Genomic DNA, 56,311 nt, shown 5'->3' with positions numbered 1-56,311 from the left:
CGACCGGCTGGTCTCCGACCGTGCCCGCGCTCAGGAGCTGTTCGACTTCGAGTACGTCGTGGAGATGTACAAACCGGCCGCGCAGCGCCGATGGGGGTACTTCGCGCTGCCGATCCTCCACGGCGATCGGCTGATCGGAAAGCTGGATGCCGCGGCAGACCGCAAAGCCGGGGTCTTCCGCGTCTCCGCCATCCATCACGACGAGCCGTTCACGGCCGAGGTCGCGGCGGCGGTGGAGCGGGAGGTGCAGGATCTCGCCGCCTGGCTCGGGCTGGAGGTGACCGGCATCCCGGGATCCTGACTCCGGAGCGGCGGTGGCAGGCCGAGGCGGTCAGTCCAGTGCGAGCACCATCTCGTCGCCGCGGAAAGTCACCGTCCCACGCAATGACCAGTCGTCCGCGCGATAGGTGAAGCTCGCTGCACCGCCGTCAGAGGTCAGCCCGGTGGCGGTGGCCACCACGACGCCACCGGTTGCGGCGAACGTGCGCTGGTCGGGGGCGAAGGCGAGCACGGGCAGCTGTTCGATCCGGAAGGCGATGGACTCCAGTGTGGCCAGGTCGGCCGCCCAGGGCACCCGCAGGCCGCAGTCGGGGGGCACCGCGGACGCCGGCTGCGTGCACGCGTCCGCGTACGCGTTCAGCTGCGCTTGGCCGGCAGCGGTCGCGTCCGGGGCGATGGATGCGTTGATGCGCACAGCGGCGGGCTCGTCGGTGCTGAGCGCGACGGAGGCTTCGCCGGTCAGGAGTCCGCGGGGCGCGGGGCGAACCGGATACTCGGCGGGCAGCAGCAGGATGGGGCGCGCCGTCGACGCCAGCGCACCGCCCACCCACGCGGAATCCCCGAGCGGCGTGCCCGCGGCGGACACCACGGTCACCTCGAGAGACGCCAGGTAGTCGCCGGTGAGCTCCCACCGGCCGCCGTCGTCTCGGAGTGCGAAGGACACCTCGCGGCGCTCCCCGGCGATCACGGCCGATGCGCGCACAGTCGTCGCATCGGCGCCGGTCGTGATCTCCTCGACTCGGGTTTCCGAGGCGTACGCGTCGGCGCCGGCGAACGAGTCCATCAGAACCCGCTCGGCGTCCTCGTCCACGTCGTTGCCGCGCATGGCGTCGATCGTCGCGAAATCGCCCCCGGCGAGCGCGGTGAGGTAGCTGCGAGCGGCATCCTCCGCGCTGGGCGGCCGGCTGAGCGACCACCAGGCCAGCGCCCCGGCGATCACCAGCAGGACGGCTGCACCCGCGGCGATCCAGACGGTCGCGGTGCGCTTCACGCCTCCACGCTAGCGCCGGCTCGATCCTCCGGCGCCGGTTCGTCCCGCTCCAGCGGGATCGCCGCCGCGGCACCGGCCTCGTGTCGCCGGGCCTCCGGCATCGCGCCGGCCAGATCATCGGCCGCGTCCCCCCACCGCGAGACCGAGACCGCGTTCAGCCCCTGCCAGCGCGCGGCATCCCGGAGCACGTCGGCGAGGCGGGCGGCGGCATCCGTGGGGTGATCAGGCTCCCACCATGCGGACTGGACCAGCAGGGTCGAGGCGCCGCGGTCGGCCTTCAGGTCCACGCGTCCGACGATGTCATCGTCGATCAGCACAGGCAGCGAGTAGTACCCGTAGCGTCGGCGCGGCGCGGGCGTGTAGATCTCGATGCGGTAGTCGAAGTCGAACAGGCGCTGCGCGCGGTCGCGGAACCAGACCACCGGATCGAACGGGGTCAGGATCGCCGCGGCATCCACCCTCCGCGGCACAGAGGCGCTGCTGTGCATCCATGCTTTGGCGGGTCGCCCCGCAGCCTGCCATCCCTGGACGGTGACCGGCCGCAGTACCCCCGCGTCCTCGAGGTTGCGGATGGCGGACACCACCGCGCCGCGGTCTTTCAGGCGCCAGTAGTCGGCGAGATCGGATGCCGTGGCCACCCCGTACGCTTTGGCGGCGCGCGCGATCAGCTCGGCAATGGCGTAATCACGGGGTACCGGTGCGGCGAGCACCTCGGCGGGCACGACATCCTCGGCCAGACCGTAGCGTCGCTCGAAACCGCGGCGCCCGGCGATGGCCACCTCGCCGAAGAGCCAGAGATACTCCAACGCCCGCTTCACGACATCCCAGTCCCACCACGGTCCGCGCGCCGTCGTTCCGGCATCGTGCTCGATCTGCGCCGGACGAAGGGGTCCGCGATCGGCCAGCTCGGCGCGAACCCAATCCACGATCTCGCGGTGAGTCTGGTACCAGCTGTCCGGCTCGCTGCCGTATTTCGCCCGCAGGTCATCCATCCGAAAGCGGAACAGACCCCAGTCGACGGCGGGGATGAACGACGCGACGTGCGCCCAGTATTCGACGTACGGTGCCCGCCGCGAGAACAGGAGCTTGTCCAGCGCCGCGGTGTCGTAGGGCCCCAGCCGCGAGAACAGCGGCATGTAATGCGATCGAGCGAAGACGTTGACCGAGTCGATCTGCAGGGTCGCCATCCGCGTGAGGGCGAGATTCAGCTGCCGCGTTCCGGCAACCGTCGGGGCGGGCTGCGCGAAACCCTGAGCGGCCAGGGCGATCCGGCGCGCCTCCGGCAGGCTCAGCGACTCCTTCACGGCGGCAAGCCTAGTGGCTGAGTCCGACACGCCCGCGGCGTGGATCCGGCCGGCGGGGGAGTGGATCTCGATGCGGCCGCTGCGCGGCCTACTCGACCGGTGATCTCGATACGGCCGCTGCGCGGCCTACTCGATCTAGAGTCGAGCCGCCTCAACGCCGCTTCGCGGCATTGACCCGGCTCGACTCTAGACTGGCGGGATGAGCAGTGGCCCCGACAACCAGCCTCGAAGCTCCCTCTTCGATGCACTCCGGGACCGCAATCGGGTGGTCACCTCCGAGTTGTCGGGAACCATTCCGCGCGGGCTTCGGGTTGCGACCGCGTACGCGTGGCGTTTTCTGGTGGTGGCAGCGGCCGTCGGTGTCGCGATCTGGCTCGTCATCCAGCTGAAGCTGCTGGTCATCCCGCTGCTGATCTCCATCCTGGTGACCGCGTTGCTGTGGCCGGCCTTCGCGTGGATGCTGCGACACCGGGTGCCGCGCTGGCTTGCGATCGCGATATCTGTCCTCGGCACCCTTGCCATCGTCGCCGGCCTGCTGTGGCTGGTGATCTGGCAGGTGACCCGCGAGTGGTCCTCCGTGCAGACCCGCACGGTCGAGGCCCTCGAGCAGTTCCGTCAGTACCTGATCGATGGGCCGCTGCACCTGACCGCGAGTCAGATCGATGACCTGCTGGGCCAGTCGCTGACGCTTGTGCAGGAGCAGGCGGAACTCCTGCTGTCCGGGGCTCTCGCGCTCGGAACCACGCTCGGTCACGTCGCCGTCGGAGCACTGCTGTCCCTGTTCATCCTGCTGTGCCTGCTCGCCGACGGCGGGGGCATCTGGCGATGGACCACGCGGCTGTTCCCGCAGCGTGCCCGACCCGCCGTGGACGGAGCCGCGCGCGCCGGCTGGGTCATGGTGGTCAACTACTCGCGCACCCAGCTGCTGGTGGCCACCATCGACGCGGTCGGCATCGGGCTCGGCGCCTTCCTGCTGGGGGTTCCGCTGGCGATCCCCGTCGCGGTGCTGGTCTTCCTCGGCGCGTTCGTCCCCATCGTCGGCGCGGTGGTCACCGGTGCCCTGGCGGTGTTCTTGGCGCTGGTGTACAACGGCGCCTGGATCGCGCTGTGGATGCTGGTCGTCGTCCTGGCGGTGCAGCAGATCGAGGGGCACGTCCTGCAGCCGCTGCTCATGGGCTCGGCCGTCAAGGTCCACCCCCTCGCCGTCGTCCTGGTGGTGGCCGGCGGCGCTCTGATCGCCGGCATCCCCGGGGCCCTGTTCGCCGTGCCGCTGGCCGCCTTCGTCAATGTCTTCGCCGTCTACATCACCGGTCGAACGTGGGAGGGCGGCGGGCGGGCGTCCTCGCGCGACCTGATCTGGACGACCGTGCCCCGCCCAAGGAAGGTTCGTTCTTGAGTATCCCGACCCTGGCGGAGTTCGAGGACGCCGCCGCCTTCCTCGACGGCGTGATCACACGCACGCCCATCGACCAGTCGCTGCACCTGTCCGAGCTGATGGGCGTGCCCGTGCATCTCAAGCTGGAGAATCTGCAGCGGACCGGCTCCTTCAAGATCCGCGGGGCGACCTATCGGCTGTCCCGTCTGACCGCCGAGGAGCGCGCGCGCGGGGTCGTGGCAGCGTCGGCGGGCAACCACGCACAGGGCGTCGCGCTGGCGGCGCAGGCGCTGGGCATCGCGGCCACGATCTTCATGCCGCTCGGCGTCCCGGTACCCAAGCTGCTGGCCACCCGCGGGTACGGTGCCGACGTCATCCTGGACGGCGCCACCGTGGAGACCCCGCTGCGCCTGGCAGCCGAGTTCGCCGAACGGACGGGTGCCGTCCTGATCCCGCCGTACGACCATCGCGACATCATCGTCGGTCAGGGCACTCTGGGCCTGGAGCTGTTCGATGCGGTGCCGGATCTGGACACGGTGCTGCTCGGGATCGGCGGAGGAGGCCTCATCGCCGGTGTCGCGGCCGCGGTCAAGGCGCGCGCTGCCGCGGTCGGGCGGACCGTGCGGATCATCGGAGTGCAGGCCGAGAACTCCGCGGCCTACCCGTCCTCGCTCGCAGCCGGGCATCCGCTCCAGGTCGACACGCTGCCGACGATCGCGGACGGGATCGCGGTGGCCCGACCGGGGGACATCCCGTTCGAGATCATCCGCCAGCTCGTGGACGAGGTCATCACCGTCACCGACGATGACATCGCCCGCGCCCTCCTGGTGCTGCTCGAGCGTGCCAAGCAGGTGGTCGAGCCCGCCGGCGCGGTGGGGGTCGCGGCAATCCTGGCGGGCAAGGTGACACCGACCGGTCCGACCGTGTCGGTGCTGTCCGGCGGCAATATCGACCCCCTGCTGCTGCAGCGGGTCGTCTCACACGGGCTGGCGGCATCAGGTCGCTACATGAGCCTGCGGATCCCGCTGCCGGATCGCCCGGGACAGCTCGCGCGGGTGTCGGAACTGCTCGCGCAGGCCGGGGCCAACGTGATCGAAGTCATGCACACGCGTCACGGTCAGGGACTGCAGATCAGCGAGGTGATCCTGCAGCTGAGCGTGGAGACGCGCGGCGAGGAGCACCGGGCTCACGTCATCGCCGTCCTGTCGGCGGCCGGTTTCAGTCCGGTCGTCGTACCCGACTGAGGTCGGTCCGGCGCGACGGACTCACTGGCCCGAGTACGTCTCGACCTTCACGACCTCGACCGCGATGCTGCGACCGTTGGGCGCGGTGTACGAGGTCTTCTCGCCCTCCTTGAGTCCGAGGATCGCCGCACCGAGCGGCGACGCCTCGCTGTAGACATCGAGCTCCGAGTCGACCGCGATCTCGCGGTTGCCCAGCAGGAAGACCTCTTCGCCGCCGGCGACCACGGCCGTGACGACCGTCCCGGGTTCGACCACACCGTTGCTCTCCGGCGCCTCGCTGACGGTGGCCGTCTTGAGCAGGTGCTGAAGCGTGCGGATGCGGGCTTCCTGCTTGCCCTGCTCGTCCTTGGCGGCGTGATAACCGCCGTTCTCCTTGAGGTCGCCCTCTTCGCGTGCGGACTCGATGCGCTTGGCGATCTCTTCGCGACCCGTCGTCGAGAGTCGCTCGAGTTCGGCGACGAGGCGGTCGTACGCGTCCTGGGTCAGGAACGTCACCGGTGCGTCGTTGGACACGTGTGTCTCCTTCGGTCAGAGGGGCCGGTATGGCAAAACGCCCCGGCTCCGGCCAGGGCGTATGTCAACTTCGGTCGAATCAGACTACGTCACCCAGCAGGCGTTGACCAAACCTGTCGTCGACGGAGCGGTCGTCGGGATCTTCTCGCGGAAAGCGCGTGAGCGCAGCTCGGAGGCCGGGTATTCCACGATCTTCCACCCCACCACGCCGTGCTCCTCGTCCTGCGCCTCCAGCGCGCAGGCGACCGAGCGACCCTCCGGCGCGGTGATCTGGAACGAGATCTCGACCGCATGCGGATCCAGCACGGTGAAGCCGGTGGCGTCCGCGCGCACATCATCGAGGGTGCCGGCCACCGTCATCCACGCGAACAGCCCGACCAGAATGACAGCGATCGCGGCGACGATGCCGATGGTCCACGACCTGCGAGGCGATCGCGTGCGCCCGTAGCGCTCGTCGAGCATGTCCTGCGTGGTCATGGGGCCCTGTCGAAAGAATGGTGCGTCGCCGTGAAGATTAGGCTGGAGTCTCCAGGCTATGCGCTCTCGCGCGGAACGAGGACACACCCATGCTGAATGCGTTCACCGCCCTCGCCTCCGGGGCCACGCCGACGCCCGAGCCGACCGTGGACCCTGCGCTCGTCACCCCCGGGCCGTGGGGTTTCGTCGTGATCGCGCTGCTCGCGTTCGCGGTGGTGGCGCTCATCTGGGACATGATGCGGCGCATCCGCCGGGGCCGGGTGCGCGCCGACATCAATGCCGAGTTGGATGCCGAGGAGCAGGCCGCTGCGGCGGTCCGCGCCACCGACGTCGACGACCAGGACGTCGACTTCGGCGCACCGGGGGAGGACGCCGGCCAAGGACCGTCGAGCCCGAAGCCGCCGCACGCCTGAGTCGCTGTCACGGTGGTGGACTCCGGCCGCAATCAGCCGTGGTAGGCCGGTGCCAGTGCGATCAGCAGGCAGGCGGTCCAGTGGCAGAGGAAGGCCAGCACCGTGCAGAGGTGGAAGATCTCGTGGAAGCCGAAGTGCCCTGGCCACGGATTCGGGCGTTTGAGCGCGTAGACGACCGCCCCGCCGGTGTACAACACGCCGCCCGCCAGGACCAGCGTCATCATGGTCGCATTGGCCTGGAACAGGTCGATCATGTACATCACCGCCGCCCAGCCGAGCACCAGGTACAGGGCCACGTACAGCCACCGGGGGGCGTCGATCCAGAAGACCCGGAACAGGATGCCGACGATCGCCCCGCCCCACACCAGCGACAGCAGGATGATCGCCTTGTCGGTGGGCAGCGCGAGGACGGCGATCGGCGTGTACGTGCCGGCGATCAGCAGCAGGATGTTGGCGTGATCGACCCGCTTGAGGACGGCCTTGGTCCTGGGGCCCCAGTCGAAGCGGTGGTACAGCGCCGAATTGCCGAACAGCAGCAACGACGTCACCATGAACACGGCGCACGCCCACTTCGCCGGCGCACCCTGCGCGAGGACGATCAGGAGGATGCCGGCGACGATCGCGACGGGGAACGTCGCCGCGTGGATCCAGCCGCGCCAGGTCGGACGGATCTCCATCGTCGCGTCGACCTCGGCCGCCTCCAGAAGGGGGAGCTGCGGCATGTCAGCGCCCTCGTCCGCCGGTTCGATCACGCCGGCGTCGGATCTTGTGCTTCGGGCCACATTCCGAGCCTACGCGGCGCCGCATGCCCCGCTGGGCACGTGCGCGGCACGCGGCAGGTAGCGTAGGCGTGTGACCGCGTCGAGCGAAGGCAGAGGGCCTCTCTACCGGCTGTACATCAATCGTCTGCGTCGACAGCTTGCCGCCGCCCCCGTTCCCCGGCACGTGGCCATGATGATCGACGGCAACCGCCGCTGGGCGCGGCAGCTCGGCTACGACTCCGCCGCGCACGGCCACCGCGCGGGCGCCGCGAAGATGCGCGACTTCTTGAAATGGTGCGACGACGTCGGTGTCCAGGTGGTCTCGCTGTATCTGCTCTCCACCGACAACCTGAGCAAGCGGGACACCCAGGAACTCGCCGACCTGATCGAGATCATCGCGGAACTGGCGGACGGGCTCTCGCACGAGCGGGACTGGCGCGTGCAGCACGTGGGCCGGTCGCAGGTTCTGCCGCCGGATCTGGCGAGGGTGCTCGCCACAGCCGAGGAGCGGACGAAGGATCACACCGGTCTGCATGTCAACCTGGCGGTGGGCTACGGCGGGCGCGGCGAGATCGTGGACGCCGTCCGCAGCATCATCGCCAAGCACGACGAGGACGGCGGGTCGCTGGAGCAACTCGCCGCCAGCCTGACCCCTGAGCAGATCGGCGAGCACCTGTACACGGGCGGCCAGCCCGACCCCGACCTTGTGATCCGCACGTCCGGCGAGCAGCGCTTGAGCGACTTCCTGCTGTGGCAGTCCGCGCACAGCGAGTTCTACTTCGTCGAAGCTCTCGGGCCGGACCTGCGGGAAGTCGACTTCCTCCGGGCGATCCGCGACTACGCGACGCGGGATCGGCGCTACGGCAGCTGACCGGAGGCGTCCCGGTGCCAGCGTCAGCGTCCGCACGTGGCAGAATGTGACGGTGACGGTGACGGACCTGGAATCTTTCGTGGCCTCGTTCGACGCCGAACCCGGTTATCTGGACTGGGCCGCGTACGGGCCGCTGTCCCCGGCGGTGCGCGACGAGGTCCGCGCCGATGCCGAGCTGCTCGGCTCGGGTCGACGCGCCGGCTTCGATCTGGTCGGCGAGCACCTGCTGCAGGCACGAGAGCTGGCCGCGGGGCTGCTCGCTGCGGACGCGGAGCAGGTCGTGCTCCAACCGTCCACCACGCACGGTCTGATGCACGCCATCTACGGGCTCTCCGGTGCGCTGATGCTCTCGCGAGCGGAGTTCCCGAGCCTCACCGTCACCGCCACGCGGGCCGCGGACGCGCTCGGCTTGCTCGACCTGCAGTGGCTCGAGCCGGCCGACGGGTTCGTCACGCCCGATCTCGTCCGCGACGCGCTCACCGACGACACGCGCGCTCTGGCGGTGAGCCTGGTCGACTTCCGCACCGGTTACCGCACCGACCTCACCGCGCTGCGCGATGTGCTCGGCGACCGGCTCCTCATCGTCGACGCGATGCAGGGTTTCGGCGCCGTCGATGCGGACTACGCGGCCGCCGACGTGGTCTGCGTCAACGGCTACAAGTGGCTGCGAGCCGGCCGCGGCGCCTCGTTCGCCTGGTACGGCGAACGGGCACTCGAACGGATCACTCCCGTCCTGTCCGGCTGGGCCGGAGTGGACGGGGACCTGCCGCTGGACATCGTGCCTCAGCCTGCGGCATCCGCCCAGGCGTTCGCGGTGAGCAGACCCGACGCGCTCGCGGCATCGCGGCTGGCGACCGCGCTGCGTCACGTCAGCGGCGTGGGCATCGCACGCATCGACGCAGAGCTGTCCGAGCGCGCCGTCGACGTCATCTTCTTCGCCGACCGCTACGACATCCCGGTCGTCACGCCGCGCGATCCGCAGCGTCGCGCTGGCATCGTCACCCTCGCACCCGCACCGCAGGATGTCGGTCCGCTGGCGGCGTCCCTGGCCAACCACGGCATCACCGTCACCGTCCGCTCCGGCCAGATCCGCGTCTCGCCGCACGTCGGCACCGGTGCGGACACACTCCGCCTGTTCGGTGACGCGCTGGCTGCGTTCTCGTCCGCCCGGGCGTGGTGAGCACTCCCCGGCCACACGGAATTCATCCGGCCGCAACATCGCGCAGCGTGTCGGTGACGGGACTGTCGTTTCGCCGGTCGTAGCGTTCAGTCATCGGGCAAGGTGCCCGGTCGGGTCGGCCTCACGGATCGCGACTCGTGACCCCTGGTCGACTCGTGACTGCCGGGTGATCCCACCCGGGTCGGGAGTGGGTTGTGACCACACGAGCACCAGAGCAGCAGCACCGTCAGGATTTCGACGAGGTCGGCGAGCAGTCGGAAGACCTGCGCACGTACGTCCTGGACACCTCCGTGCTCTTGAGCGATCCGCGGGCGTTCTTCCGCTTCGCCGAGCACGATGTCGTGATTCCGGTCGTGGTGGTCACCGAACTCGAGGGCAAGCGGCACGACCCGGAGATCGGGTACTTCGCGCGACAGGCGCTCCGACACCTGGACGAACTGCGCGTGGAGCACGGCAGGCTCGACTTCCCCGTCCCGGTGGGCGAAGACGGCACGCTGCGCGTCGAACTGAACAACACCGACGCCGGTGTGCTGCCCTCCGGCATGCGGCTGGGCGACAACGACAGTCGCATACTCGCCGTCGCCATGCATCTGGCCCAGGCCGGGCAGCAGGTCACGATCGTGTCCAAGGACCTGCCCATGCGTGTGAAAGCCGCCTCACTCGGGATCACCGCCGAGGAGTATCTGGCCGAGCAGGCGGTGGACTCCGGGTGGACCGGAATCGCCACCATCGACGTCACCGGGGACGACATCAGCGACCTGTACGAGAGCGAGATCGCATCGGGCGACGAGGTACGCGGCCTTCCGGTCAACACCGGTCTGATCATCCACTCCGAACGCGGCTCCGCGCTGGGCCGTGTCACGGGCGAGGGCCAGTACCGCCTCGTGCGCGGCGACCGGGACGTGTTCGGGTTGCATGGGCGTTCGGCCGAGCAGCGCATCGCGATCGACCTGCTGCTGGATCCCGACGTGGGGATCGTGTCGCTGGGCGGCCGGGCCGGAACCGGCAAGTCCGCGCTCGCACTGTGCGCGGGACTGGAATCGGTCCTGGAGCGCCAGCAGCAACGCAAGATCATCGTGTTCCGCCCCCTGTACGCCGTCGGCGGTCAGGAACTCGGGTACCTGCCGGGTGATCAGGGGGAGAAGATGAACCCGTGGGGTCAGGCCGTGTTCGACACCCTGGGGTCGGTGGTCTCCGGCAACGTCGTCGAAGAGGTCATCCAGCGCGGCCTGCTCGAGGTCATGCCGCTGACGCACATCCGCGGACGTTCGCTGCACGATTCCTTCGTGATCGTCGATGAGGCGCAATCGCTCGAGCGCAACGTGCTCCTGACGGTTCTGAGCCGGATGGGTCAGAACTCGCGGGTCGTGCTGACGCACGATGTCGGCCAGCGCGACAACCTGCGCGTGGGCCGCCACGACGGCGTCGCGTCGGTGATCGAAACGCTCAAGGGCCACGACCTGTTCGGGCACGTCACGCTCGTCCGCTCGGAGCGCTCCGCCATCGCCGCTCTGGTCACCGACCTGCTCGAGGCCGGGGAACTGGCCTGACGCGCTGACCGAGACTCTCCTGTGCGGGGCCGGGACCCCACGTCCCGACCCCGCACATGAGAAGAGTCTCATGCGTATCTCCTCTTCTGCTCATCACGGTCTGACACCATGGATAGTGCGCGAGAACCGCGCGCGAACAGAGGATGGCACGTGGACGGTCTGACGCGTCTTGCGATCGGTGGCATGGCCACGGTCGCTGCGAGCGTTGCCGTGGTGTGCCTGGTGGCCATCAGTACCACGGTCGCCCTCGCCGATTCCGCCGGCGCCCCCATCGGCGCCCGTCCGGTCATCGTGCCCCTGCCCGCGGCTGTGCCGACGCCGGCACCCAGCGCGTCCACGGCGGCGCCGGTGGTGACGCTGCCCGCCGAGCCGGAGACGGTTCCTGCGCCGGACCCCCAGGAGGTCGCGGCCCCCGTGATTCCGCAGACACCCGCGGGCGAGCCGTCCGCGCAGCTGGAGGCCGAACTGGCCGCAGCAGTGGCGGCATCCGGATCGTGGGATGCCGTGCGCGCCTGGGCGGAGCAGCGGGGATGGACGCCCGCACGCACCGAGGCGTGGATCGCGCAGCTCACGATCAGGATCGAGAACGAGCGCGGAACCGCACCGGATCGTCACGACCGTCCGGAGCCGCGCGTCGGCACTCGCCCGGACCCACAGATTCCCGCCCGATCGGGTAACCCGTCCGGAGACGACCTTTCTGGGTCGATGTCCGGATTGAAGAGAGAGCAATCGCGCGTTCCCCCAGGCTGACGCGATTGCCTGGTCGGCTTCCCCCAAGCCGGTCTCTCCTCCCAGCCCCCGGTGTCCCCCAACACCGGGGGCTTCTTCGTCCCGGCGGGGGAGTCACTCCCAGCGGTAGCCGGCGCCGCGCACCGTGACGATGTGGGCCGCGCCGAGCTTGCCCCGCAGGTATCGCACGTACACGTCCACGACGTTCGAGCCGGGGTCGAAATCCAGGCCCCACACGCTGCTGAGCAGCTGCTCACGGCTGAGCACGCGGCCGGGGCTGCGCAGGAACTGCTCCGCCAGCGCGAACTCCCGCGCAGACAGCTCGACCTCGCGGTCCCCGACCGTGGCACGGCGCGACAGGATGTCCAGCGCGACGTCGCCGTGCGAGACGGCCACGCCGACGCTGGTCGTGCTCTCGCGCAGACGTGAGCGGACCCGTGCGAGCAACTCCTCGAACGGGAACGGTTTGGACACGTAGTCGTTCGCTCCGGCATCCAATCCCTCGACCGTGTCGCGGGTGCTGGAGCGGGCCGTCAGCATGATCACCGGAACGTTGGAGCCCTGCGCGCGCATCTGACGGAGGACTTCGAAACCGTCCATCGTGGGCAGGCCGACATCCAGAAGCACCAGGTCGATATCGTCGCCGAGGCCGCGCTCGAGCGCCTCTGCGCCGTCCTCGACGATCACCGTGATGTAGCCGGCCGCTTCCAGACCACGACTGACGAAGTCGGCGATCCGCGGCTCGTCTTCGACGATGAGGATCTTCGTCATCCTGCCGCCTCCCTCTGCAGAACCACATCTCCGGCGCGGATCGGCGCCGGCAGCTCGCTCGTGGGCAGCGGAAGGGAGATCGTGAAGGTCGCGCCGCCGCCGGGAGTGTCCGTGACCGTGCAGAGCCCGCCATGTCCCTTCGCGATCGCGTCGACGATGGCCAGTCCGAGGCCGGAGCCGCCCACCGACCGTTTGCCGTGGGCCCGATCGAAACGGCGGAAGATGCGGTGGCGCAGCGCGGGCGGGATGCCGGGGCCGTGGTCGGTGACCCACAGCTGAGCACCGGACTGGTCCAGCCGACTGCCCAGCTGGATGGCGGAGCCGGTCGGGGTGTATTTCGCCGCGTTGTCCGCCAGCTGCAGCCATGCCTGCAGAAGACGATCCTCGTCGCCGTGGATGTGCCCCTCGGCCCGCGCCTCCACGCTCCACTCGTGGTCGGGGATGACGGAGACCAGCTCCCCGATGCGGGCGGTGAGGGCGGCCAGATCCACATCGGTCATGGTGAAACCGTCGCCCTCGACGGTGGCGAGCAGATCGATGTCATCGACCAGCCGCGTCAGCCGGTCCAGCTCGGCCATGCTGATCTGGCGGGTGCTGGCGACGTCGGCCGCGTCACCGGGGTTCATCAGCTCGAGGTGCCCTCGTACGATCGTGATGGGTGTCTTCAGCTCGTGCCGCACGTCGTCCAGCAGCTGGCGCTGCACGTCGACCGAGCCTTCCAGCCGGTCCAGCATGGAGTTGACGGTGCGGGTGAGGTCGGAGATGTCGTCATTGCCCTGGGGCGACAGCCGCGCGGACAGGTCATCGAGCGTCACCGCGTCGGCCGCATCCCGCAGATCGCGGATCGGGGAGAGCAGGCGGCCCGCGACGAACCAGCCGACGACCCCGATCGCGATGAGCACGGCGACAGCCGCGATCGAATACGTCGTGATCGCCGCCGTCACCGGCGCCAGCTCGGCTCCGAGGTCCACGGCGCGGACGTAGATGCCGGTCTCCGCGTCGCCTGCCATCGTCACCGGGATCGCGATGTACCGCAGTGATCCCTGGTCGGTGGCGACGGTGCCGATGACCGTCTCGCCCTCGCGTTCGATGTCGTCGATCACCCGCTGGATCAGCTGGTCGTTCGTGGAGATGTCGAAGCCCGACAGGGTCGACGGCCGGAAGCGCGCCTTGCCATCCACGATCGCCACCGCGCCCTCGTTGCGGGCGGGGACCAGGCGCGCGACGGCCGCGTGCAGATACTCCTCGACCGATGTGAAGGCGTCGATATCGAGTGGCTCGCTGGCCGTCGCGGTGCCCGAGCCGCCGGCATCCGCTGCGCCCGCATCGTCATCGGCGACCGTATGCAGTCGGGCCACCTGCGCGGTGAGGCGGTCTTGGACCTCCGCAAGCACCCGCTCGCGTTGCACCATGAACGTCACACTGCCCACGATGGCCAGGCCGACGCAGGCGACAGCGAGGATCGCACCCAGAATCCGAGTGCGGGCCGAAAGCGGTCGGGTCGCGCGAGCCACCCCCCGATTATCGCGCTGAAGCGACACCAGCGGGGGTCTTCGGCTGATCAGCCCGGGTGGGTCATCGAGAGCAGGTCGAGCTTGTCGTCCAGCTGCTGCAGGGTCAGCTCACCGCGATCGACATAGCCCAGCTCGATGACGGCCTCACGCACCGTGATGCCCTTCGCCACGGAATGCTTGGCGATCTTCGCGGCGGCCTCGTAGCCGATCAGCTTGTTGAGCGGGGTCACGATCGACGGGGACATGCCCGCGTACGCGGCGGCGCGCTCCACATTGGCTTCGAGCCCGTCGATCGTCTTGTCCGCGAGCACCCGCATGGTGTTGGCGAGCAGGCGGATGGACTCCAGCAGGGCGGTGCCCATCACCGGGATCGCGACATTCAGCTCGAACGATCCGGAGGCGCCGGCCCAGGCCACCGTGGCGTCGTTTCCGATCACGCGCGCGCAGACCATCAACGCCGCCTCGGGGACCACCGGGTTGACCTTGCCGGGCATGATCGAGGAGCCCGGCTGCAGATCCGGGATGTGCAGCTCGCCCAGGCCGGTGTTCGGTCCCGAACCCATCCAGCGGATGTCGTTGTTGATCTTGGTCAGCGAGACGGCGATCGTGCGCAGCGCGCCGGATGCCTCGACCAGGCCGTCACGGTTGGCCTGCGCCTCGAAGTGATCCTTCGCCTCCGTGATGGGCAGTTCCGTGTCGGCCACGATGAGCTCGATCACGCGCTGCGGAAAGCCGAGCGGGGTGTTGATGCCGGTCCCCACGGCGGTGCCGCCCAGCGGCACCTCCGCGACGCGGGGGAGGACGGACTGGACGCGTTCGATCCCGAGACGCATCTGGCGTGCGTATCCGCCGAACTCCTGACCGAGCGTGACCGGGGTCGCGTCCATCAGGTGGGTGCGCCCGGACTTCACGACATCGCTCCAGGCCGCGGCCTTCGTCTCGAACGCGACCGCGAGGTGGTCCAGGGCGGGGATCAGGTCATCGATCAGCTCCTGCGTCACCGCCAGGTGCACCGACGTCGGGAAGACGTCGTTGGAGGACTGCGACGCGTTCACGTGATCGTTGGGGTGCACGGGCGAACCGAGGTCGCCGGTGGCGAGGGTGGCCAGCACCTCGTTCATGTTCATGTTCGAGGACGTGCCGCTGCCGGTCTGGTACACGTCGATCGGGAACTGGTCGGCGTACTCGCCCGCGATGATGCGGTCCGCCGCGCGTGCGATCGCGTCGGCGATGGTCGGGTCGAGGGTGCCCAGCTCCTTGTTGGCCAGCGCCGCCGCCTTCTTGATCCGGGCGAGCGCGACGATCTGCGCCGGGTCGAGCGCGTCTCCGGAGATCGGGAAGTTCTCGACGGCACGCTGCGTCTGTGCCGCATACAGGGCATCCTTGGGCACGCGCACTTCGCCCATGGTGTCGTGCTCGATGCGGTACTCGATGTCGGTCACGTCGTCGTTCCTCCAGATCGGACTGTGTTCAGGCCTCGTCGGCGACGATGCCCATGGTGATGGAAGGCACGGCAGTGCCCTCGGCCAGACGGTAGTTCGCGCCGACGATGGCCAGCCGCCCGTCGGCGACGGCCTCGCTGATCAGTTCGGACGAATGCAGCAACTCGGCCACCGTGTCGCGCAGATGCTCACGGCCGACCAGTTCGGCGTCGAGTGGACCGGCGAACCCGGGTTGGCGTTCGCGCGCGTCGCGCTGGACGCGACGGACAGCCGGGACGATCGGTGCGATCTGACGCCAGATCCGCGGTGGCAGCGCAGGAGCATCCGCGTCGACGCTGTGGATCGCGGCATCCACCGCTCCGCACTCGTCGTGACCGAGCACGACGATCAGGGGCACGTGCAGCACGGCGACGGCATACTCCAGGCTGCCGACCACCGAGTCGGAGATGACCTGCCCGGCGTTGCGCACGACGAACAGGTCGCCGAGTCCCTTGTCGAAGATGATCTCGGCCGACAGCCGGGAGTCGGAACAGCCGAAGAGGGCGGCGCGGGGGCGCTGGCCGGCGGCCAGCTCGGTGCGTCGCTCGACGTCCTGCCGTGGGTGGCGCGGCTCCCCGGCCACGAAGCGCTCGTTGCCGCGCTGCATTTCCTGCCAGGCCTTCAGCGGCGTGGGATCGCTCACGACGCGTCCTTTCCGGCGGTGTCTGCGCGGAGGGCGCGGATCTGGTCGGCGACGGAGGCGGCGGCCAGTTCGAGATGCTCGTCGTCGGTCGAGCCGTAGATCAGGATGGTGTCCTCGCCGGCCTGGGTGCTCAGCGCGGCGGAGATGTTGCCCGCACGGGCGGGGTCCGGGATACGGTACCGGTCCCACTCGATGCCTTCGATCGACACCGTCGAGTCGACCGATGCTCCGCTCAGAACGCGCGTGGGCCACGCCGGGTCGGCGTCGAATCCCTGGGCGACGCGCAGGAAGCCGGACGCCTCGTCGGGCACATAGACGATCGTCCAGGCCGCCGTGGAATCACCCTCGATGGATGCGCGGTTCACGAGCCATCCCTCGGGCACGTCGGGCACGATCACGCTGCGGCCCTCGGACGATTCGATGTTCTGCGCGATCGCCGCGACGTCGATGGGTCGCGGCGGAGGCAGCTCGCCGCGGGGAACGGCGAAGATGATGACCGCGACCACGGCGAGCGTGGCGAGCAGGGCGGCGATCAGATTGCGGGTGTTCTGGCTCGCCCGGTACACGCGGGATGACTCCGCTTTGCGGGCGGCTGCCTCGTCGGGGGTCTCCGGGCGCCCGAGCTCGGCGACGACTTTCGGATCGTGGGCCATCAGCTGCGCCCCATCAGGCGTCCGCGTTCTCGACGGGGCCCGATCGGGCGGCCTCCAGCCGGCGCTTCGCGCCGAGGAGCCACTCTTCGCAGCGTGCGGCGAGCGCCTCACCGCGCTCCCACAGCGCCAGGGAGTGCTCGAGGGTCGGAGCGCCCTGCTCGAGCTCGGCGACCACGCGCACCAGTTCGTCGCGGGCCTGCTCGAACGTGAGGCTCGCGACGTCGGCGATGCCTTCGCTCGGTGCGTTCATGCTTCCATCCTAGAGTCGGGCCGGGGGAGTGCTCGCGGGTGCGGTTCGGTGCCGCGGCGGGTCAGGGCTCCTCGACGGGACCCTCCGAACGAGCGGCGAAGGAGCCGCGCCCCACCGTGACCACCACGTGGGCGCCCGGCTGGGCCTGTGCCGAGTCACGGACGATCACACCGTCGGTGAGGTGTGCGATCGCGTAGCCGCGGGCGAGCGTGGACGCCGGCGACAGCGTGCGCAGCGCCGCGCGCAACTCGGCGGCCCGGCGCGCCTGCGTCTCCAGCCGTCGCTCGACCGTGTCACGACCGCGGCCCGCCAGCAGCCACAGGTGCTGGGAGCGGGCGTCGATCATCGATTCCGGAGAGCGCAGAACCGGGCGGGAGCGCAGCTGCTCCAGCTGCGCGATGTCATGGCCGACGCGCTGCGACAGCCGCATGGTCAACCGGGAGCGCAGCTGGGCGACGGCGGCGCGCTGCTCGACGACATCCGGAACGATGCGCTTGGCGGCATCCGTCGGCGTGCTCGCGCGCAGGTCGGCGACGTCATCCAGCAGCGGGTGATCGTTCTCGTGGCCGATCGCGCTGACGACGGGCGTGGATGCCGCGGCCACCGCCCGCAGCAGGCGCTCGTCACTGAACCCGAGCAGGTGCTGCGGGTCGCCGCCCCCGCGCGCGATGACGATGACATCGACGGCGGGATCGGCATCCAGGGCCTTCAGCGCGCCGATCGTCTCGGGAACGCACCGGTCGCCCTGCACCGCGGCGTACGCCATGCGGAAGCTCACCTGCGGCCAGCGCATCTCCGCGTTGTGACGGACGTCCTTCTCGGCGTCGGACTTCTCGCCGGTGATGAGCCCGATGACATGGGGAAGGAACGGGATGGGCTTCTTGCGGGCGGGGTCGAAGAGCCCCTCGGTGCGCAGCGTCGCCCGGAGCCGCTCCAGCTTCTCGAGCTGATCGCCGAGGCCGACGTGCCGCATGGAGGACACCGAGAAGCTGAAGTCCCCGGTCTTGGTGAAGTAGTCCGCCTTGACGCACGCGACGACGTGATCGCCGACGGCCAGGTCGGCGGGCAGTCGCTGACGGGTGCTGGACCAGATGCGGAACGAGATGGTGGCATCCGTCGCGAGATCCTTCATGCGCCCGAACACGTTGCCGGTACGGACGTTCCACGAGGTGATCTCGCCCTCGACCCAGACCGAACCCCAGGTTTCGACGAACCCGCGAATCGTGTCGTTCAGGCGTGCGACGGAGGTGGGCGCATCGGCCGTGGACTCCCGCGGACGCACCGAGTCGGGCGGCGGGGGCTCACCGGGGATCGGCGCAGCCTGGAACGTCGTCATCCGGACCTTTCGTGTTCGGGTGGTGCGGTCTGCTCGGCGGGTCAGTCCCGGGCGCACGGCCGTCCCCCAGGGGGCATCCCCGTAGACTCGAGGCGTGAGCACCCCGCTTGTCCGCATGCCCGTCCCCCGCGTTCCGCGGCGGCGCGAGCGCCTCCAGGATATCCCCGTCCCCGGACACAAGAGGGTCCTGCTCGCCGCCCCCCGCGGATACTGCGCCGGGGTGGACCGCGCCGTCATCGCGGTCGAGAAGGCGCTGGAGCGCTTCGGAGCGCCGGTGTACGTGCGCAAGCAGATCGTCCACAACATCCACGTGGTAACCGAGCTCGAGGCGGCCGGCGCGATCTTCGTCGACGAGGTCGATGAGGTCCCCGAGGGTGCGCACGTCGTCTTCAGCGCACACGGCGTCTCACCGGCGGTGGTGGCCGCGGCATCCGACCGTCAGCTCCAGGCGATCGACGCGACCTGCCCCCTGGTGACCAAGGTCCATCGCGAGGCCGTGAGATTCGCCCGCGACGACTTCGAGATCCTCCTGATCGGCCACGAGGGCCACGAGGAGGTCGAGGGCACCGCCGGAGAGGCTCCCGATCACGTCACCATCGTCAACTCGCCGGACCACGCCGACACGGTTCTGGTGCGTGACCCGTCGAAGGTCGTGTGGCTTTCGCAGACCACGCTCTCGGTCGACGAGACGATGGAGACGGTGCGGCGACTTCGCGTGCGCTTCCCGCAGCTGCAGGATCCGCCCTCGGATGACATCTGCTACGCCACCCAGAACCGTCAGGTCGCGATCAAGAAGGTCGCCGCGGATGCCGACCTGGTGATCGTCGTCGGCTCGGCGAACTCTTCCAACAGTGTGCGTCTGGTCGAAGTGGCCCTCGAATACGGTGCGAAAGCCGCCTACCGCGTGGACTACGCCGACGAGGTCAAACAGGAGTGGCTGGAGGGCGCGGAGACCGTGGGCGTCACCAGCGGCGCGTCGGTGCCCGAGGTGCTGGTGCAGGAAGTCCTCGCCGACCTCTCCGACGCCGGCTACCGCGACGTGCGGGAGATCAGGACTGCCGAAGAGGACCTGCTGTTCTCCCTCCCGAAGGAACTACGCCAGGACGCCGACGGGCGCCGGGACGCGCGCGCCCTCGGGGGGCGGGTCAGCGCATGAGCGGACCCGACGATCGGCCCGGCACGCACGGCGCCCCGGACCTGCGCCCGCGACCGCAGTACGGCGAGTACGCGACCCCGGAGGAGCAGCGCGCGCGCATCCAGCGGCCCGACATGACGCAGCTTCTGGATGCCGGGCAGGACCCGGATGCCGTCACGGCGGTTCCCGCAGGCGCTGCGGTGGCGCCCGCGGCGAAGGCCGGGGCGCCGGTTCGGCGTGGCCGGTTCGCCGACCTCGTCGCCACGACCGCGCTGCTGGTCTACGGGCTGGTCAACGTGGTCAGCGGCATCCCCGGAATGATCGACTACGAGTCGTACGTCGGCACGGTCTTCGGCCTGCTCGGCGTCGATGCCGAGCTTGCCGACCCGGCCGCCGGACGCCCCTGGGGCCTGGCCGCTGCGCTGATCCTGGCCATCGGCTGGCTGGCGACCGCGTACCTGTCCTGGCGCAGCCTGAGGCGGGGCCGGATCACCTGGTGGATCCCGCTGGTCGCAGGGATCGTCTTCACATTCGTCAGCGGCACCCTGCTGATGGTGCCGATCGTCTCGGACCCCACCGTGTGGAACGCCATTCTCGATACCGCGCGCTGAGCGCCCGCGGCGTGAGCCGCGATGACGCAGTCGCCGTTAGGATGACCGGATGCCTCGCCTCGTCGCCGTCTGCGTCGTCCACCAGCTGCGCCCCGATCCGGGGAACGGCGTCACGGCGATCGACAAACGCCCCGTGGACGGGCGCGTCCGGGTCGGTCGCTACGGTGTGCGCGCCGACGTGCAGGCCGACCGCAAGCACCATGGCGGGCTGGACAAGGCGCTCTACGCCTACGCCGAGGAAGACGCCGCCTTCTGGGCGGACGAGCTGGGCAGGGACCTGCCGCCCGGCTTCTTCGGAGAGAACCTGCGCACCGAAGGCATCGACGTGAACGACGCCCGCATCGGCGAGGTGTGGCGCATCGGGGACACCGTCACGGCCGAGGTGACCATGCCGCGCACGCCGTGCCAGACCTTCGCGCGCTGGGTCGGTGGCGCCGACCAGCGCGGGTGGGTCAAGCGGTTCTCTGCCGAGCGTCGCCTCGGCCCGTACCTTCGTGTGCTCCGCAACGGCTTCGTCCAAGCCGGAGATCCCATCGAGGTGATCTCGCGGCCGGACGGCGCGCCGGGACTGCTCGACCGGTACCGCGACCCCGCGTAGGGGCCACGGACGGCCGCAGGTCAGGACTGGGACTTGCCGGCGGAGCCGAGCTGCTGCGTGGCCTGCACGACGCGTGCCGCCATCGCCGACTCTGCGACCTTGCCCCACGCGCGCGGGTCGTAGGCCTTCTTGTTGCCCACCGAGCCGTCGACCTTGAGCACGCCGTCGTAGTTGCTGAACATGTAGCCGGCGACCGCGCGGGTGAACGCGTACTGCGTGTCCGTGTCGATGTTCATCTTGATCACGCCGTTGGCAACCGCGAGCGCGATCTCCTCGTCGGTCGATCCGCTGCCGCCGTGGAAGACGAGATCCAGCGGCTTGGGGCCGGTGCCGAATTTCGCCGCGATCCCCTCCTGGATCTCGCCGAGCAGCTCCGGGCGGAGCTTGACGTTGCCGGGGGCGTAGACGCCGTGCACGTTGCCGAAGGTGAGCGCGGCGATCCACCGGCCCTGGTCGCCCAGACCGAGGGCTTCCACCGCCTTCGTGACGTCCGCGACCGTCGTGTACAGCGCCTCGTTGGAGCCTTCGTGCTGAACGCCGTCCTCCTCGCCGCCGACAACGCCGATCTCGACCTCGAGGATCGCGCGAATCGCCTTCATACGGGGGAGAAGCTCCTTGGCGATCTCGACGTTCTCGGCCAGTGGCACCGCGGATCCGTCCCACATGTGCGACTGGAAGATCGGGTTGCCGCCGTCGGCGACGACCTTCTCGGACTCGGCGATCAGGGGCAGGACGAAGTCCTCCAGCGCCGGCTTGGGGCAGTGATCGGTGTGCAGTGCCACCGTGATCGGGTAGCTCTTGGCCGCCTCGTGAACGAATCGGGCGAATGCCAGTGCGCCGGTGGCGCGGGCCTTGACGGTGTGGCCGGCGAAGTAGTCCGCGCCACCCGTGGTCACCTGGATGATGCCGTCGGAGCCGGCTTCGGTCAGTCCCTGCAGGACCGCGTTCACGGTCTGCGAGCTCGAGACGTTGAACGCCGGGTAGGCGAATCCGCCGGCCTTCGCGCGGTCCAGCATCTGGGCGTACTGTTCTGGGGTGGCGACGGGCATGACAGCTCCTTGCTCGTGTGCGGGGGTACCCCGTCACTCTACCGAGCGGGTGTGCGCTGCTGGGGGGATGCGGCTCCGGCCGGAACCGCGGTCGCATGCCACCAGCGCAAGAAACGCGATTCCTTCACGCCGTCGGCGCCGACTCGCCCGGTCACGGGGCGGCCTGCTGGTTAGGCTGAGGACATGGTGAGCCTTACCGCCGACATGAGTCCGCTGCATCCCGACCGCAACCTCGCGCTGGAGCTGGTGCGCGCCACCGAGGCGGCCGCGATCCGCGCCGTGCCCTTCATCGGGCGGGGTGACAAACTGGCGGCTGACGGCGCCGCGGTCGACGCGATGCGCGCGTTCCTCACGACGGTGAACTTCGACGGCACGATCGTGATCGGCGAAGGCGAGAAGGACGAAGCGCCGATGCTCTTCAACGGCGAGAAAGTCGGCAACGGCCGCGGTCCGCAGTGCGACGTGGCGGTGGATCCCATCGACGGCACGTCCCTGACCGCCGCCGGCCGGCAGAACGCACTCTCGGTGATCGCCGTGTCCGACCGGGGCACGATGCTCGATGCCTCCACGGTGTTCTACATGGACAAGCTGGTCACCGGACCCGCCGGCGTGGGCGTGGTCGACATCCGCCTTCCGATCGGCGAGAACATCCGGCTGCTGTCCAAGGCGCTCGGCAAGCCCGTGGACGAGATGGTCGTGTCCGTGCTGAACCGACCACGCCACGAGCAGCTGATCGCCGACATCCGCGCGGCCGGCGCCGGCACCCGCCTGATGTCCGACGGCGACGTCGCAGGCGGCATCAACGCCGCCCGGCACAACGCCCGCACCGACATGTGCGTCGGCGTCGGCGGCAGCCCCGAGGGCATCGTCACGGCCTGCGCCATCAAGGCGCTCGGCGGGCACATCCAGGGGATCCTCTGGCCGCGCCACGACGACGAGAAGCAGAAGGGCGCCGACCACGGACTGAAGACCGACGGCTACGTGTACGAAGCGGACGAGCTCGTCACCGGCAGGAACACGATCTTCGTCGCCACCGGGGTCACCGACGGTCAGCTCGTCGCGGGCGTTCGCCGCGAGGGGGATTACGTCTACAGCGAAAGCGTGGTGCTGCGCGGCACCTCCGGCACTCTGCGCCGCATCGTCTCGGAGCACCTCACCTCGAAATGGCTGTAACGCCGGCATCCCGGCGGCTGCCGGGAGTCCCCGCTCGCTGACCCACCGCTGGCACGCCGCGGTGGCGTCCGCGGCGCATCGTGTGACGGATGGGTCTGCTGTGACCGTTGTGACGGATGTGACGTACTCGTGATCCTGGGACCGCGGAACTCTGGCAGAATCGAACAGGTGTGTCGATGAGGACGCGGTCGTGTACTCAGACACTAGGGAGTTGACGATGTCAGCACAGGTTGGCGGTCCCAAGCCCCAGACGGGCGCCATCGCCGTCGTAGCGAATGCCACCGATCCGGCCCGGCGGCCCGACGTACTCTTCCGCGTGCGTCGGGACGAGGACCATCAGGTCTCGGCGTGGTGGATGGTGGGCGCCTTCGTCGCCGTGTCCGCCGCGGCGATCGCGCTCCTGAGCTTCGTGCCCGGCGGCGCCTGAGCCGACTCAGTCCGCGAAGGGCGTGATGCGTTCGCGCACGTCGCCGAGGTCGGCGCCGAGCTCAGCCGCAAGAAGCGACGCGTCGGATGCCGGCTCTCGAACGTCGTCGGGGGCCAGCGTGCCGTCCAGCAGCTCCGGCGCCCGCAGGCGCCGTGGTGACTTCTCGACCAGCGCCGGCACTGCCAGCCCGTCGAGTTTCGTCTGATCGATGCCGGGGAAGCGCCGCGCGGTGACCAGTACCCGCGATTCGAGCGAGCCCGCGAACCGGTTGTAACTGTCGACGGTCCGTTCGATGGCCCTGCGCAGGTCGTCGGCGTGCCCGGCGAGCTTGCCCAGCCGCTCGTACAGCTCGTTGCCGAGCACGAACAGCGCACGCGCCTCCTGCGACACGTCCTGCTGCGTCCAGGTGAAGGCGACCGTCTTCAGCACCGCCCACAGGTTCACCGGCGAAGCCAGCGCCACGCGTTTGCCGAACGCGTAGTCCAGCAGGGAGGGGTCCTCTTCCAGGGCGGCGGCCAGGAGGGACTCGCTCGGAACGAAGCACACCACGAACTCCGGGCTCGAGGCCAGGCCTGCCCAGTACGCCTTCTTCGCCAGCGCGTCCACGTGTCCGCGCAGCGCCTTGACATGCTTGTCGAGCAGCGACTTGCGCCGCGCGGCTTCTGCGCCGACCGCGGTGAACGGGATCGCACTGGCCTCGAGATAGGCATCGAGCGGGACTTTGGCATCGACGGCGATCGCCTTGTCGCCCGGAAGCCGGATCACCATGTCGGGGCGGCCGGCACCGGCATCCGAGGTGATGGAGGTCTGGGTGTCGAAATCCACATAGCGGGTCAGGCCGGCAGCTTCGACCACGCGCCGCAGCTGCGTCTCGCCCCACACGCCGCGCGTGGCGCCGGAGCGCAGGGCGCTGGCCAGCGACTCGGTGGTGGCGCGCAGCGCTTCGTCGGACTGCTGCGCGCGCCGCAACTGCTCGGCCAGCGAACCGAACTGCGCGGAACGGTCGCGCTCGAGGTCATCGACCTTCGTCTGCATGGACTGCAGCGTCTCGTGCACCGGCGCCAGCGCCCGCAGCACCGCCTGCTCGCGACGTTCCCGCTCCTCCCGCGATGCCTGATCCGCGCGGGCCTGTGCGGCCAGCTCGCGATACAGGAGATGCTGGTGCTCCAGCTGCGCCCGCACGCCCTGCCGGGTGGCGTCGCTGGCGGCGAGCCGGGCGCGCAGGTCCGCGCTCGCGATCGCGGCACGTGCCGCGACGCGCGCCCCGCCCGCGAACCAGCCGGCGAGCACACCTGCGGCGAGGCATCCGATCACGAGGACGGAGACGGTGAATGCATCCATCTGTCCAGAATGCCCTGGACATCCGACATCCCCCCGGTGCTAGCGTGACAAGCATGACTCCGCAGGAGCTTGAGAATCTGGCTCACCTGCGCCGTGCACGAGACCTGATCGACCGCGAGTACGCGCGACCGCTGGATGTGCCCACCATGGCGGCGAAGGCGCTGATGTCGCCCGCGCACTTCTCCCGACAGTTCCGCGCGGCATACGGAGAGACGCCGTACAGCTATCTGATGACCCGGCGCATCGAACGCGCCATGGCGCTGCTGCGGGGCGGCGCCAGCGTCACCGACGCGTGCATGGCCGTCGGCTGCACCTCGCTCGGCTCATTCAGCTCGCGCTTCGCCGAGATCGTCGGGATGAGCCCGTCGCAGTACCGCAGACGCGGGCACGATGCGGTGCGGGCCATGCCCTCGTGCGTGGCCAAGACCCACACGCGACCGGATCGGCACGCATCGAGCAGAAACCAAGAAGTCCGCCGGCGCCACGCGGCGTAGCGTCGCGGCATGACCATCGCACTCCAATTCACCAACGTCACCGTCAACGACGTCGATGAGGCCATCGGCTTCTATCGCGACGCCCTCGGACTCGACGTGCAGAACGACGTGTCCTCCGGAAACCATCGCTGGGTCACCCTCGGCTCTCCGGCGCAGCCCGGACTGGGCATCGTCCTGTCCGATCCGCACGCCGGCCGATCCCAGGCCGACGGGGACGCGATGCAGGAGCTGCTCACCAAGGGTGTGCTGCCGATGCTCGTGTTCAGCACGGACGACCTCGACGCCACGTTCGAAAAGGTCCGCGCGTCCGGCGCCGAGGTGATGCAGGAGCCCATGGACATGGGCTGGGGGCAGCGGGACTGCGCGTTCCGCGATCCCTCCGGCAACATGGTCCGCATCGCCCAGGCCAGCAGCACCTGACGCTGGCGCCGTGCAAATCAGGCGACGGCGCCGACCAACGGGACCGTGGCTGCGGTCGGCTCGACCAGCGGCAGCTCCGGCTGAGGCGCGGCCGCTGCCGGCTCCGGCATAAAGATCTGCGACGTGCGCACTCCGGCCGCATCGGCCAGTGCCGTGATGTCCACCGCGCCGACGCGCCGGGCAGCGTCGATCATGATGTGCGCGCAGGCGAGCGCGTCCGCGGTCGCATCGTGATGCGCGAAGTCCAGGAACCCGGCCGCCGCGGCGACCGAGGGCAGGCGGTAGGAATCCAGCTCGTAGAGCTTGCGCGCCACCTGCAGGCTGCACACGTAGCGGTACGGCGGGTACGCGTCGCCGGTCGCCTCGCACGCACGGCGGAGCACCATCATGTCGAAGCCGGCATTGTGGGCGACCAGGACGTCCGCGCCGGCGAATGCGGCGAGATCGTCCAGTTGCTCGCTCCAGGTCTTCGCGCCCACGACATCCTCCGCGCGGAGGCCGTGGATGCGCGTGTTGAGCTCGAAGAACCGGTCGTGGCCCGGTGGCGGCTGGATCAGCCACCCGGCCGTGGCGACCACGACGCCGTCACGCACGCGGGCCAGACCCACAGCGCACGCGGAGGCATTGCTGGAGTTCGCCGTTTCGAAGTCGATTGCGGTGAAGTCCAGGGGCACGCATCCAGCGTCGTGGCGGGCGGGCGCCGGAGGCCGGAGGCGCGCCGCGGACCCCACGGATGCAGACCGCCGGTCGGTGCGCACGAGTTTCCGGTGGACCGGATTAGGGTTCTGGCATGGCCAGCAACGAAGAGATGTCGACCTCCTTCGGGTCCGCAGCCGGGACGTACGAAACCGGTCGCCCCGACTACCCGATCCAGGCAGTGGATTGGATGCTTCAGCCCGTCGTGGGCGGCGAGCGCAGCATCCGCGTCGCCGATGTCGGTGCCGGGACAGGCAAGCTGACGCGCTCGGTCGTCGAGTTGGGCGCCGAGGTCGTCGCCATCGACCCGGACCCGAAGATGCTCGCGGTGCTCCGCGAGCACGTGCACGGCGTCCCGACCTTCGTCGGTACCGCCGAGAACCTGCCGGTGCCGGACGCGAGTCTGGACGCCGTGCTGCTCGGTCAGGCGTGGCACTGGGTCGACCCGGATGCCGGCGCAGCCGAAGCGGCGCGGGTGCTGCGCTCGGGAGGCGTGCTCGGACTGATCTGGAACATCCGCGACGACTCCGTGGACTGGGTGCGCCGCATGACCGCGATCATGCACGGAAGCCGCGCGGAGCAGATGCTCGGGCAGGGTGTTCCACCCGTGGCGGAGCCGTTCGGTGAGGTGGAGGACGCTCAGTGGCGGTGGTCGCGAGCGATGACCCGGGAGTCGCTGCTGGCGATGGCGCGCTCGCGGAGCTACCTCATCACCGCAGCGCCCGACGAGCGCGCCCGCGTCGAGGCCGGCCTGCACGAGTTGTTCGACGAGCTCGGTGCCGTCGGCGATGCGGTGGTGCAGCTGCCCTACGTCACGCGCGCGTACCGCGCGCTGCGGCCCTGAGACGGCGTTACGCTGACCGCCGCGTCGATCGGATTCGGACATCGGCGCGGGATTCGGACGGAGCCGGCGCGTAGATCCGAATCCGGGGCGCACATCCGAGCCCGGCCGGGGGCGGCCGGGGCGGCCCCCGACCGCCTCAACGTAGACTGGACTCCCGTGGCTCTCACTATCGGCATCGTCGGCCTGCCCAACGTCGGCAAGTCCACCCTGTTCAACGCGCTCACCAAGAACGACGTGCTCGCGGCGAACTATCCGTTCGCGACGATCGAGCCGAACATCGGAGTCGTGAGCCTTCCGGACCCGCGTCTGGACAAGCTGGCCGAGGTGTTCCACTCCGAGCGGATCCTGCCGGCGACGGTCTCGTTCGTCGACATCGCGGGCATCGTCCGCGGCGCCAGCGAGGGGGAGGGGCTGGGCAACCAGTTCCTCGCGAACATCCGCGAGGCCGACGCCATCGCGCAGGTCGTGCGCGGCTTCACCGACGACGACGTGGTGCACGTCGAGGGCGGCGTGAACCCCAAGAACGACCTGGAGACGATCAACGCCGAGCTGATGCTGGCCGACCTGCAGACGCTCGAGAAGGCGATTCCGCGGATCGAGAAAGAGGTCAAGGGAAAAAAGGCCGACCCCTCCGCGTTGGAGGCGGCCACGGCGGCCAAGGACGCGCTGGAACGCGGCATCCTGCTCTCCCACTCCGGGCTGGACCTGACACCGATCAAAGAGCTGGGCCTGCTGACCGCCAAACCGTACATCTACGTCTTCAACGTGGATGAGGCAGTGCTGACGGATGCCGCGGCCAAAGCCGCGCTGGAGGCGCTGGTGGCTCCCGCCCACGCCGTGTTCCTGGACGCGAAGATCGAGTCCGAGCTGATCGACCTCGACCCCGAGGACGCGGCCGAACTGCTCGCCTCGACGGGCCAGGAGGAGTCCGGCCTGAACCAGCTGGCTCGCATCGGGTTCGACACCCTCGGGCTGCAGACCTACCTCACCGCCGGCCCGAAGGAGGCGCGGGCGTGGACCATCCCGAAGGGATCGAAGGCGCCGCAGGCGGCCGGGGTCATCCACACCGACTTCGAGAAGGGCTTCATCAAGGCCGAGGTCATCTCGTTCGACGATCTGATCGAATCCGGGTCCGTCCTCGAGGCCCGCGCTCGCGGCAAGGCCCGGCTGGAAGGCAAGGACTACGTCATGCAGGACGGCGACGTGGTGGAGTTCCGCTTCAACGTCTAGCGATCGCACGCAGGTCCGCCGGCGTGGCATCGGCGGCGCCGCTTCCGGTCGGCCATCCCCACGACCGGGTCCCCGGTCGTCCTCTCTGCAGAAGGAGCCCTCGCATGCCTGAACACGCCGGACCGTTCCGTGCGGATGCCCTCGCGCCCACCACGTACGCGCACGGGATCGCTCTGCCCGCGGACGGTCGGATGATCCTGCTGGCGGGGATGTCCCCCCTGGATGCGAGCGGGGCCGTCGTGGCTCCGGGCGATGTGACCGAGCAGATGCGGGTCACTGTCCAGAACGCCAGGACCGTCCTGCGTCACGCCGGCGCTGATCTCGACTCGATCGTCCGCGCCCGCATCTACATCGCATCCGCCGAGCGAGCAGAGCTGTACGCCGGGTGGCAGGCGTTCACCGGCATCTTCGACGGCAGCGAGTTTCCGAGCACCCTGGTCGGGGTGACGGTGCTGGCCTACCCCGATCAGCTCGTCGAGGTCGAGTTCGACGCCATCGTCCCCCGGTAGCCCGCCGCCGATGTCCGGTGCAGGTTGGAGCGCTCACCCGAGCGGAACCGCGCCGCACGGGCGTCGGCCGCGCGCGGGCGACCGCACGGCGGGAGGCCCCGATGCGGCGTCGGGGCCCGGTGCGCGATAAGTTCGACGATGGTGTGCGCGAGTACCGAGCGCCACCGGAATGGAGATCCGCTGTGGCTGTGCTCGATGACCGTCTTGTTTCCGTATTCGATGAAGTCGTCGGCAGGAACCAGGGAGAGACGGAATTCCACCAGGCGGTGCGCGAAGTGCTGGAGAGTCTCGGCCCCGTGGTGGCCAAGCATCCCGCCTACGCCGACTCCGAAGTGATCCGCCGGCTCTGCGAGCCCGAGCGCCAGATCATCTTCCGCGTGCCGTGGGTGGATGACAGCGGCCGCGCGCAGCTGAACCGGGGCTTCCGCGTCGAGTTCAATTCGGCTCTGGGCCCGTTCAAGGGCGGGCTGCGGTTCCACCCGACGGTGTACCTCGGGATCGTGAAGTTCCTCGGCTTCGAGCAGATCTTCAAGAACGCGCTCACCGCGCTGCCGATCGGCGGCGCGAAAGGGGGATCCGACTTCGATCCCAAGGGCCGTTCGGACGCCGAGGTCATGCGCTTCTGCCAGTCGTTCATGATGGAGCTGTACCGGCACCTCGGCGAGTACACCGACGTGCCCGCGGGCGACATCGGCGTGGGCGGCCGGGAGATCGGCTACCTGTTCGGGCAGTACAAGCGGATCACGAACCGCTACGAGTCCGGCGTCTTCACCGGCAAGGGCCTGACCTGGGGCGGCTCGCAGGTGCGCACCGAGGCCACCGGCTACGGTGTGGTGTTCTTCGTCGACGAGATGCTCCGGGCCCAGGGCGGCTCCTTCGAGGGCAAGAAGGTCGTCGTCTCCGGCTCCGGCAACGTCGCCATCTACGCGATCGAGAAGGTGCGCCAGCTCGGCGGAGTCGTGATCGCGTGCTCGGACTCGTCCGGATACGTCGTCGACGAGGACGGCATCGACCTGGAGCTGCTGAAGGAGATCAAGACCGAGCAGCGCGGACGCATCAGCGAGTACGCGGACCGCCGGAACCGCGCCGTGTTCAGCGCGACCGGATCGATCTGGGACGTGCCGTGCGACATCGCGCTGCCGTGCGCGACGCAGAACGAGCTGGACGAGTCCGGGGCGCTGACGCTGGCACGCAACGGCTGTCTCATCGTCGCCGAGGGCGCCAACATGCCCTCGACGCCCGCGGCGATCCGCGTGTTCGCCGAGTCGGGCATGCGCTTCGCGCCGGGCAAGGCCGCCAACGCGGGCGGCGTGGCCACCAGCGCGTTGGAGATGCAGCAGAACGCCTCCCGGGCTTCCTGGACCTTCGAGTACACCGAGCGGCGCCTGGCCGAGATCATGCGGTCCATCCACGACCGGTGCCTGCACACCGCCGACGAGTACGGCAACCCGGGCAACTACGTCGCCGGCGCGAACATCACCGGGTTCACCCGCGTGGCCGACGCGATGCTGGCCCTGGGCATCGTGTAGCCGGTGCGCCTCACGTAACGTCGCTGGCATGGTGACGCGGCTGCTTCTCGTTTCGGACACCCACATCCCGGGGCGCGCCCGCGCGCTTCCGGCACCGGTGCGTGCTGCGGCGGACGCCGCCGACCTCGTCATCCACGCCGGGGACTGGGTCGCGGCATCCGTGCTGGACGATCTCTCGCAGCACGCCGAGGTGCTCGGCGTGTACGGGAACAACGACGGACCGGACGTGCGCGCGCGGCTGCCCGAGGCGGCGCGCCGAGACATCGAGGGCGTCCGCTTCGCCGTGATCCACGAGACCGGCGACGCGGCGCGGCGCCACGCGCGAACGGACGCCGCTTTCCCGGACGCCGACGTGCTGGTCTTCGGCCACAGCCACATCCCGTGGGATACGCAGACCCCGGGAGGACTCCGGCTGCTGAACCCCGGATCACCGACGGACCGCCGGCGGCAGCCCCGGTGCACGATGATGACCGCGCTGGTCGAGGACGCGAGGATCCGCGAGGTCCGGCTCGTCGAACTGTGATCCCCGCGCGGACCGGCTGATCGCCATCGAACCGGTCCGGCAGCGTGCGCCCTGGGCGAACGTCGCCGCACGGCGACCGGGCGGTGCTGGAATGGTCGCATGAACGAGGACGACGCGCTGGATGCCTACTCCGCCGCGGTGGTGCGGATCGCCGAGACGCTGCTGCCCTCCGTCGCGGCAGTCACGGTGCGCACCGCACGCGGGGAGGGCGCCGGCAGCGCCTCGGTGATCTCGACGGACTCGCATCTGCTGACCAGCGCGCACGTGGTCGCCGGCGCGGACCGCGCCGAGGTCGCGTTCGCGGACGGAACGGTGCTGTCCGCACGCGTCGTGGGCAGTGACCCGCTGTCCGACCTCGCCGTACTCCGCGCGGACGGCGATGTCCCGCCTCCGGTGCCGTGGGGTGACGCGTCGACACTTCGAGTGGGACAGCTCGTCGTGGCGCTCGGCAACCCGCTCGGCCTTGCCGGCAGTGTCACCGCGGGGATCGTCTCGGCACTCGGACGCTCGCTGCCGACCCGATCAGGGCGGGTGGTGGACGAGGTGATCCAGACCGATGCCTCGCTCAATCCCGGCAACAGCGGGGGCGTCCTGGCCGACAGCCGCGGGCGCATGGTCGGCGTCAGCACGGCGGTCGCCGGGATCGGCCTGGGCCTGGCCGTGCCCATCAACACCACCACGCGCGAGATCATCGACGCGCTCATCGCGCGCGGACGGGTCCGGCGCGCGTGGCTGGGTGTTGCCGGAGCGGAGATCACACTCAGTCCCGAGCTTGCGGCCCGCGTCGGCTCCCGCACCGGCATGCAGGTCGCCTCCGTCGTGGCGGGTAGTCCCGCTGCGGCGGCCGGGGCGCGACGCGGAGACATCGTCATCTCCGTCGGCGGCATTCCCGTCACGAGCGCGACCGGCATCCAGCGGCTCATGGTGGAGCACGCGATCGGTCGCCGCATCGAGATGACCGTCTGGCGCAACGGCGCCCTGGTCGACATCGTGGTGGAGCCGGAGGAGCTCCGCGTCTCCTGAGCGGTCCGGCCGCTAGGAGGCGTCGTGGTCGAAGGGCGCCTCGGCGGCGCCCGGTTCGCTGGAGAAGGTCATGGTGGTCTGCAGGTTGCGCGTGCGCCGTTGCAACTCCCGCACGACCTCGCGGTCGGCCTCTTCGGCGTGCGCGACCTCCTCTGCCTGGGTGAGGTAGAGCTGGCTGGCCGGGCCCAACAGGAATTCCGCGTTCTGCACCTGCCCGTCCGCGGCGACCACCGGAACGACGATCACGGCCGCGGTCTTCGCTTCCGCCAGGGCGCGCGCGTAGGCCACGAGTGCCTCGCCCACGTCGTCGGCGATCAGCACCCAGTCTCCCGTGTAGTGCAGACGCAGCATCCTCCCATCGTGAATGTCGGCGCACGCCCGGCCAAGGGGTTGTCATGTCGGGTGCGCAGGCATAACCTGCCGCCCGGGGCGGGCAGGCGTTGGCAACCGGGGCCGACCGCAGGTCCGAGCCCCGTGGAATCATGGGGCCATGCCCGAGTCGCCGGAGGTTCAGGAACTCGCGTCCTTCCTGCGCGCGCACACGGTCGGCCGCGTGATCCGCAGCGCCGACGTGCTGCTGCCCAAAGCACTGAAGACGCAGCGTCCCGCCCCGGCCGATCTCATCGGGCGCCGGGTCAGCGACGTGACCCGGCTCGGCAAGATGATCGATATCGCCACGGCGGACGCGGCCGGCGGCGAGCTGCACCTGGTCGTCCATTTCGGCCACGACGGATGGGTGCCCTGGCACGAGGTCGCCCCCGAGGGACTGAAACGCGCGGGGGATGCCACGCTGATGGCGCGTTTCCGGCTCGATGACGGGTCGGGATTCGACCTGACGGATGCCGGACAGTGGAAGTCGCTGACCCTGCACATCGTGCCGCGGGCGGCCGACGTGCCCGCGGTGGCCAAGCTCGGCATCGACCCGCTCTCGGGGTCCTTCGACCCCGCCGCGTTCGCGGCCGTCCTCTCCGGTCGCCGGAAGCAGATCAAGGCCCTCCTCCAGGATCAGACCGCCTTCGCCGGCATCGGCAACGCGTACTCGGACGAGATCCTGCACGCAGCCAAGATCTCACCGCTGACGCACGCGGCGACCCTGAGCGAAGACGAGGTGGCGCGGCTGGCCGCGCAGACCCGAAGCGTCCTGACCGGCGCGGTCGACGCGCGGCGGGGGACACCGCCATCGCAGCTGCGCGCCGCCAAGCATGCGGCGCTGCAGGTCCACCGCAAGACGGGTGCGATCTGCCCGGTCTGCGGGGACCGGATCCGGGAGTTCGCGTTCTCCGGGGCGGCCGCACAGTACTGCCCCACGTGCCAGACGGGCGGCGTGGTGCTGTCGTGATGCGCCGCCGCAGCGGGGACGCGACTACGATGATGCCATGACGACTTCGCAGCAGCCCGCCCCCGTGACCCTCCAGCCCATCGCCGAGGAGAAGAACCTCCTCACGGTGGTCGAATCCAGCGGTTCCTGCTGCGGTGGTTCGGCCTGCGGTTCAGCCAACTGATCCGCGTCGAGCGGATTTGACCGCTCATCGCGTCGCCGGATCCACCCGCGGGAGCAACCCCTTCTGACACTCTGTAAGGGGAGGCGGCGATGAGCGACGAACTGGTGCTGGGAATGACCCCTCGGGTCTCCCGCATCCTCATGTCCGAAGAGGCCGTGTACGGGCTGATCCTCGTGTCCGGCATGATCGTGGTCAGCTACAACCTGACGGGCACCTCGCTCAGTGCGCTCGTGACTGTCGTGGTGACGGTGCTGGTGTTCTTCGCCGCGCACGTCTACGCCGGAACCCTCGCCCGCCTCGCCCTGACCGAGGGAAAAGCGGGCCTGCCGCAGAGCCTGCGCGCTGCGGCCCGTCACTCGCGGGGGATGCTGTTGATCTCGCTGGCGCCGATCGCGGTGCTGCTGCTGGGCGTGACCCGGGTCGTGGACGACGACCTGGCGGTCTGGACGGCTCTGGTGGTGGATACGGTCGCGCTCGGGGTGCTGGGTTGGCTGGCCGTGCTGAAGTGGACCTCGCGCTTCTGGGTCCGGGTCGTCAGCGCGCTCACCACCGCCGCGTTCGGGCTCGTCATCGTCGCGATGAAGGCCTTCATCCACCACTAGCGGTCGGGCGTGGCCGCGGCGCTCACCCGGGAACGGGGGACAGCAGCGCGCGCACCAACCGCGGGCTCAGGCCGGGTATCTCCTGCACCGGCACCGCGAGGGCGCGCAACGCGCGGCTGAGGTAGTTCCGAGCTGCCGCGGCGAGGGCGATGTCGACGATCTGGCGGTCGGTGAACCCGTACTCGCGGAGCACCCGCGAATCGTCGTCCGTCATGGACGCCGCATCCGTGGAGATCTTCTCGGCGAACCGCATCACCGCGACGTCGGCCTCCTCCAATCCGGCCGACTCGTAATCGAGGGCGACCCGTTCGAGCTGATCCTCATCGAGCGCGTCGGCGCGAAGTGCTTTGCGGCCGTGCGCGAGCAGGCAATGCGGCGAGGGGATGCCGCGGGCGGCCGCGAGGGTGACCAGCTCGTACGTGCGCACACCGATCGAAGGCACGATCGCCGCGATCAGCGCTTCGAACGCGGAATGGGCCTCGGGGTTCAGTGCCATCGCCTGGGTGACGCTGGAGACGAAGCCGTCCTCCCTGAGGTCTGCTTCGTACATCTCGGCGACGGTGCCGACAGCGCTGTCGGCGGGGGGCGGGTGAACGATCACGGCCGGGTTCCTTCCTCGCGCGCCGGCCGGTCGTGCCGGGGCAACGCTCAGCATGCCATGCGCGACACGCCGCTGACGAGATCCGCCCGCGACGTGCGCCCGGAAGAATCGGCGTGTCAGTGCATGGCGATCGGCGCGGAGATGCCGTCGACCGGCTTGCGGATGAGGAAGGCGCCCACGATCAGCGGCAGAGCCGCGATCGCGGCGATCGTGAACGCGGCCTGCGCTCCGGCCGCGCCGGCCGCCGCTTCGGACAGCCCGCGACCGATCGCGGTGTCGCGCACCCCGCTGAGGATCGTGATCATCAGCGCGATGCCGGCCGCGCCGCCCACCTGCTGCACCGTGCCGAGCACGGCGGACCCGTACGAGTAGAACCGCGGCTGCAGCGACGCCAGCGACGCGGTGAACAGCGGAGTCAGCGAAAGAGCCAGCCCGATGGACAGCACCGTCTGGGACACCGCGATCACCCAGATCGGAGTGAACTGATCGAAGCTCGTGAACGTCCACAGCATCGCGACGGCGATGAACGACCCCGGGATCAGCAGCACACGCGTACCCCACCGGTCGTAGACGCGGCCGATCAGCGGCCCCGCCAGCCCCATCGCCAGCGCCCCGGGCAGCAGGATCAGACCGGTCTCGAGCGCACTCACGCGCAGCACGGTCTGCAGGTACAGCGGTACGACGGTCAGCGTCCCGAAGAAGGACAGCGACAGCAGCAGCATCTGGGCGATGGACAGCGAGAAGTTCAGCGAGCGGAACACGCGCAGATCAAGCAGCGCGCGATCGGTGCGCTGCATCCGCAGCTGACGCCAGACGAACAGCGCGAGAGCCACCGCGCCCACGCTGAAGGAGACCACCAGCGTCGTCGTGGACAGGGCGTCGGCGGCGGCTGCGGCCGCGGCGCCACCGCCGTGGGCGGCCGGCCCGCCGATCTGGCTGAGACCGAACACCAGCCCGCCGAAGCCGAGCGCGGACAGGATGATCGACGGTACGTCGATCGCCACCCGCGTCGGCTCACCCAGGTTGTGGATCCAGCGCGCGCCGACGGCGAGTGCGATCAGCGCGATCGGCAGCACGATGCCGAAGATCCAGCGCCAGCCGACCGTGTCCAGGAGCAGGCCGGACAGCGTCGGACCGATCGCGGGGGCCAGGGACATGACGACGCTGACGCGGCCCATCATCCTGCCCCGCGAGTGGGCGGGCACGAGCGTCATCAGGGTCGTCATCAGCAACGGCATCATGATGGCGGTGCCGGATGCCTGGACCACGCGCGCCACCAGCAGCAGCGGGAATCCGGGGGACACGAATGCGATCAGAGTGCCCAGGGAGAACAGGCCCATCGCGGTGACGAACACGGCGCGGGTGGTGAATCTCTGCAGGAGGAAGCCCGAGATCGGGATGACGACGGCCATCGTCAGCATGAACGCCGTGGTCAGCCACTGGGCCGCGACGGCGGTGATCCCCAGATCGGTGATCAGATGCGGGATGGCCACCCCCATCGTCATCTCGTTCAGGATCGCCACGAAGGCGGCCCCGAGCAGGAGCCAGATGATGCGGCTGTCAGCGCGGCTGAGGATCGCGCCCGGGGGCACCACGACGCTGTCGGTGCGGGCAGAGATGTCGGTGGCGGCCATAGGGCGTCTCCTCAGGGGATGGGCGTGCACGACAACATCCCGCAGGCGGTCACACGAAAAGGACGAGCCCACACAGTAACGGCCACGTCGGGCGCGGCATTCCCGAATCGCGTGGAAATATTCGCGTATGGCCATGAGTCCAGTTCGCCGAGCGGTCCTATTCCGGACGGGTGTCGCGATCGCGGTCGGCGCGATCGTCGTCGTCGCTGTGGGCCCCGTGCTCGGGTGGGCGGCGGGGCTGCTGGCCGGCTGGGCGGGCGCGGCCGCCACGAACGTCGCCTGGGTGTCGCTGCTGGTCTGGCCGATGGACGGTCCGCAGACCCGTGAGCATGCCACCGGCGAGGATCCGGGCAGATCGTTCGCACGGCTGGTCGCCCTGATCGGCAGCATCGCCAGCCTGGGCGCGGTGGTGGTCGTGCTGATCCAGACGCAGGACACATCGGAGCTGGAGTCGTACCTGCTCGCCGCCATCGCGGTGGTCAGCGTCGCGGCGTCCTGGGCCCTCATCCAATCCGATTACATGCTGCGGTATGCGCACCTGTACTACTCCGCTCCGGTCGGCGGAATCGACTTCAACCAGGAAGAGGACCCGTCGTACACCGATTTCGTCTACTTCTCCGTGGGCATCGGCATGGGCTACCAGGTCGGCGACAGCGCTGTGCGCACCAACGCGATCCGTCGGCTCGTGATCGCCCAGTCCCTGGTGGCGTACCTGTTCGGCGCGGTGATCATCGGCACGGTCGTCAACCTCGTCATCGACCTCGGGTGACCGCTCCGGTCGAGTCCCGGTAGCAGTGCCGTGGCGGACCGGCCGACTCCGCCCCCGCGTCGGCGTGCGTCATTAGGCTTGCAGGCGTGAGCATGGGCGGGCGGGGTGGTGGACCGGCGGTGGGATTCCGCCCGGTCGACATCGCGGCGCAGAAGAAGCTCAACGCCGAAGCGCCCCGCATCCCACATCTCGGCCGCCGCGTGATCGGCCTGTTCCGCCCGTATCGGATGCAGATCCTGCTGACCGGCGTGCTCGTGATCGCAGGCGCCGCGATCGCCGTGGTTCCGGCGCTGATCGTGCAGCGGATCTTCGACGACGCGCTCTTTCCGACGGACGGCAGCGGACCGAACCTGTCCCTGCTGCTGCGGCTGGTTCTGCTCATGGTCGGGCTGTTCGTGCTCTCTTCCGGACTCGGCGTGCTGCAGACCTGGTTCACCTCGACGGTCGGCAACCGCGTCACCGGGGATCTGCGCGTGAAGCTGTTCGAGCATCTGCAGGCCATGGAGCTGGGCTTTTTCACCCGCACCAAGACCGGGGTCATCCAATCCCGGCTGCAGAACGACGTGGGCGGCGTCTCGGGAGTGCTGACCAACACCGTCACCAGCATCCTGGGCAACGTCGTCACCGTGGCCGCGTCGCTGGTGGCGATGATCATCATCGATTGGCGGCTGACCATCATCGCGGTGGTGATGATGCCGGTCCTGGTGGTGGTCCAGCGGCGCGTCGGGCAGGTGCGGGCTCGCATCGCGGGCGAGACGCAGGAATCCCTCTCCGAGCTGACCGCGATCACCCAGGAGACGCTGAGCGTCTCGGGCATCCTGCTGTCGAAGTCCTTCAACCGCCAGCGGACCGAGTCCGCCCGCTATGGTGCCGAGAACGTCAATCAGGTGCGCCTGCAGGTGCGGCGGGCGATGAGCGGCCAGGGCTTCTTCGCCGTCGTCCAGGTGCTGATGGCCAGTGTCCCCGCGGTGATCTACCTCGTCTCCGGCTACCTGATCACCGGCGGAAGCGATGCCATCACGGCCGGGACGGTGGTCGCGTTCACGACCGTGCAGGCCCGCCTGCTCATGCCGCTGATGGGCCTCATGCGGGTGGCGCTGGATGTGCAGACATCCGGCGCGCTCTTCGCGCGCATCTTCGAGTACCTCGACCTGGTGCCGGCCATCAGCGACGCCCCGGATGCGATTCCGGTCGCGGCCGCCCCGGGTCCGGTCGGCCGGATCGAGTTCCGTGACGTGGTCTTCCGCTACCCGGATGCCGGCCCGGACGCCCCACCCACCCTGCGCGGCATCTCGTTCACCGCAGAGCCCGGGCAGCACGTCGCGTTCGTCGGCCCGTCGGGGGCGGGCAAGACCACCGTCCTGTACCTGACGCCGCGGATGTACGAGGCATCCGGCGGCGCAGTCCTGTTCGCGGGTGAGGATGTGCGGCGGCTGACGCAGGAATCGATCATCGACCACGTCGGAATCGTCTCGCAGGAGACCTACCTCTTCCACGCCACGATCCGCGAGAACCTCCGCTACGCCAAGCCGGAGGCGACCCAGGCGGAACTGGAAGAGGCGTGCCGCGCTGCGAACATCCACCACATCATCTCCGGCTTCGAGGAGGGGTACGACACGATCGTGGGAGAGCGCGGCTATCGCCTGTCCGGCGGTGAGAAGCAGCGCATCGCGATCGCGCGCGTCCTGTTGAAGGATCCGCCCGTTCTTCTGCTCGACGAGGCCACATCGGCCTTGGACACGGTCTCGGAGCGCGTCGTTCAGGAGGCACTGGATGCCGCAGCCCGAGGCAGGACCACGCTGACGATCGCGCACCGCCTCTCCACGGTGATCGGCGCCGACGTGATCCACGTCGTCGACGCGGGTCGCATCGTGGAGTCCGGAACCCACTCCGGCCTGATCGCCGAGGGCGGGCTGTACGCAGATCTGGCCGCCCAGCAGCTCGCGGCGTCCCGGATCCTCGAGGAGGAAGCGACCGAGCCGCTCGGAACCTTGCCCACGCGGCGCGCGGACCGCGCCCCGGACGAGCCCGCTCGGGTCCCCCCGGATGATCCGCTGGCCGTGCTGGCCGGCTCGCTGTCGCTGACCGGACCGCTGCCGGTTCTGGCCGACGACCTGGCCGAAGACGAGCCCTGGCCGCGGCTCGGCGACCGCTAGCCGGGGCGGGCTACCACAGTCGCGCGGCGTCGACCACGGTGGCGGAGGCCGCATCCAGGTCTGCGCGTGCGCTGCCGGCGCGGGCCCAGATCTCGCGGGTGAACGCGCCGAGCGCGCGGCGGTACGCGGCATCCGGGTGCGTGCGTGCGATCTGCGCCAACCGGGGGACATCCATGCGCAGAAGCTGTCCGAGCCGCGCCTGCGCGGCCAGCGGGTGGCCGGTGGACTCCAGGACGCGCAGTCCCGCATCCATCGCCGCGAGGCAGTCCCGCAGCACGTCCAGCTGAGCCTCGCGCTGGGTGATCGAGGACCCATCGGCCCGGACCCGCCAGTGCGCCACGACATCCGGGACGGTGTCGAAGCGGCGCGCCCGGGCGTACATCTGCTGCGCCACGATCTGATCCTCGTACAGGCGACCCTCGGGGAACCGCAGGCCGGTCCGCTGCCAGAAGTCGGTGCGGCTCACCTTCGACCACGCCACGATGTTGGCCGACGCCTCGGGGTGCTCGTCGATCGTCGTGCCGCGCCGCTCCGGGGCGCTGGAGGCGCGGACCCACGGCTGCACCTCACCCAGGCGGTACCCGCCGGTGTCGTCGGGTCGCAGCCGCACATAGGCGCCGAGAGCGAAGTCGCTGCCGCTCTGATCGAGCACGCCGAGCAGTCGCTGCAGCGCGTTCGGCGTGAACGTGTCATCGGCGTCGAGGAAGCCGAGGAAGGGCGTCTCGACCAGGTCCAGGCCGGTGTTGCGGGCGGCGCCCAGTCCGGCCCGCTGCTCGTGCCGCACGAACCGGAACCGCGGGTCGGCCGCCGCAGCGGCGGCGAACACCTCGGCGGTGGCATCCGTGGACGCGTCGTCCACCAGGATCGCCGTCCAATCCGGCATGCTCTGCGCGCGCAGCGACGCCAGAGCATCGGCGGCGTACCGGGCGACGTCGTGGCCGGGCACGATGACGGTGACTGCGGCGGGGGTGCTCACCCGCCCGATTGTACGGCGAGGACGGATGCCGCAACCGCGTCCGCTACGGCATCCAGGGGCCGATCGAGGTGGTGGGGGAAGGTGAACCGCACCGCGGTCTGGGCCAGGTCCGGCGGCACGCCCATCGCCAGCAGGACGTGCGAGGGCTCGTCGCTGCCCGCCGCGCACGCCGAGCCGCTGGAGGAGACCACGCCGCGGCGCTCCAGCTCGAGCAGGACCGCCTCGCCGCTGGTGCCCGCGAACGTGAAGCTGGCCGTCCCGGGGAGACGGTGGACCGCGTCGCCGGTGAGACGTGCTGTCGGGACCCGGTCCAGCACGCGGGCGATGAACCGGTCCCGCAGGTCGCCGACGCGGGCGGATGCCGCCGCACGCTCCGCCTCGGCCAGTTCGAGGGCGGTGGCGAACCCCACGGCGCCGGCGACATCCTCGGTGCCGCTTCGGCGGCCGCGCTCCTGCCCGCCGCCGTGCATCAGCGGTTCCAGCGGCACGCGGGCGCGAATGGCCAGGACGCCGGTCCCCTTCGGCGCGCCGAGCTTGTGGCCGGCCAGCGAGACCGCGTCCACCCCCAGCTCGCCCGCATCCAGCGGCAGCCAACCGGCGGCCTGGACCGCGTCGATGTGGATCGGCACGCGCACCCCGGTGGCGCGGACGGCCGCCGTCACGGCGACGATGTCCTGCACAGTGCCGGTTTCGTTGTTCGCATAGCCGAGGCTGACCAGGGCGGTGTCTTCGCGCACGGCGCCGGCGACGTCGGCGGGGGAGACCCGGCCGGACCGGTCAACCGGGACGTGCGTCACCTCGAACCCGTGGACGCGCGCCAGGTAGGCGGCCGACTCCAGGATCGATTCGTGCTCGACGGGAGTGGTGACCAGGTGTCTCGCGCCGCGGCCGCTCGCCGCGGCGATGGCGGCGCCCTTCACCAGCAGGTTGTTGGACTCGGTGCCGCCGGAGGTGAAGATCACGTCGCCGGGGCGCATCCCCAGCACGCGGGCGACACGGGAGCGGGCATCCGCCAAGGCGTCGGCGGCGGCTTCGCCCACGGTGTGACGGCTCGACGGGTTTCCGAACCAGCGGGTCAGGAACGGCATCATCGCCTCGAGCACCTCGCGCCGGACGGGTGTCGTGGCCGCGTTGTCGAGATAGAGCATGCTCATGGTCGCCTCAGAAGATGCGGATGTCCAGGCCGAGGTCCAGAGCACGGGCGGAGTGGGTGAGCGCACCGACCGAGATGACATCCACGCCGGTCTCGGCGATCGCGCGCACCGTGTCCAGCGACACGCCCCCGGACGCTTCCACCGTCGCCCTGCCGGCGATCTGCTCGACGCCGCGGCGCAGGTCATCCAGCGAGAAGTTGTCCAGCATGATCGTGCCGATGCCGGCGGCCAGGACGGGCTCGATCTGCTCGAGCCGGTCCACCTCCACCTCGACGTGGGTCGTGTGCGGAAGACGGGCGATCGCACCCTGCAGCGCGGCCGTCACCGACACGCCCTTGTTCGCCAGCACCGCGAGGTGGTTGTCCTTGGCCATGACGGCATCCGAGAGCGAGAAGCGGTGGTTGTGGCCGCCGCCGGCCGTGACCGCGTGCCGTTCGAAGGCGCGCAGTCCCGGTGTGGTCTTGCGGGTGTCGACGATCCGGGCACCCGTGTGGGCGACCTCGGCGACGTAGCGCGCCGTGAGCGTGGCGATCCCGGACATCCGCTGCACGAAGTTCAAGCCGATCCGCTCCGCGGTGAGCATGCCGCGGGCCGGTCCGGACACGACCGCCAGCACAGCGCCGGGGACGAAGGACGTCCCGTCCGCGACGTGCAGCTGCACGTCGATCGCAGGGTCGGTGAGGCGGAAAGCGGCGCGGAAGACGTCGGCGCCGCTGAAGACGCCGGCTTCGCGCGCGACCAGCTCGGCTCGGCCCGTCGCCGTGTCGGGAATGAGCATCTCGCTGGTCAGATCGCCCCACGGAGCGTCCTCTTCGAGCGCGATGCCCACGACCCGGTCGATGGTGGTCCTGGTGAGCATCAGGCGCCCCTGCCGGCCAGCACGCCTGAGACCGACGACACCGCGGCGCGGTCCGGCCGCGGGAGGTCGTCACGGCGGAAGTGCGCGCCGAGCGAGTCGCGGCGGCGCAGCGCCGCGCGGACGAGTTCCTCGGCGACGAGCAGGAGGTTCTCGTCCTCGAAGTCGGCCTCGGTGCGCCGGACGCGCGGGAGTGCGCGCCACGACGCGAGGACGGATCCCGCGCGCTCCAGCCCCGCGGCGTCACGGACGAGTCCGGCGTGCTCCCACATCAGCTCCTGCAGCGCGGCCCGGCTGAACCGCGGCACCGAGTCCGGCTCGAGGCCGGCGGAATCCGGACGTACCGGGTCCAGGTCGCGTGCGATGGCGGGTTGCGCGGGGCCGGTCCAGCGTCCGGAGACCGCGTCCGCCGCGATGGCGTCGCCGGCGCGTGCGCCGAAGACGGCGCCCTCCAGGAGGGAGTTGGAGGCGAGGCGGTTGGCGCCGTGCACTCCGGTCCGGGCCACCTCACCGACGGCGTAGAGACCGGGGATGCTGGTCCGTCCGGCCAGGTCGGTCCTCACGCCGCCCATCAGGTAGTGCGCGGCCGGGGTCACCGGGATCGGTTCGCGGGACCAGTCCAGGCCGCGGTCGCGAACGGCGCGGTCGATGGTCGGGAACCGGCGGGCGAGGAATTCGGCCAGCGCCTCCGGTGTCGGGCGCAGATGGGTGGCGTCCAGGAACACCGGGCGTCCGCCCTGGGCCTCCATCTGCCGTGCGATCGCCCGTGCGACGACATCGCGCGGTGCCAGTTCGCCGTCCGGGTGCGCATCGAACGCGAAGCGCCGCCCGGTCTCGTCGATCAGCGTCGCGCCCTCGCCGCGGACCGCCTCCGAGACGAGGAACGAGCCACCCGCGCCCGGTTCGGCATCGCCCGCTCGTGGTCCGGCCGCGGTGTTCGCGCCTTCCAGGACGGTCGGGTGGAACTGGAAGAACTCGAGGTCGGTGACATCCGCACCGGCGCGCAGCGCGGCCGCGATGCCGTCCGCGGTGGCGACGGCGGGGTTGGTGGTGTGCGCGTAGAGCTCACCGGCGCCGCCGGTGGCCAGCACGACCGCATCGGCGTGGATCCGCTCGCGGCGGCCGGCAGCTGTCGGTGCGGCATCCGAGCCTGCGGGCTCCCCGATCAGCAGATCGACGCCGGTGATGCGCTCACCCTGCCGGACGAGGTCCACCAGGAACGCGTGCTCGAGGACCCGCACGCTGCTCGCACGCAGTCGTGCGACGAGCGCCTTCTCGATCGCGGTGCCGGTCGCGTCACCGCCGGAGTGCAGGATGCGCGGATAGGAGTGCGCGGCCTCGAGCCCCTTCACGAACGCGCCGTCCGTACCGCGGTCGAACGCGACGCCGAGGGCGATCAGTTCGCGGATGCGGGCCGGGCCCTCCTCGACGAGGACGCGCACCGCAGCCGGGTCGCCCAGGCCCGCTCCGGCGGTCAGCGTGTCCCGGAGGTGATCCTCGGCGCGGTCATCGTCGAACATCACGCCGGCGATGCCGCCCTGCGCGTACCGGGTGTTGGCGTGCTCGAGCACGTCCTTGGTCACCAGCGTGACGCGGCAGCCGTGCCCGAGCGCGTGCAGCGCGACGGTGAGGCCGGCGATGCCGCTGCCGACGACGATCGCGTGCACCGGCGCCGTCATGAGGCGTTCTCCCAGCCGGATGCCGCGGCGGCGGGCGGCTTGGCCGCCAGCATCCGCTCCAGCGCGATCTGGGCCGGACCGGCGACGTCCTGCGGCACGCTGATGCGGTTCAGGATCCGGCCGGCGACCAGGCCCTCGAGCACCCACGCCAGGTAGCCGGGGTGGATGCGGTACATGGTCGAGCAGGGGCACACCACCGGGTCCAGGCAGAAGATCGTGTGCTGCGGGTGGTCCGCCGCCAGACGCTGCACCAGGTTCACCTCGGTGCCGATCGCGAACGTCGTGGGCTCGCTCGCGCCCTCGATCGCCCGGCGGATGTAGTCGGTGGAACCGGATTCGTCTGCGGCGTCCACGACGGCCATCGGGCACTCCGGGTGCACGATCACGCGCACGCCTGGGTGCTCCGCGCGCGCCTTGTCGATCTGGTCGACGGTGAACCGGCGATGCACCGAGCAGAAGCCGTGCCACAGGATCACGCGGGCCGCCGCCAGTTCGCCCGGCGTCGCACCGCCCAGCGGCTTGCGCGGGTTCCACATCGGCATGTGCTCGAGCGGCACGCCCATCGCCTTCGCGGTGTTGCGGCCCAGGTGCTGGTCCGGGAAGAACAGGACGCGGCGTCCACGCTCGAATGCCCACTCCAGCACGGTCTGCGCGTTCGAGGACGTGCAGACGATGCCGCCGTGGCGTCCCACGAATCCCTTGATCGCCGCGGAGGAATTCATGTACGTGACCGGGATCACCGGGACCCGGCCGGCGGCATCCGGGGCGTCCATGTCGCCGTAGATCTCCGCGAGCTGCTCCCAGCAGTCTTCGACCTGGTCGATGTCGGCCATGTCGGCCATCGAACAGCCCGCGGCGAGGTTCGGCAGGATGACGGCCTGCTCGGGCCCGGAGAGCAGGTCGGCGGTCTCGGCCATGAAATGCACGCCGCAGAAGACGATCGCCTCGGCCTCGGGGTGGGCCTTGGCCGCGTTGGCCAGCTGGAACGAGTCGCCGATGTAGTCGGCGTGCCGCACCACCTCTTCGCGCTGGTAGAAGTGGCCGAGGATCTTGACCCGGTCGCCGAGCGTGGCCTTCGCCGCCCGCACGCGCAGGTCCAGCTGCTCCGCCGACGCCTCGCGGTACTCCACCGGCAACTCGCCCTGACGGGGCGAGCCGGTCGGGATGACATCGCCCATCGAGGACCCGGGGCCGTATCCCGGCCGGGAGTCGAAGTTCCACGGCCCGGCGGCGAGCTCCGTCGTGCAGGTCTCGGTGGTCGATGCGCCCGTCACGATCGCCTGGATCGTGTGATCCACGGACGGGTCGGCCGAGCGAGGCTGGGGGATGAGGACTGGTGCGGACATCGCGGGCTCGTTTCGATCTGGACGGATTCAGTGGCGGACGACGAGAGGCCCGCGGTCTGCGAGTTCGACGTCCTGGTTGTAGCGGTACAGCCGCGCGGGGCGGTGGCTGCCGGTGCGGAAGCGGTCGGTGGGGATCAGCGTCCCGGAGTTCTCCACCTGGCGGCGGAAGTTCGCGGGGTCCAGGCGCCGACCCAGAATCGACTCGTAGACCTCGCGCAGTTCGGCGAGCGTGAACGCGTCGGCCAGCAGCCCATGCGCGATCCGGCTGTACCCCACCTTGTTGCGCAGCCGCCACAGGGCGTACTCGACGATCTCGTTGTGGTCGAAGGCCAGTCGCGGCAGCTCTGCCGCGTCGAACCAGGCGACGTTCTCGACGACATCGCTCGGGATCTCGTCCGGACGCACCAGCGCCCAGTAGACGATCGAGACGACCCGGGTGGGGGAGCGGTCGACCGCTCCGAAGGCGTACAGCTGCTCGAGGTAGCTGGGCGCGATCCGGGTCGTCTCGGCCAGGGTGCGGGATGCCGCGGCATCCAGACTCTCGGTCGGGTTCAGCCAGCCGCCGGGAAGAGCCCACAGACCCGCGTGCGGATCACGCGTGCGACGCACCAGCGGCAGGGCGACGGTAGAGCGGTCGTTGTGCGGGTCGCGGCGCAGCGTGAAGATCACCGTCGAGACCGCAACGCGGGTCACGTCCTCGGGCGCGGGGACGCCCTCCGGCGTGCCGGCACTCGCGGTTGTTTGTGTCATCATGACCATTACCTCGATTCGATCTTAGTGTCGTTCTGACCCGAAGGGCAAGAATCCGCGCGATCGTGTCACGCCCGCGCGCGCGGCACCGAACCGCACGGGCGTTCGGACCCGGCCGGGCGTACCGGCGGCACCCAGACTCCGGAAATCTCCAGGAGCTACGCTGAACGCCCGGGTTGGCATGGCAGAGATGGGGAGAGCGTGCTCGTCATCGACATCGTGCTGATCGTGCTGCTCGTTCTCGCGCTGGTCGTCGGTCTGCAGCGCGGCTTGCTCGCCAGCCTGGGCGTCCTGATCGGCATCGTGCTGGGCGGCTTGGCGGCGTTCTGGCTCGTGCCGATCGTCAATGAGCTCTGGCCGTGGCCGACCACGCGGGTGGTGGCGGTGATCGCGCTGGTGCTGGTTCTGCTGGTAGCCGGGGCGACCGCGATCGGCGCGATCGGCGCCGCACTGCGACGCGGGGTCGACCGGACGCCGCTGCGGGCCGTCGACCGCCTGCTCGGCGGCGCGCTCGCGGTCCTCGCCGGAGCGTTGTCACTGAGCCTGATCGGCTCCAGCGTCGCGGCGACCGGGACGCCGGTGGTCTCGACCGCCCTGAAGTCTTCACAGGTGCTCCGGACGATCTCCTCAGTGACGCCCGCACCGGTGGCGGAGGCGCTGGCCCGAGTGCGCTCGGCGGTGATGGAGGACGCGCTCCCGCGGCTGGGAGAGCTGCTGGAACTGGACATCGAGCCCAGCGCTCCGCCGGTGGCGCTGGATGACCCGCTGCTGGCCGACGCCGCGGCATCCGTCGCGCGCGTGTCAGGCGTCGCGTTCGCCTGCGGCACCAGCGCTGCCGGGTCCGGCTTCGTCATCGCGCCGGACCGTGTGGTGACCAACGCCCACGTGGTCGCAGGCGTCCAGACGCCGATCGTCGAACTCCCGGGCGTCCCGGCGCGCGAGGGTCGGATCGTGTACTTCGACCCGATCGATGACCTCGCCGTGATCGCCGTCGATGGACTCGGCGCCTCCCCGCTGCCGGTGGTGCCACCGCTGAGCCCCGGAACGGCGGGCGTCATCCAGGGCTACCCGTTCGGCGGACCCTTCTCGATGGTGAACGCCGAAGTGATCTCCGCCGGGGCGGCGGAGGTGCCGGACATCTACGGCGAGTCGACGGCTCTGCGGGACATCTATGCCCTGGCGGCGCAGGTCAATCCCGGCAACTCGGGCGGCCCCCTGCTGACCGCCGACGGCGCGGTGGGCGGGGTGGTCTTCGCGCGGGCGGAGGCGGACTCGGACCGCGGCTACGCGATGACCACGGCTGAGCTCGAGCCCATCCTCGCCGGCGCCACCGGCTGGACGGATGCCGCTTCGTCGGGGCGCTGCATCGGCTGACCGCACGCACGCTGCGGACGCTATGCTGGCACGGCAAGTCAATACCGGCCAACAACCCGGACGGGAGAGCCTCGGCTGCACGTGCGCCGAGCACCGAAGGAGCAAGCCTCCCCGCCAATCTCTCAGGTATGCGTACCGCCCGGGCTCGGCCACTCTGGAAAGCGATCCTTCGAGGATCCGCCGACGGTGAAAGTCCCGGCATCCGCTCGACGCGGAGGGATGCCGAGGCGAAGCTCTCAGGCCCATGACAGAGGGGGAGTTCACAGGCGCCGATCGGCGTCTGCCCGCACGTGACCGGGAGAACTCATGACATCGCCCCGCTACACACCGCTTCGCGACCGGCACGAGTCGCTCGGAGCTTCGTTCACGGACTTCGGCGGCTGGGCGATGCCGGTGCGCTACTCGTCGGAACTCGCCGAGCACCGTGCCGTGCGCACCGCCGCCGGATTGTTCGACATCTCGCACATGGCGGAGTTCTTCGTCTCCGGCCCCGGGGCGGGCGAGTACCTGGACTACGTCCTGGCCGGTCGCCTGTCCACCCTGCCGGTGGGCCGGGCGAAGTATTCGCTGCTGTTGTCCGAGCGCGGTGGGATCGTCGATGACCTGATCGTCTACCGCCTCGAGGAGGAGTCGTTCCTCGTCATCGCCAACGCCGGCAACCGCGACGCCGTCGCGGCGGCGCTTGCCGCGGCGGCGGTGGGGAGAGGGGTGACCGTGGTGGACGCGACTGATGACCACTGCCTGATCGCGGTGCAGGGCCCCGCTGCCCGGGCAGTGCTGGACGCGACGGTCGGACTGGCGCAATCGGCCTCCCCGCTCGATGAGCTCACGTACTACGCCGCGACCTGGGCGAGTTTCGAGGGGCAGCCCGTGCTGATCGCGCGCACCGGCTACACCGGCGAGGACGGGTACGAACTGCTCATCCCGAACGGGTCCGCCGCCGCGCTCTGGGACGCTGTGCTGTCCGCCGGCGCGCCGTTCGGGCTGGTGCCGGCGGGGCTGGCCGCCCGCGACACGCTGCGCCTCGAAGCGGGCATGCCGCTGTACGGACATGAGCTGTCCCCAGACATCGTCCCGGCCCAGGTCGGGCTAGCCCGGGTCGTGGCCATCGACAAGGACGACTTCGTCGGCCGCACCGGACTGGCCGCCGTGGTCGCGGCGGATGCGCCCGTGCTGGTGGGGCTCGCCGCCGAGGGCAAGCGCGCCGGACGCGCCGGCTACGCGGTGCTGGATGCGGCCGGCACCGCGGTCGGCGAGGTCACCAGCGGCGCACTGAGCCCGACCCTCGGTCATCCCATCGCGATGGCTCTGGTCTCACCCGCGCATAGCAGCGCAGGCACCGAACTGTTCATCGACGTGCGCGGTACGCGCGTTCCCGCGACCGTGACCCCCCTGCCGTTCTACCGGCGCACTGCGTGACCCGCGCAGCGCGCTCCGTGATCCACCAGAGCACACCGGAGGAAGAAGTGACCGACCTCAACAGCCTCAAATACACCGCCGAGCACGAGTGGGTCGCCTTGGACGGCGATGTGGCCACCATCGGCATCACCGACTACGCCGCCGACAAACTCGGCGATGTCGTCTTCATCGACCTGCCCGGGGTCGACTCCGGCGTCTCGGCCGGCCAGGTCGTCGGCGAGATCGAGTCGACCAAGTCGGTCGGCGAGCTGTACGCACCCCTCACCGGCGCCGTCGTGGGTGTCAACCAGGCCGTCGTGGATGACCCGTCCATGGTCAACGCCGACCCGTACGGTGACGGATGGCTGATGAAGCTGAAAGTCGACAGCTCGGATGCGTCCGAGCTGCTCGATCGCGAAGCCTACGTCGCGCTGACCGGCGGCGACGCGTGAGTGCGACCTCTTCGGCGGGGCAGAGCACACCGCTCGACGGATTCTCCGCCCGTCACATCGGAACGGATGCCGCGGCCCAGGCGCGCATGCTGAGCGCACTGGGCTACGACACCGTCGACGCCCTCGTCCGGGCTGCGGTGCCGGCATCCATCCAGGCGAGCTCGCGCACGACATCCGACATCCCGTCCGCCGCGACGGAGGCCGAGGCGCTGGAGGAGCTGCGCGAGATCGCGTCGATGAACCGGGTCGCCCGCCCCATGATCGGACTCGGCTACTACGACACCTTCACCCCGTCGGTGATCGCCCGGAACGTGCTGGAGAACCCCTCCTGGTACACCGCGTACACCCCGTATCAGCCCGAGATCTCGCAGGGCCGGCTGGAAGCGCTGATCAACTTCCAGACGATGGTCACAGACCTGACCGGCCTCGCGACGGCCAACGCCTCCATGCTCGACGAGCCGACCGCCGTCGTCGAGGGGATGCTAGTGGCCAGGCGCGCCTCCACGTCGGCGTCGAACGTGTTCCTCGTCGACGCCGACGCGATGCCGCAGACCAAGGCGGTGCTCGAGCAACGCGCTGCGGCGCTCGGGATCCGAGTGCAGTACACCGCCTACGATCCCGCCTCGTTGGACCGCGTGGAGGCGTTCGGCGCCTTCGTGCAGTACCCCGGCGCCTCGGGGCGGGTCTGGGATCCGGCCCAGGCCGCCGCCGCCGTGCACGCGCAGGGTGGGCTCGTGGTCATCGCGGCGGACCTGCTGGCGCTGACCCTGCTGCGCTCGCCGGGTTCGCTGGGTGCGGATGTCGCGGTGGGCACGACGCAGCGGTTCGGCGTGCCGTTGGGCTTCGGCGGTCCGCATGCCGGGTATATGGCGGTGCGCACCGGACTGGAGCGCCAGCTGCCCGGTCGACTCGTCGGCGTGTCCCAGGATGCCGCGGGCCATCCCGCCTATCGGCTGTCGCTGCAGACCCGTGAGCAGCACATCCGCCGCGAGAAGGCGACCTCGAACATCTGCACCGCACAGGTGCTGCTGGCCGTGATGGCCGCGATGTACGCCGTCTACCACGGTCCCGACGGACTTCGCGCGATCGCCACGGAGGTCGCCCAGAAGGCGCAGGCCCTCGCCGAGCGGCTCCGCTCCTACGACCTGTCGCTGGTGTCCGACGCCTTCTTCGACACCATCCGGGTCGTGACGCCCGGCCCCTCGCGGCATGTGATCGAGCGCGCCCGCTCCCGCGGCTACCAGCTGTTCTGGGTGAACGACGCGACCGTGGGCGTCTCGGTGGACGAGACCACCACCGCCGATGACCTCGCCGCCGTCGCCTGGGCCTTCGGGCTTCCCTCGGCGGAGGCGGACGGCGAGCGGAACGTGCCGTTCCACCACGCCACGCCGCTGTCCGGTGTCGCTGACGCGCTGCACCGCCGTGACGACTACCTGACGCACCCGGTGTTCACCACGCACCGCAGCGAGACGGCGATGATGCGCTACCTCAAGCAGCTCGCCGACCGGGACTACGCGCTGGATCGCGGCATGATCCCACTCGGCTCCTGCACGATGAAGCTGAATGCGGCCGCAGAGATGGCGGCGATCTCGTGGCCGGAGTTCTCCCGCGTGCACCCGTTCGCCCCGGAGGCGGACGTGCGCGGGTACCTCGCGATGATCGAGCAGCTCGAGCGATGGCTGGCGGAGGTCACCGGGTACGATGCCGTCTCGCTGCAGCCCAACGCCGGCTCGCAGGGAGAACTGGCCGGGCTGCTCGCAATCCGCGGCTACCACCGGGCGAACGACGAGCTCGGCCGCACGGTGTGCCTGATCCCCTCATCCGCGCACGGCACGAACGCGGCATCCGCGGTGCTGGCGGGGATGAAGGTCGTCGTGGTGGCATGCGACGACGACGGCAACGTCGACCTGGGCGATCTGCGTGCCAAGATCGCCCAGCACGAGGCCGAACTGGCGGCGCTGATGATCACCTACCCATCGACCCACGGCGTCTACGAGCAGGACGTGCTGCAGATCGCCCAGGCCGTGCACGATGCGGGCGGCCAGGTGTACGTGGACGGCGCGAACCTGAACGCGCTGCTGGGGTACGCGCGCTTCGGCGACCTCGGCGGGGACGTGTCGCACCTGAATCTGCACAAGACGTTCGCGATCCCGCACGGCGGCGGCGGTCCGGGAGTGGGTCCGGTCGCCGCCAAGGCGCACCTGGCGCCGTTCCTGCCGGGGCACCCCTTCTCGCAGCGCGCGGACCACGCGGGCGGGGTGTTCCAGGGCGGCGCCGTGTCGGGCGCCCCCCACGGCTCTGCCGGCATCCTGCCGATCTCGTGGGCATACGTGCGGATGATGGGGATGGATGGTCTGCGAGACGCCACCGCCGCCGCTGTTCTGGCGGCGAACTACATCGCGACGCGGCTGAAGGGCCACTACCCGGTCCTCTACGCCGGAGAGAACGGTCTGGTCGCACACGAGTGCATCCTGGACCTGCGACCGCTGCGCGACGAGACCGGCGTCACCGTGGACGATGTCGCCAAGCGGCTGATCGACTACGGGTTTCACGCGCCGACGATGTCGTTCCCGGTTGCCGGGACGCTCATGGTGGAGCCGACCGAGTCCGAGGACCTCACCGAGATCGAACGGTTCATCGAGGCGATGATCGCCATCCGTGCCGAAGCCAGCGCCGTGGCGGCGGGGGAGTGGCCCGCCGACGACAATCCCCTGGGCAACGCGCCGCACACCGCGGAGTCGGTGGTCGCGGCGGAGTGGACGCACCCGTACTCGCGCGAACTCGCCGTGTACCCGGTGCGTTCCCTGGTGCGCACCAAGTACTGGCCCCCGGTGCGGCGGATCGACCAGGCGTACGGTGACCGGAACCTGGTGTGCGCATGCCCGCCGGTGGAGGCGTTCGCCTAGCCGTCGGTCCCCGGCCTTTTGACCGCGAGACTGCAACCGCGCCTCGAGAGTGGGGGGAAACCCCTCAGTCTCGAGGCGGCGTTGCAGTCTCGCGGCCCTGCCGTCCGCGGCCGCCCAGGAGCGCGCTCAGTGCGAAGAGATCGCGGGATGCCTCGGGATTGACCGGACGCAGACCCGCATGTCGCAGCGCTCCGCGCAGCGGGGTCAGCCGCGCCACATCGGCCCAGCCCCAGTGGGCGATGCCCGACGAGTGATGGCCGAGTCGTCGATCGCGATCCTTCTCTTTGCGGATCGCCGTCACCGGCGCCTGGAGCGTTCCGTCGTATTTCACGTCGCCGTCCGCCTCGCCGATGACTCGGGCGGTCTCCCACCACATGTCGCAGCGATCGACCATGCCGGCGGTGACGAATTCGACCTGCAGCCGGGGTTCCTCGAATCCCAACCACTCGATCGCTGCCCGACTGACCGACTCGAGGGGAGTCTCCGCAAGCGCGCTCGCCCGATGCAGCACCCAACGCGCGACCCTCCGACCGCGGCTACTGATCCTGTACTCGTTGTGGGCGACGAGCGCCTCCACCGACAGCAGCGGGTCTCCGCGCAGGGCGGCATCGGACACGGCCAGGCCGACCGCACCGTTTCTCGAGCGGGCGATGTCGACGGCGGTGTCCAGCGGCGACGTAACCAGCAGCCCGCCCACGTCGACGACCGCGCGATCGCCCCGTGTCGTATGCAGTCGGATGCCGCCGCTCAAGCGCGACGTGGTGCCGGGCGTATCCAGTGCGTGGACCTCGAGCGGCTCGCCGAAGGTCGGCAGTCCCAGGATCGCGGCCGCTGACTCGTGGCTGAAGACGATGCCCGGATGGGTCATCGCCGCGGCATGGACGCGCGCCGCGTAACGCTGCCACGGCGCGAGCGCGGCCCACAGCGATGCCGGCGCGACGATGCCCCGCCGAACCCGCACGAGACGGCCGCCTGCGATGTCGCGGTCCGCGTGCGCCACCTGCGATGAGCGGGTGAGCGGGATGGGCGAGGAGACCGCGACGAATGAAGAGGGGCTCGGATCGATGCTCAGCGTCATTCCGGCACTCTGACCGGCGGTGCGCGGGCTGCCGGGTCGTCAGGCGGATCCGGTGGACGCATCCTCTCCGGAGCCGTCTGTGGAGGAGCCGTGCTCGCTTCCTCGCCCCCCGCTGCCGCATTCCCCGAGACTGCAACAGCACCTCCAACGGGCGGGCGAACCTCGCTGTCTGGAGGCGCGGTTGCAGTCTCGCGGAAGAGAGAGCGCGGCTACCCGGACGGCGTGGGCGTCGGGGCGGGCGCGAAGACGCCGGGCCACAGCGCGGCGGCCAGGGGGTATCCCACGAACGCCACGACGTCCAGCAGCGTGTGGGCGATCACCAGGGGCATCACCCTGCCCCAGCGGCGGTAGCACCAGCCGAACACGACGCCGAGCACGAAGTTGCCGACGATCGCCCCGATGCCCTGGTACGCGTGATACGCGCCCCGCAGCGCGGCCGTGGTCAGGATGATCGTCCACCACGACCAGCCCACCCGCCTCAGCCGGTCGAACAGATACCCGATGAAGATGACCTCCTCGGTCAGCCCGGCCCGGAGCGCAGCCAGCACCAGCAGCGGGACCGTCCACCACGCCGCATCCAGGGGCGAGGCGACGACGGCGACGTTCAGCCCGAGGATGCGGGAGAGGACGTACAGTCCCAGTCCCGGCACTCCGATCACCGCGGCGAGCAGGATGCCGCGGCCCAGGTCCCCGCCGAACCGCGTGAAGTCCAGGCCGATGCGACGCAGCGCGTTGGTGCCCGGTTCCCAGAGCAGATAGACCACGAGGGCCACCAGCGCCAGCCCGAACACGATGGCCAGAAACTGGTACAGGACGTTCCAGAGGACCTCGGCATCCCGGTCGGGGTTGAGCTGGGTCTGCTGCTGCCCGATCGGGGTGGTGCGCAGCGATGCGCGCACCAGCGACAGCACCGAATACAGCGCCGATTGCCCCACCGTGACGGCCAGGACGATGCCGATCTCCCACCACAATCGGGCTCGGGATGCCGCGGCAGGAGCTTTCCTCTCATCTGGAGGGGTCTTCGGCGAGGTCACCTTGTCAGATTGTCACATCGGGCCCGCGTTGAGTTAAGGCTCTGTAACGTTTTCGCGTGAAGTTTTGACCATCCGATACCAGGTGCTTAGGGTTTCCCTATCCGCGCCCCGTCGTGCTTTGCCTCGACGTGGGCGCACAACCCTGCACAGGAGGAACAGTGAGAATGAAGCGCATCTCGGCAGCGGTGGCTCTCACCGCTGTCGGCGCATTGGTGATCTCGGGTTGCGCCGCCGATGGCGGCGGCGACAGCGGCGACGACTCCGGTCTCGTCGAAGGCTCGTCCATCACCGCCGCGTGGAACCAGGCTTTCTACTCGATGAACGGCAACACGTCGTTCGGCAACGCCACAGCCAACAACAACATCAACTACTTGGTGCTGGACGGCTTCAACTACTACAACAACACCCCGGAGCTCGTCCAGAACACCTCCTTCGGATCGTACGAGCTCGTCAGCGAAGACCCGCTGACCGTCACGTACACGGTCAACGAGGGTGTCAACTGGTCGGACGGGACGCCCATCGACGCGGCGGACCTGATGCTGTACTGGGCTGCCGAGTCGCGCGCGCTGGACACGCCGGACTTCGACCCCGCCGAGTTCACCGACCCCGACACGGGTGAGTTCACCGAGGCATTCCCGACCGACACCGTGTACTTCGACTCCGGTGCAACCCCGACATCCGGCCTCGGCCTGGTCTCGGAGACTCCCGAGGTCGGTGAGGACGGCCGCTCGGTCACCATCACCTACGACGAGCCGTTCGTCGACTGGGAGCTCACGTTCGCGACCATGGGCGAGATGCTGCCCGCGCACATCGTGGCGAAGAAGGCCCTCGGACTGGACGACAACGAGGAGGCCAAGACGGCCATCCTCGACGCCATCGAGAACGCCGACGACGCCGCCCTCGCGCCGATCTCGGCGTTCTGGAACTCCGGCTTCAACTTCACCGAGATGCCGGATGACCCCGAGCTGGTCACCGCCAGCGGCCCGTACATGATCAGCGACTACGTCGCCGACCAGTTCGTCACGCTGACGGCCAACCCGGAGTACAGCGGCGACAACACGGCCAACATCGAAGAGATCACGATCCGCTTCATCCCTGACCCGCTCGCCGCGGTCCAGGCGCTGGAGAACGGCGAGGTCGACGTCATCCAGCCGCAGGCGACCGCCGACATCACGACGGCGCTCGAAGGCATCGACGGCATCACCGTCGACACCAGCCTCGGCGGCACCTACGAGCACGTCGACCTGCAGTTCGACCAGGGCAAGAACCCGGAGAACATCTTCTCGAACCCCGCCGTGCGCGAGGCCTTCATGAAGACCATTCCCCGTCAGGAGATCGTCGACACCCTGATCGAGCCGATCATCGGCGACGCCGCCATCGTGCGGAACTCGCAGATCTTCGTCCCCGGCGCTGAAGGCTACGACGAGTCCGTCGCGGCCAACGGTTCCGAGGCATACGCCGACGTCGACATCGCGGGCGCTCAGGCGCTGCTCGCGCAGTCGGGCATCACCGACACGTCGGTGTGCATCCTCTACGCGTCGAACAACCCGCGTCGTGTCAACGAGTTCGCCCTGATCCAGGCTTCGGCCAACCAGGCGGGCTTCAACGTCACCGACTGTGGTTCGGAAGAGTGGGGCGGCCTGCTCGGCACGCCCGGCGCTTACGACGCCTCGCTGTTCGGATGGCAGTCCACGAGCCTCGGTGTCACCAACTCGCTCCCGACGTTCGAGACCGGCGGCATCAACAACCTCAACTTCTACTCCAGCCCGGCGGTCGACGAGCTCGTCGCACAGCTGAACGTCGAGTTCGACGAGCAGAAGAAGATCGACCTGCAGGTCGATCTGGACACCCAGCTCTGGTCGGACTTCTACGGAGTCACCATCTTCCAGTTCCCGGAGGTCACCGCGATCAGCGACCGCATCACCAACGTGACGTCGTCGATCCTGGCGCCGACGGTGTTCTGGAACGCATGGGACTGGGAAGTCACTGACGCCGGCGCTGAGGAGTAGGCCGCAGGCGACGCTCTCGGCGAGCTAGCTCGCCGCAGATCGGGTGGGGTGGCGGTCCCCAGGGGCCGGCCCCCCCCCCCGGGAGGATCCCAACAGTG

General features: G+C 69.9%; 57 protein-coding genes and 1 riboswitch (1 of these 58 cut by a window edge). Of the genes, 31 read left to right on the top strand and 26 right to left on the bottom strand.

The genetic code is table 11. The features are described from left to right. Window positions 1-301 carry the end of a DNA glycosylase AlkZ-like family protein gene (locus NQ152_RS02105; protein WP_257522845.1) on the top strand. The gene continues 794 nt to the left of window position 1, outside the view, so 301 of the gene's 1,095 nt are visible here — the last part of the coding sequence; its start codon lies beyond the left edge, outside the window; the stop codon is at window positions 299-301. Window positions 302-331: 30 nt separating this feature from the next. On the opposite strand, the gene NQ152_RS02100 is transcribed toward NQ152_RS02105, so the two are convergent. Both NQ152_RS02100 and NQ152_RS02095 read right to left on the bottom strand, forming a co-directional pair. Then, window positions 332-1,270 carry a hypothetical protein gene (locus NQ152_RS02100; protein ID WP_257522844.1) on the bottom strand — a complete coding sequence of 313 codons (939 nt, stop codon included), beginning with the start codon at window positions 1,268-1,270 and terminating at the stop codon, window positions 332-334. Then, a complete protein-coding gene (locus NQ152_RS02095) occupies window positions 1,267-2,574 on the bottom strand; it encodes a winged helix-turn-helix domain-containing protein (RefSeq protein ID WP_257522843.1) in 1,308 nt (435 codons plus the stop codon). Before NQ152_RS02095 ends, NQ152_RS02100 begins: the two co-directional genes overlap by 4 nt. Window positions 2,575-2,773: 199 nt before the next feature. On the opposite strand from NQ152_RS02095, the gene NQ152_RS02090 reads away from it, so the two are divergent. Both NQ152_RS02090 and ilvA read left to right on the top strand, forming a co-directional pair. Then, window positions 2,774-3,970, top strand: a complete 1,197-nt coding sequence (locus NQ152_RS02090; protein ID WP_257522842.1) for an AI-2E family transporter — start codon at window positions 2,774-2,776, stop codon at window positions 3,968-3,970. Continuing rightward, a complete protein-coding gene (gene ilvA / locus NQ152_RS02085; RefSeq protein WP_257522841.1) occupies window positions 3,967-5,193 on the top strand; it encodes a threonine ammonia-lyase in 1,227 nt (408 codons plus the stop codon). The genes NQ152_RS02090 and ilvA overlap by 4 nt, the downstream gene beginning before the upstream one ends. A 21-nt stretch (window positions 5,194-5,214) precedes the next feature. Here ilvA and greA read toward each other — a convergent pair whose 3' ends face one another. After that, window positions 5,215-5,706: a transcription elongation factor GreA gene (gene greA, locus NQ152_RS02080; RefSeq protein WP_257502364.1), complete on the bottom strand. Its 492-nt coding sequence runs from the start codon at window positions 5,704-5,706 to the stop codon at window positions 5,215-5,217. Window positions 5,707-5,790: 84 nt separating this feature from the next. Beyond that, window positions 5,791-6,183, bottom strand: a complete 393-nt coding sequence (locus NQ152_RS02075; RefSeq protein WP_257502365.1) for a DUF4307 domain-containing protein — start codon at window positions 6,181-6,183, stop codon at window positions 5,791-5,793. An 89-nt stretch (window positions 6,184-6,272) separates the two neighbouring features. Here NQ152_RS02075 and NQ152_RS02070 point away from each other — a divergent pair, with 89 nt between their 5' ends. Further along, entirely contained in the window at window positions 6,273-6,596 is a 324-nt protein-coding gene (locus NQ152_RS02070; RefSeq protein ID WP_257522840.1) for a hypothetical protein, read from the top strand. Between the two features lie 32 nt (window positions 6,597-6,628). Here NQ152_RS02070 and NQ152_RS02065 read toward each other — a convergent pair whose 3' ends face one another. Further along, entirely contained in the window at window positions 6,629-7,318 is a 690-nt protein-coding gene (locus tag NQ152_RS02065; protein WP_257523060.1) for a hemolysin III family protein, read from the bottom strand. Between the two features lie 130 nt (window positions 7,319-7,448). On the opposite strand from NQ152_RS02065, the gene NQ152_RS02060 reads away from it, so the two are divergent. From NQ152_RS02060 to NQ152_RS02045, 4 genes are all read left to right on the top strand, one after another. Beyond that, window positions 7,449-8,228 carry an isoprenyl transferase gene (locus NQ152_RS02060; protein WP_257522839.1) on the top strand — a complete coding sequence of 260 codons (780 nt, stop codon included), beginning with the start codon at window positions 7,449-7,451 and terminating at the stop codon, window positions 8,226-8,228. A gap of 52 nt (window positions 8,229-8,280) precedes the next feature. Beyond that, window positions 8,281-9,408, top strand: a complete 1,128-nt coding sequence (locus tag NQ152_RS02055; RefSeq protein WP_257522838.1) for an aminotransferase class V-fold PLP-dependent enzyme — start codon at window positions 8,281-8,283, stop codon at window positions 9,406-9,408. 194 nt (window positions 9,409-9,602) lie between these two features. After that, window positions 9,603-10,958 (top strand): PhoH family protein, encoded by a 1,356-nt coding sequence (locus tag NQ152_RS02050; RefSeq protein WP_257522837.1) that lies wholly within the window; start codon window positions 9,603-9,605, stop codon window positions 10,956-10,958. 150 nt (window positions 10,959-11,108) lie between these two features. Beyond that, window positions 11,109-11,708: a hypothetical protein gene (locus NQ152_RS02045; protein ID WP_257522836.1), complete on the top strand. Its 600-nt coding sequence runs from the start codon at window positions 11,109-11,111 to the stop codon at window positions 11,706-11,708. 93 nt (window positions 11,709-11,801) lie between these two features. Here NQ152_RS02045 and NQ152_RS02040 read toward each other — a convergent pair whose 3' ends face one another. The 7 genes from NQ152_RS02040 to xseA all read right to left on the bottom strand — a co-directional run bounded on the left by NQ152_RS02040 (window position 11,802) and on the right by xseA (window position 18,335). Continuing rightward, entirely contained in the window at window positions 11,802-12,458 is a 657-nt protein-coding gene (locus tag NQ152_RS02040; protein ID WP_257502371.1) for a response regulator transcription factor, read from the bottom strand. Continuing rightward, on the bottom strand, window positions 12,455-13,972 hold the full coding sequence (locus tag NQ152_RS02035; protein WP_257522835.1) for a HAMP domain-containing sensor histidine kinase: 1,518 nt from the start codon (window positions 13,970-13,972) through the stop codon (window positions 12,455-12,457). Before NQ152_RS02035 ends, NQ152_RS02040 begins: the two co-directional genes overlap by 4 nt. 47 nt (window positions 13,973-14,019) lie before the next feature. After that, window positions 14,020-15,414 carry an aspartate ammonia-lyase gene (locus tag NQ152_RS02030; RefSeq protein WP_257502373.1) on the bottom strand — a complete coding sequence of 465 codons (1,395 nt, stop codon included), beginning with the start codon at window positions 15,412-15,414 and terminating at the stop codon, window positions 14,020-14,022. Window positions 15,415-15,442: 28 nt separating this feature from the next. Next, window positions 15,443-16,096 (bottom strand): carbonic anhydrase, encoded by a 654-nt coding sequence (locus NQ152_RS02025; RefSeq protein ID WP_257502374.1) that lies wholly within the window; start codon window positions 16,094-16,096, stop codon window positions 15,443-15,445. Next, window positions 16,093-16,749 (bottom strand): DUF4245 family protein, encoded by a 657-nt coding sequence (locus NQ152_RS02020; RefSeq protein WP_257502375.1) that lies wholly within the window; start codon window positions 16,747-16,749, stop codon window positions 16,093-16,095. The genes NQ152_RS02025 and NQ152_RS02020 overlap by 4 nt, the downstream gene beginning before the upstream one ends. 13 nt (window positions 16,750-16,762) lie before the next feature. Beyond that, on the bottom strand, window positions 16,763-16,999 hold the full coding sequence (locus tag NQ152_RS02015) for an exodeoxyribonuclease VII small subunit (RefSeq protein ID WP_257502376.1): 237 nt from the start codon (window positions 16,997-16,999) through the stop codon (window positions 16,763-16,765). Window positions 17,000-17,060: 61 nt separating this feature from the next. Continuing rightward, complete coding sequence (gene xseA, locus NQ152_RS02010) at window positions 17,061-18,335, bottom strand: exodeoxyribonuclease VII large subunit (RefSeq protein WP_257522834.1); 1,275 nt, start codon at window positions 18,333-18,335, stop codon at window positions 17,061-17,063. Between the two features lie 115 nt (window positions 18,336-18,450). Between xseA and NQ152_RS02005 the strand changes: the two genes are divergently transcribed. From NQ152_RS02005 to NQ152_RS01995, 3 genes are read left to right on the top strand one after another with little or no spacing between them, the layout of a single operon-like run. Then, a complete protein-coding gene (locus tag NQ152_RS02005; RefSeq protein ID WP_257502630.1) occupies window positions 18,451-19,491 on the top strand; it encodes a 4-hydroxy-3-methylbut-2-enyl diphosphate reductase in 1,041 nt (346 codons plus the stop codon). Then, window positions 19,488-20,081 carry a DUF6264 family protein gene (locus NQ152_RS02000; RefSeq protein ID WP_257522833.1) on the top strand — a complete coding sequence of 198 codons (594 nt, stop codon included), beginning with the start codon at window positions 19,488-19,490 and terminating at the stop codon, window positions 20,079-20,081. The genes NQ152_RS02005 and NQ152_RS02000 overlap by 4 nt, the downstream gene beginning before the upstream one ends. Window positions 20,082-20,130: 49 nt before the next feature. After that, the gene (locus NQ152_RS01995) at window positions 20,131-20,679 is read left to right on the top strand and encodes an MOSC domain-containing protein (protein ID WP_257522832.1); all 549 of its coding nucleotides are present in this window, start codon (window positions 20,131-20,133) and stop codon (window positions 20,677-20,679) included. 20 nt (window positions 20,680-20,699) lie between these two features. Here the strand turns inward: NQ152_RS01995 and fbaA are convergent, their stop codons facing one another. Next, on the bottom strand, window positions 20,700-21,728 hold the full coding sequence (gene fbaA, locus NQ152_RS01990; RefSeq protein WP_257522831.1) for a class II fructose-bisphosphate aldolase: 1,029 nt from the start codon (window positions 21,726-21,728) through the stop codon (window positions 20,700-20,702). Between the two features lie 183 nt (window positions 21,729-21,911). Between fbaA and glpX the strand changes: the two genes are divergently transcribed. Then, window positions 21,912-22,901, top strand: a complete 990-nt coding sequence (glpX, locus tag NQ152_RS01985) for a class II fructose-bisphosphatase (RefSeq protein ID WP_257502381.1) — start codon at window positions 21,912-21,914, stop codon at window positions 22,899-22,901. Between the two features lie 217 nt (window positions 22,902-23,118). Further along, window positions 23,119-23,328: a UDP-N-acetylmuramyl pentapeptide phosphotransferase gene (locus tag NQ152_RS01980; protein WP_257502382.1), complete on the top strand. Its 210-nt coding sequence runs from the start codon at window positions 23,119-23,121 to the stop codon at window positions 23,326-23,328. Window positions 23,329-23,334: 6 nt separating this feature from the next. Here NQ152_RS01980 and NQ152_RS01975 read toward each other — a convergent pair whose 3' ends face one another. Then, window positions 23,335-24,669, bottom strand: coding sequence for a DNA recombination protein RmuC (locus NQ152_RS01975; RefSeq protein WP_257522830.1), 1,335 nt, complete (start codon window positions 24,667-24,669; stop codon window positions 23,335-23,337). A 53-nt stretch (window positions 24,670-24,722) separates the two neighbouring features. Here NQ152_RS01975 and NQ152_RS01970 point away from each other — a divergent pair, with 53 nt between their 5' ends. Beyond that, a complete protein-coding gene (locus NQ152_RS01970) occupies window positions 24,723-25,163 on the top strand; it encodes a helix-turn-helix transcriptional regulator (protein ID WP_257522829.1) in 441 nt (146 codons plus the stop codon). A 9-nt stretch (window positions 25,164-25,172) separates the two neighbouring features. After that, the gene (locus NQ152_RS01965; protein WP_257522828.1) at window positions 25,173-25,583 is read left to right on the top strand and encodes a VOC family protein; all 411 of its coding nucleotides are present in this window, start codon (window positions 25,173-25,175) and stop codon (window positions 25,581-25,583) included. Between the two features lie 17 nt (window positions 25,584-25,600). Here the strand turns inward: NQ152_RS01965 and NQ152_RS01960 are convergent, their stop codons facing one another. Then, window positions 25,601-26,257: a 3'-5' exonuclease gene (locus NQ152_RS01960; protein ID WP_257522827.1), complete on the bottom strand. Its 657-nt coding sequence runs from the start codon at window positions 26,255-26,257 to the stop codon at window positions 25,601-25,603. 116 nt (window positions 26,258-26,373) lie between these two features. Between NQ152_RS01960 and NQ152_RS01955 the strand changes: the two genes are divergently transcribed. The 6 genes from NQ152_RS01955 to NQ152_RS01930 all read left to right on the top strand — a co-directional run bounded on the left by NQ152_RS01955 (window position 26,374) and on the right by NQ152_RS01930 (window position 31,937). After that, entirely contained in the window at window positions 26,374-27,123 is a 750-nt protein-coding gene (locus tag NQ152_RS01955; protein WP_257522826.1) for a class I SAM-dependent methyltransferase, read from the top strand. A 156-nt stretch (window positions 27,124-27,279) separates the two neighbouring features. Next, window positions 27,280-28,353, top strand: coding sequence for a redox-regulated ATPase YchF (gene ychF, locus NQ152_RS01950; protein ID WP_257502388.1), 1,074 nt, complete (start codon window positions 27,280-27,282; stop codon window positions 28,351-28,353). Between the two features lie 104 nt (window positions 28,354-28,457). Then, complete coding sequence (locus tag NQ152_RS01945) at window positions 28,458-28,862, top strand: RidA family protein (protein WP_257522825.1); 405 nt, start codon at window positions 28,458-28,460, stop codon at window positions 28,860-28,862. A 182-nt stretch (window positions 28,863-29,044) separates the two neighbouring features. Next, a complete protein-coding gene (gene gdhA, locus NQ152_RS01940; RefSeq protein ID WP_257522824.1) occupies window positions 29,045-30,391 on the top strand; it encodes an NADP-specific glutamate dehydrogenase in 1,347 nt (448 codons plus the stop codon). Window positions 30,392-30,419: 28 nt separating this feature from the next. Further along, the gene (locus NQ152_RS01935) at window positions 30,420-30,914 is read left to right on the top strand and encodes a metallophosphoesterase family protein (RefSeq protein ID WP_257522823.1); all 495 of its coding nucleotides are present in this window, start codon (window positions 30,420-30,422) and stop codon (window positions 30,912-30,914) included. A gap of 99 nt (window positions 30,915-31,013) precedes the next feature. Then, window positions 31,014-31,937, top strand: coding sequence for a S1C family serine protease (locus NQ152_RS01930; protein WP_257502392.1), 924 nt, complete (start codon window positions 31,014-31,016; stop codon window positions 31,935-31,937). 12 nt (window positions 31,938-31,949) lie between these two features. Here NQ152_RS01930 and NQ152_RS01925 read toward each other — a convergent pair whose 3' ends face one another. Then, a complete protein-coding gene (locus NQ152_RS01925) occupies window positions 31,950-32,288 on the bottom strand; it encodes a hypothetical protein (protein ID WP_257522822.1) in 339 nt (112 codons plus the stop codon). Window positions 32,289-32,427: 139 nt separating this feature from the next. Between NQ152_RS01925 and NQ152_RS01920 the strand changes: the two genes are divergently transcribed. From NQ152_RS01920 to NQ152_RS01910, 3 genes are all read left to right on the top strand, one after another. Further along, complete coding sequence (locus NQ152_RS01920; RefSeq protein ID WP_257522821.1) at window positions 32,428-33,276, top strand: Fpg/Nei family DNA glycosylase; 849 nt, start codon at window positions 32,428-32,430, stop codon at window positions 33,274-33,276. 37 nt (window positions 33,277-33,313) lie between these two features. After that, window positions 33,314-33,439, top strand: coding sequence for a hypothetical protein (locus NQ152_RS01915; RefSeq protein ID WP_257502395.1), 126 nt, complete (start codon window positions 33,314-33,316; stop codon window positions 33,437-33,439). Between the two features lie 89 nt (window positions 33,440-33,528). Beyond that, window positions 33,529-34,041, top strand: coding sequence for a hypothetical protein (locus tag NQ152_RS01910; RefSeq protein ID WP_257522820.1), 513 nt, complete (start codon window positions 33,529-33,531; stop codon window positions 34,039-34,041). 22 nt (window positions 34,042-34,063) lie between these two features. Here the strand turns inward: NQ152_RS01910 and NQ152_RS01905 are convergent, their stop codons facing one another. Next, on the bottom strand, window positions 34,064-34,642 hold the full coding sequence (locus NQ152_RS01905; protein ID WP_257522819.1) for a carboxymuconolactone decarboxylase family protein: 579 nt from the start codon (window positions 34,640-34,642) through the stop codon (window positions 34,064-34,066). A 116-nt stretch (window positions 34,643-34,758) separates the two neighbouring features. After that, a complete protein-coding gene (locus NQ152_RS01900; RefSeq protein ID WP_257522818.1) occupies window positions 34,759-36,276 on the bottom strand; it encodes a DHA2 family efflux MFS transporter permease subunit in 1,518 nt (505 codons plus the stop codon). Window positions 36,277-36,409: 133 nt separating this feature from the next. Here NQ152_RS01900 and NQ152_RS01895 point away from each other — a divergent pair, with 133 nt between their 5' ends. Both NQ152_RS01895 and NQ152_RS01890 read left to right on the top strand, forming a co-directional pair. Continuing rightward, window positions 36,410-37,045: a DUF1345 domain-containing protein gene (locus tag NQ152_RS01895; protein ID WP_257502398.1), complete on the top strand. Its 636-nt coding sequence runs from the start codon at window positions 36,410-36,412 to the stop codon at window positions 37,043-37,045. Between the two features lie 92 nt (window positions 37,046-37,137). Next, on the top strand, window positions 37,138-39,201 hold the full coding sequence (locus NQ152_RS01890) for an ABC transporter ATP-binding protein (RefSeq protein WP_257523059.1): 2,064 nt from the start codon (window positions 37,138-37,140) through the stop codon (window positions 39,199-39,201). A 10-nt stretch (window positions 39,202-39,211) separates the two neighbouring features. Here NQ152_RS01890 and NQ152_RS01885 read toward each other — a convergent pair whose 3' ends face one another. The 6 genes from NQ152_RS01885 to NQ152_RS01860 are packed head-to-tail and all read right to left on the bottom strand — an operon-like array spanning window position 39,212 to window position 45,965. Continuing rightward, complete coding sequence (locus NQ152_RS01885; protein WP_257502399.1) at window positions 39,212-40,177, bottom strand: glycosyltransferase family 2 protein; 966 nt, start codon at window positions 40,175-40,177, stop codon at window positions 39,212-39,214. Beyond that, the gene (locus NQ152_RS01880) at window positions 40,174-41,325 is read right to left on the bottom strand and encodes a cysteine desulfurase family protein (RefSeq protein ID WP_257523058.1); all 1,152 of its coding nucleotides are present in this window, start codon (window positions 41,323-41,325) and stop codon (window positions 40,174-40,176) included. Before NQ152_RS01880 ends, NQ152_RS01885 begins: the two co-directional genes overlap by 4 nt. A 13-nt stretch (window positions 41,326-41,338) precedes the next feature. Then, window positions 41,339-42,190, bottom strand: a complete 852-nt coding sequence (gene nadC, locus NQ152_RS01875) for a carboxylating nicotinate-nucleotide diphosphorylase (protein WP_257522817.1) — start codon at window positions 42,188-42,190, stop codon at window positions 41,339-41,341. After that, window positions 42,190-43,866 carry an L-aspartate oxidase gene (gene nadB / locus NQ152_RS01870; protein WP_257522816.1) on the bottom strand — a complete coding sequence of 559 codons (1,677 nt, stop codon included), beginning with the start codon at window positions 43,864-43,866 and terminating at the stop codon, window positions 42,190-42,192. Before nadB ends, nadC begins: the two co-directional genes overlap by 1 nt. Next, complete coding sequence (gene nadA / locus NQ152_RS01865; RefSeq protein ID WP_257522815.1) at window positions 43,863-45,212, bottom strand: quinolinate synthase NadA; 1,350 nt, start codon at window positions 45,210-45,212, stop codon at window positions 43,863-43,865. Before nadA ends, nadB begins: the two co-directional genes overlap by 4 nt. A gap of 27 nt (window positions 45,213-45,239) precedes the next feature. After that, window positions 45,240-45,965, bottom strand: coding sequence for an NUDIX domain-containing protein (locus NQ152_RS01860; protein ID WP_374113545.1), 726 nt, complete (start codon window positions 45,963-45,965; stop codon window positions 45,240-45,242). Window positions 45,966-46,163: 198 nt separating this feature from the next. On the opposite strand from NQ152_RS01860, the gene NQ152_RS01855 reads away from it, so the two are divergent. From NQ152_RS01855 to gcvP, 4 genes are all read left to right on the top strand, one after another. After that, on the top strand, window positions 46,164-47,336 hold the full coding sequence (locus NQ152_RS01855) for a MarP family serine protease (RefSeq protein WP_257522814.1): 1,173 nt from the start codon (window positions 46,164-46,166) through the stop codon (window positions 47,334-47,336). 51 nt (window positions 47,337-47,387) lie between these two features. Then, a riboswitch (glycine riboswitch) is annotated at window positions 47,388-47,484 on the top strand. A gap of 158 nt (window positions 47,485-47,642) precedes the next feature. Continuing rightward, window positions 47,643-48,755, top strand: a complete 1,113-nt coding sequence (gene gcvT / locus NQ152_RS01850) for a glycine cleavage system aminomethyltransferase GcvT (RefSeq protein WP_257522813.1) — start codon at window positions 47,643-47,645, stop codon at window positions 48,753-48,755. 47 nt (window positions 48,756-48,802) lie between these two features. After that, window positions 48,803-49,186, top strand: coding sequence for a glycine cleavage system protein GcvH (gene gcvH, locus NQ152_RS01845; RefSeq protein WP_257502634.1), 384 nt, complete (start codon window positions 48,803-48,805; stop codon window positions 49,184-49,186). Between the two features lie 86 nt (window positions 49,187-49,272). After that, window positions 49,273-52,092 (top strand): aminomethyl-transferring glycine dehydrogenase, encoded by a 2,820-nt coding sequence (gcvP, locus tag NQ152_RS01840; RefSeq protein ID WP_374113550.1) that lies wholly within the window; start codon window positions 49,273-49,275, stop codon window positions 52,090-52,092. Window positions 52,093-52,156: 64 nt separating this feature from the next. On the opposite strand, the gene NQ152_RS01835 is transcribed toward gcvP, so the two are convergent. Together NQ152_RS01835 and NQ152_RS01830 are read right to left on the bottom strand one after the other, a co-directional pair. After that, on the bottom strand, window positions 52,157-53,170 hold the full coding sequence (locus tag NQ152_RS01835; protein WP_257522811.1) for a hypothetical protein: 1,014 nt from the start codon (window positions 53,168-53,170) through the stop codon (window positions 52,157-52,159). A gap of 209 nt (window positions 53,171-53,379) precedes the next feature. Further along, a complete protein-coding gene (locus tag NQ152_RS01830) occupies window positions 53,380-54,204 on the bottom strand; it encodes a CPBP family intramembrane glutamic endopeptidase (protein WP_257502407.1) in 825 nt (274 codons plus the stop codon). A gap of 164 nt (window positions 54,205-54,368) precedes the next feature. Here NQ152_RS01830 and NQ152_RS01825 point away from each other — a divergent pair, with 164 nt between their 5' ends. Continuing rightward, window positions 54,369-56,213 (top strand): ABC transporter family substrate-binding protein, encoded by a 1,845-nt coding sequence (locus NQ152_RS01825; RefSeq protein WP_257502408.1) that lies wholly within the window; start codon window positions 54,369-54,371, stop codon window positions 56,211-56,213. Window positions 56,214-56,311: the final 98 nt, after the last annotated feature.

Origin of the sequence: Microbacterium sp. zg.B48 (genome assembly GCF_024623505.1) — a bacterium.
GTDB lineage: Bacteria > Actinomycetota > Actinomycetes > Actinomycetales > Microbacteriaceae > Microbacterium.
This window is presented reverse-complemented; position numbering and strand designations above follow the sequence as displayed.

Coding starts and splice junctions, on each gene's coding strand:
- NQ152_RS02090 (WP_257522842.1), top strand. CDS start 2,774: ATGAGCAGTGGCCCCGACAACCAGCCTCGAAGCTCCCTCTTCGATGCA.
- NQ152_RS02075 (WP_257502365.1), bottom strand. CDS start 6,183: ATGACCACGCAGGACATGCTCGACGAGCGCTACGGGCGCACGCGATCG.
- NQ152_RS02070 (WP_257522840.1), top strand. CDS start 6,273: ATGCTGAATGCGTTCACCGCCCTCGCCTCCGGGGCCACGCCGACGCCC.
- NQ152_RS02065 (WP_257523060.1), bottom strand. CDS start 7,318: ATGCCGCAGCTCCCCCTTCTGGAGGCGGCCGAGGTCGACGCGACGATG.
- NQ152_RS02040 (WP_257502371.1), bottom strand. CDS start 12,458: ATGACGAAGATCCTCATCGTCGAAGACGAGCCGCGGATCGCCGACTTC.
- NQ152_RS02020 (WP_257502375.1), bottom strand. CDS start 16,749: ATGGCCCACGATCCGAAAGTCGTCGCCGAGCTCGGGCGCCCGGAGACC.
- NQ152_RS02015 (WP_257502376.1), bottom strand. CDS start 16,999: ATGAACGCACCGAGCGAAGGCATCGCCGACGTCGCGAGCCTCACGTTC.
- xseA (WP_257522834.1), bottom strand. CDS start 18,335: ATGACGACGTTCCAGGCTGCGCCGATCCCCGGTGAGCCCCCGCCGCCC.
- NQ152_RS02005 (WP_257502630.1), top strand. CDS start 18,451: ATGCCCGTCCCCCGCGTTCCGCGGCGGCGCGAGCGCCTCCAGGATATC.
- NQ152_RS02000 (WP_257522833.1), top strand. CDS start 19,488: ATGAGCGGACCCGACGATCGGCCCGGCACGCACGGCGCCCCGGACCTG.
- NQ152_RS01995 (WP_257522832.1), top strand. CDS start 20,131: ATGCCTCGCCTCGTCGCCGTCTGCGTCGTCCACCAGCTGCGCCCCGAT.
- fbaA (WP_257522831.1), bottom strand. CDS start 21,728: ATGCCCGTCGCCACCCCAGAACAGTACGCCCAGATGCTGGACCGCGCG.
- glpX (WP_257502381.1), top strand. CDS start 21,912: ATGGTGAGCCTTACCGCCGACATGAGTCCGCTGCATCCCGACCGCAAC.
- NQ152_RS01980 (WP_257502382.1), top strand. CDS start 23,119: ATGTCAGCACAGGTTGGCGGTCCCAAGCCCCAGACGGGCGCCATCGCC.
- NQ152_RS01975 (WP_257522830.1), bottom strand. CDS start 24,669: ATGGATGCATTCACCGTCTCCGTCCTCGTGATCGGATGCCTCGCCGCA.
- NQ152_RS01970 (WP_257522829.1), top strand. CDS start 24,723: ATGACTCCGCAGGAGCTTGAGAATCTGGCTCACCTGCGCCGTGCACGA.
- NQ152_RS01965 (WP_257522828.1), top strand. CDS start 25,173: ATGACCATCGCACTCCAATTCACCAACGTCACCGTCAACGACGTCGAT.
- NQ152_RS01955 (WP_257522826.1), top strand. CDS start 26,374: ATGGCCAGCAACGAAGAGATGTCGACCTCCTTCGGGTCCGCAGCCGGG.
- NQ152_RS01945 (WP_257522825.1), top strand. CDS start 28,458: ATGCCTGAACACGCCGGACCGTTCCGTGCGGATGCCCTCGCGCCCACC.
- NQ152_RS01935 (WP_257522823.1), top strand. CDS start 30,420: ATGGTGACGCGGCTGCTTCTCGTTTCGGACACCCACATCCCGGGGCGC.
- NQ152_RS01930 (WP_257502392.1), top strand. CDS start 31,014: ATGAACGAGGACGACGCGCTGGATGCCTACTCCGCCGCGGTGGTGCGG.
- NQ152_RS01925 (WP_257522822.1), bottom strand. CDS start 32,288: ATGCTGCGTCTGCACTACACGGGAGACTGGGTGCTGATCGCCGACGAC.
- NQ152_RS01920 (WP_257522821.1), top strand. CDS start 32,428: ATGCCCGAGTCGCCGGAGGTTCAGGAACTCGCGTCCTTCCTGCGCGCG.
- NQ152_RS01915 (WP_257502395.1), top strand. CDS start 33,314: ATGACGACTTCGCAGCAGCCCGCCCCCGTGACCCTCCAGCCCATCGCC.
- NQ152_RS01910 (WP_257522820.1), top strand. CDS start 33,529: ATGAGCGACGAACTGGTGCTGGGAATGACCCCTCGGGTCTCCCGCATC.
- NQ152_RS01900 (WP_257522818.1), bottom strand. CDS start 36,276: ATGGCCGCCACCGACATCTCTGCCCGCACCGACAGCGTCGTGGTGCCC.
- NQ152_RS01895 (WP_257502398.1), top strand. CDS start 36,410: ATGAGTCCAGTTCGCCGAGCGGTCCTATTCCGGACGGGTGTCGCGATC.
- NQ152_RS01890 (WP_257523059.1), top strand. CDS start 37,138: ATGGGCGGGCGGGGTGGTGGACCGGCGGTGGGATTCCGCCCGGTCGAC.
- NQ152_RS01880 (WP_257523058.1), bottom strand. CDS start 41,325: ATGCTCTATCTCGACAACGCGGCCACGACACCCGTCCGGCGCGAGGTG.
- nadC (WP_257522817.1), bottom strand. CDS start 42,190: ATGCTCACCAGGACCACCATCGACCGGGTCGTGGGCATCGCGCTCGAA.
- nadB (WP_257522816.1), bottom strand. CDS start 43,866: ATGACGGCGCCGGTGCACGCGATCGTCGTCGGCAGCGGCATCGCCGGC.
- nadA (WP_257522815.1), bottom strand. CDS start 45,212: ATGTCCGCACCAGTCCTCATCCCCCAGCCTCGCTCGGCCGACCCGTCC.
- NQ152_RS01860 (WP_374113545.1), bottom strand. CDS start 45,965: ATGATGACACAAACAACCGCGAGTGCCGGCACGCCGGAGGGCGTCCCC.
- gcvT (WP_257522813.1), top strand. CDS start 47,643: ATGACATCGCCCCGCTACACACCGCTTCGCGACCGGCACGAGTCGCTC.
- gcvP (WP_374113550.1), top strand. CDS start 49,273: ATGCTGAGCGCACTGGGCTACGACACCGTCGACGCCCTCGTCCGGGCT.
- NQ152_RS01835 (WP_257522811.1), bottom strand. CDS start 53,170: ATGACGCTGAGCATCGATCCGAGCCCCTCTTCATTCGTCGCGGTCTCC.
- NQ152_RS01825 (WP_257502408.1), top strand. CDS start 54,369: ATGAAGCGCATCTCGGCAGCGGTGGCTCTCACCGCTGTCGGCGCATTG.